Source organism: Paenisporosarcina sp. (genome assembly GCF_049671445.1).
GTDB lineage: Bacteria > Bacillota > Bacilli > Bacillales_A > Planococcaceae > Paenisporosarcina.
The window spans coordinates 1-55138 of sequence record NZ_JBATUX010000083.1 but is presented as its reverse complement, the minus strand read 5'-3'; the positions used below and the strand labels follow the sequence as shown (position 1 = coordinate 55138).

General features: G+C 40.2%; 69 protein-coding genes, 1 rRNA gene and 2 other annotated features. Of the genes, 67 read left to right on the top strand and 3 right to left on the bottom strand.

The annotated features are described in order from the left end of the window. The first annotated feature begins 13 nt into the window (after nucleotides 1-13). From WBG45_RS10905 to WBG45_RS10600, 62 genes are all read left to right on the top strand, one after another. Complete coding sequence (locus tag WBG45_RS10905; RefSeq protein ID WP_424414494.1) at nucleotides 14-1093, top strand: PIN/TRAM domain-containing protein; 1080 nt, start codon at nucleotides 14-16, stop codon at nucleotides 1091-1093. 92 nt (nucleotides 1094-1185) lie between these two features. Next, nucleotides 1186-1881 carry a 2-C-methyl-D-erythritol 4-phosphate cytidylyltransferase gene (gene ispD, locus WBG45_RS10900; protein ID WP_424414493.1) on the top strand — a complete coding sequence of 232 codons (696 nt, stop codon included), beginning with the start codon at nucleotides 1186-1188 and terminating at the stop codon, nucleotides 1879-1881. Continuing rightward, nucleotides 1882-2358, top strand: coding sequence for a 2-C-methyl-D-erythritol 2,4-cyclodiphosphate synthase (gene ispF / locus WBG45_RS10895; RefSeq protein WP_424414492.1), 477 nt, complete (start codon nucleotides 1882-1884; stop codon nucleotides 2356-2358). A 56-nt stretch (nucleotides 2359-2414) separates the two neighbouring features. Further along, nucleotides 2415-3878 carry a glutamate--tRNA ligase gene (gene gltX / locus WBG45_RS10890; RefSeq protein WP_424414490.1) on the top strand — a complete coding sequence of 488 codons (1464 nt, stop codon included), beginning with the start codon at nucleotides 2415-2417 and terminating at the stop codon, nucleotides 3876-3878. A 58-nt stretch (nucleotides 3879-3936) separates the two neighbouring features. Continuing rightward, nucleotides 3937-4160: a binding site (T-box leader), on the top strand. Between the two features lie 442 nt (nucleotides 4161-4602). After that, nucleotides 4603-5265, top strand: a complete 663-nt coding sequence (cysE, locus tag WBG45_RS10885; RefSeq protein WP_424414488.1) for a serine O-acetyltransferase — start codon at nucleotides 4603-4605, stop codon at nucleotides 5263-5265. Next, nucleotides 5262-6662 carry a cysteine--tRNA ligase gene (gene cysS, locus WBG45_RS10880; protein WP_424414486.1) on the top strand — a complete coding sequence of 467 codons (1401 nt, stop codon included), beginning with the start codon at nucleotides 5262-5264 and terminating at the stop codon, nucleotides 6660-6662. Before cysE ends, cysS begins: the two co-directional genes overlap by 4 nt. After that, nucleotides 6659-7090 (top strand): Mini-ribonuclease 3, encoded by a 432-nt coding sequence (locus WBG45_RS10875; protein ID WP_424414484.1) that lies wholly within the window; start codon nucleotides 6659-6661, stop codon nucleotides 7088-7090. Before cysS ends, WBG45_RS10875 begins: the two co-directional genes overlap by 4 nt. After that, nucleotides 7087-7845, top strand: a complete 759-nt coding sequence (rlmB, locus tag WBG45_RS10870; protein WP_424414482.1) for a 23S rRNA (guanosine(2251)-2'-O)-methyltransferase RlmB — start codon at nucleotides 7087-7089, stop codon at nucleotides 7843-7845. Before WBG45_RS10875 ends, rlmB begins: the two co-directional genes overlap by 4 nt. 1 nt (nucleotide 7846) lies before the next feature. Then, nucleotides 7847-8356 (top strand): NYN domain-containing protein, encoded by a 510-nt coding sequence (locus WBG45_RS10865; protein WP_424414498.1) that lies wholly within the window; start codon nucleotides 7847-7849, stop codon nucleotides 8354-8356. Nucleotides 8357-8426: 70 nt separating this feature from the next. Beyond that, on the top strand, nucleotides 8427-9077 hold the full coding sequence (gene sigH, locus WBG45_RS10860) for an RNA polymerase sporulation sigma factor SigH (RefSeq protein WP_424414480.1): 651 nt from the start codon (nucleotides 8427-8429) through the stop codon (nucleotides 9075-9077). A 173-nt stretch (nucleotides 9078-9250) separates the two neighbouring features. Further along, on the top strand, nucleotides 9251-9436 hold the full coding sequence (gene secE, locus WBG45_RS10855; protein WP_024536489.1) for a preprotein translocase subunit SecE: 186 nt from the start codon (nucleotides 9251-9253) through the stop codon (nucleotides 9434-9436). A gap of 104 nt (nucleotides 9437-9540) precedes the next feature. After that, complete coding sequence (nusG, locus tag WBG45_RS10850) at nucleotides 9541-10074, top strand: transcription termination/antitermination protein NusG (RefSeq protein ID WP_424414478.1); 534 nt, start codon at nucleotides 9541-9543, stop codon at nucleotides 10072-10074. A gap of 176 nt (nucleotides 10075-10250) precedes the next feature. Further along, nucleotides 10251-10676, top strand: coding sequence for a 50S ribosomal protein L11 (gene rplK, locus WBG45_RS10845; protein ID WP_424414476.1), 426 nt, complete (start codon nucleotides 10251-10253; stop codon nucleotides 10674-10676). A 116-nt stretch (nucleotides 10677-10792) separates the two neighbouring features. Continuing rightward, nucleotides 10793-11494 (top strand): 50S ribosomal protein L1, encoded by a 702-nt coding sequence (gene rplA / locus WBG45_RS10840; protein ID WP_424414474.1) that lies wholly within the window; start codon nucleotides 10793-10795, stop codon nucleotides 11492-11494. Nucleotides 11495-11535: 41 nt separating this feature from the next. Further along, nucleotides 11536-11675: a sequence feature (ribosomal protein L10 leader region), on the top strand. Nucleotides 11676-11707: 32 nt separating this feature from the next. Beyond that, nucleotides 11708-12208, top strand: a complete 501-nt coding sequence (gene rplJ / locus WBG45_RS10835) for a 50S ribosomal protein L10 (RefSeq protein ID WP_024536493.1) — start codon at nucleotides 11708-11710, stop codon at nucleotides 12206-12208. A 75-nt stretch (nucleotides 12209-12283) separates the two neighbouring features. After that, complete coding sequence (rplL, locus tag WBG45_RS10830) at nucleotides 12284-12646, top strand: 50S ribosomal protein L7/L12 (protein ID WP_024536494.1); 363 nt, start codon at nucleotides 12284-12286, stop codon at nucleotides 12644-12646. Nucleotides 12647-12730: 84 nt separating this feature from the next. Further along, the gene (locus WBG45_RS10825; protein WP_024536495.1) at nucleotides 12731-13336 is read left to right on the top strand and encodes a class I SAM-dependent methyltransferase; all 606 of its coding nucleotides are present in this window, start codon (nucleotides 12731-12733) and stop codon (nucleotides 13334-13336) included. Nucleotides 13337-13572: 236 nt separating this feature from the next. After that, nucleotides 13573-17124 (top strand): DNA-directed RNA polymerase subunit beta, encoded by a 3552-nt coding sequence (rpoB, locus tag WBG45_RS10820; protein WP_424414471.1) that lies wholly within the window; start codon nucleotides 13573-13575, stop codon nucleotides 17122-17124. 148 nt (nucleotides 17125-17272) lie between these two features. Continuing rightward, nucleotides 17273-20875, top strand: a complete 3603-nt coding sequence (gene rpoC, locus WBG45_RS10815) for a DNA-directed RNA polymerase subunit beta' (RefSeq protein WP_424414469.1) — start codon at nucleotides 17273-17275, stop codon at nucleotides 20873-20875. A gap of 202 nt (nucleotides 20876-21077) precedes the next feature. Further along, nucleotides 21078-21326, top strand: coding sequence for a ribosomal L7Ae/L30e/S12e/Gadd45 family protein (locus WBG45_RS10810; RefSeq protein WP_424414467.1), 249 nt, complete (start codon nucleotides 21078-21080; stop codon nucleotides 21324-21326). Between the two features lie 99 nt (nucleotides 21327-21425). After that, nucleotides 21426-21848, top strand: a complete 423-nt coding sequence (rpsL, locus tag WBG45_RS10805; protein WP_024536499.1) for a 30S ribosomal protein S12 — start codon at nucleotides 21426-21428, stop codon at nucleotides 21846-21848. Nucleotides 21849-21899: 51 nt separating this feature from the next. Beyond that, the gene (gene rpsG / locus WBG45_RS10800; RefSeq protein ID WP_024536500.1) at nucleotides 21900-22370 is read left to right on the top strand and encodes a 30S ribosomal protein S7; all 471 of its coding nucleotides are present in this window, start codon (nucleotides 21900-21902) and stop codon (nucleotides 22368-22370) included. Between the two features lie 51 nt (nucleotides 22371-22421). After that, nucleotides 22422-24497 carry an elongation factor G gene (fusA, locus tag WBG45_RS10795; RefSeq protein WP_024536501.1) on the top strand — a complete coding sequence of 692 codons (2076 nt, stop codon included), beginning with the start codon at nucleotides 22422-22424 and terminating at the stop codon, nucleotides 24495-24497. Nucleotides 24498-24619: 122 nt separating this feature from the next. Continuing rightward, nucleotides 24620-25807, top strand: a complete 1188-nt coding sequence (tuf, locus tag WBG45_RS10790; protein ID WP_424414464.1) for an elongation factor Tu — start codon at nucleotides 24620-24622, stop codon at nucleotides 25805-25807. Nucleotides 25808-26783: 976 nt separating this feature from the next. Further along, the gene (locus WBG45_RS10785) at nucleotides 26784-28100 is read left to right on the top strand and encodes a Na+/H+ antiporter family protein (protein ID WP_424414462.1); all 1317 of its coding nucleotides are present in this window, start codon (nucleotides 26784-26786) and stop codon (nucleotides 28098-28100) included. A gap of 258 nt (nucleotides 28101-28358) precedes the next feature. Continuing rightward, complete coding sequence (gene rpsJ / locus WBG45_RS10780; protein ID WP_004233624.1) at nucleotides 28359-28667, top strand: 30S ribosomal protein S10; 309 nt, start codon at nucleotides 28359-28361, stop codon at nucleotides 28665-28667. A gap of 52 nt (nucleotides 28668-28719) precedes the next feature. After that, nucleotides 28720-29349, top strand: coding sequence for a 50S ribosomal protein L3 (rplC, locus tag WBG45_RS10775; protein WP_024536504.1), 630 nt, complete (start codon nucleotides 28720-28722; stop codon nucleotides 29347-29349). Nucleotides 29350-29375: 26 nt separating this feature from the next. Further along, entirely contained in the window at nucleotides 29376-29999 is a 624-nt protein-coding gene (rplD, locus tag WBG45_RS10770) for a 50S ribosomal protein L4 (RefSeq protein WP_024536505.1), read from the top strand. Further along, nucleotides 29999-30283: a 50S ribosomal protein L23 gene (rplW, locus tag WBG45_RS10765; protein WP_017381518.1), complete on the top strand. Its 285-nt coding sequence runs from the start codon at nucleotides 29999-30001 to the stop codon at nucleotides 30281-30283. Before rplD ends, rplW begins: the two co-directional genes overlap by 1 nt. A 45-nt stretch (nucleotides 30284-30328) precedes the next feature. Continuing rightward, the gene (rplB, locus tag WBG45_RS10760; protein ID WP_024536506.1) at nucleotides 30329-31165 is read left to right on the top strand and encodes a 50S ribosomal protein L2; all 837 of its coding nucleotides are present in this window, start codon (nucleotides 30329-30331) and stop codon (nucleotides 31163-31165) included. A gap of 60 nt (nucleotides 31166-31225) precedes the next feature. Then, nucleotides 31226-31504, top strand: coding sequence for a 30S ribosomal protein S19 (gene rpsS / locus WBG45_RS10755; RefSeq protein WP_016429886.1), 279 nt, complete (start codon nucleotides 31226-31228; stop codon nucleotides 31502-31504). Nucleotides 31505-31523: 19 nt separating this feature from the next. Continuing rightward, the gene (gene rplV, locus WBG45_RS10750; RefSeq protein ID WP_024536507.1) at nucleotides 31524-31865 is read left to right on the top strand and encodes a 50S ribosomal protein L22; all 342 of its coding nucleotides are present in this window, start codon (nucleotides 31524-31526) and stop codon (nucleotides 31863-31865) included. Between the two features lie 3 nt (nucleotides 31866-31868). Continuing rightward, complete coding sequence (rpsC, locus tag WBG45_RS10745; RefSeq protein WP_024536508.1) at nucleotides 31869-32525, top strand: 30S ribosomal protein S3; 657 nt, start codon at nucleotides 31869-31871, stop codon at nucleotides 32523-32525. Between the two features lies 1 nt (nucleotide 32526). Further along, nucleotides 32527-32961, top strand: a complete 435-nt coding sequence (gene rplP, locus WBG45_RS10740; protein ID WP_024536509.1) for a 50S ribosomal protein L16 — start codon at nucleotides 32527-32529, stop codon at nucleotides 32959-32961. After that, the gene (rpmC, locus tag WBG45_RS10735) at nucleotides 32951-33151 is read left to right on the top strand and encodes a 50S ribosomal protein L29 (RefSeq protein ID WP_016429890.1); all 201 of its coding nucleotides are present in this window, start codon (nucleotides 32951-32953) and stop codon (nucleotides 33149-33151) included. Before rplP ends, rpmC begins: the two co-directional genes overlap by 11 nt. Before the next feature lie 18 nt (nucleotides 33152-33169). Then, complete coding sequence (rpsQ, locus tag WBG45_RS10730) at nucleotides 33170-33433, top strand: 30S ribosomal protein S17 (RefSeq protein ID WP_024536510.1); 264 nt, start codon at nucleotides 33170-33172, stop codon at nucleotides 33431-33433. A 46-nt stretch (nucleotides 33434-33479) separates the two neighbouring features. Then, nucleotides 33480-33848, top strand: a complete 369-nt coding sequence (gene rplN, locus WBG45_RS10725; protein WP_024536511.1) for a 50S ribosomal protein L14 — start codon at nucleotides 33480-33482, stop codon at nucleotides 33846-33848. 36 nt (nucleotides 33849-33884) lie between these two features. Beyond that, nucleotides 33885-34196 (top strand): 50S ribosomal protein L24, encoded by a 312-nt coding sequence (rplX, locus tag WBG45_RS10720; protein WP_024536512.1) that lies wholly within the window; start codon nucleotides 33885-33887, stop codon nucleotides 34194-34196. A gap of 25 nt (nucleotides 34197-34221) precedes the next feature. Beyond that, nucleotides 34222-34761, top strand: a complete 540-nt coding sequence (rplE, locus tag WBG45_RS10715; RefSeq protein ID WP_024536513.1) for a 50S ribosomal protein L5 — start codon at nucleotides 34222-34224, stop codon at nucleotides 34759-34761. Nucleotides 34762-34780: 19 nt separating this feature from the next. After that, nucleotides 34781-34966 (top strand): type Z 30S ribosomal protein S14, encoded by a 186-nt coding sequence (locus WBG45_RS10710; protein WP_016429895.1) that lies wholly within the window; start codon nucleotides 34781-34783, stop codon nucleotides 34964-34966. Nucleotides 34967-34995: 29 nt separating this feature from the next. After that, nucleotides 34996-35394 carry a 30S ribosomal protein S8 gene (gene rpsH / locus WBG45_RS10705; protein ID WP_377733157.1) on the top strand — a complete coding sequence of 133 codons (399 nt, stop codon included), beginning with the start codon at nucleotides 34996-34998 and terminating at the stop codon, nucleotides 35392-35394. A 29-nt stretch (nucleotides 35395-35423) separates the two neighbouring features. Beyond that, nucleotides 35424-35963, top strand: a complete 540-nt coding sequence (gene rplF / locus WBG45_RS10700; protein WP_024536514.1) for a 50S ribosomal protein L6 — start codon at nucleotides 35424-35426, stop codon at nucleotides 35961-35963. A gap of 32 nt (nucleotides 35964-35995) precedes the next feature. After that, the gene (gene rplR, locus WBG45_RS10695; RefSeq protein ID WP_024536515.1) at nucleotides 35996-36352 is read left to right on the top strand and encodes a 50S ribosomal protein L18; all 357 of its coding nucleotides are present in this window, start codon (nucleotides 35996-35998) and stop codon (nucleotides 36350-36352) included. Nucleotides 36353-36373: 21 nt separating this feature from the next. Then, the gene (gene rpsE, locus WBG45_RS10690; protein WP_024536516.1) at nucleotides 36374-36874 is read left to right on the top strand and encodes a 30S ribosomal protein S5; all 501 of its coding nucleotides are present in this window, start codon (nucleotides 36374-36376) and stop codon (nucleotides 36872-36874) included. Nucleotides 36875-36889: 15 nt separating this feature from the next. After that, complete coding sequence (gene rpmD / locus WBG45_RS10685) at nucleotides 36890-37069, top strand: 50S ribosomal protein L30 (protein WP_108586014.1); 180 nt, start codon at nucleotides 36890-36892, stop codon at nucleotides 37067-37069. A 32-nt stretch (nucleotides 37070-37101) separates the two neighbouring features. Further along, nucleotides 37102-37542: a 50S ribosomal protein L15 gene (gene rplO / locus WBG45_RS10680; protein WP_024536518.1), complete on the top strand. Its 441-nt coding sequence runs from the start codon at nucleotides 37102-37104 to the stop codon at nucleotides 37540-37542. After that, nucleotides 37542-38834, top strand: coding sequence for a preprotein translocase subunit SecY (gene secY / locus WBG45_RS10675; protein ID WP_024536519.1), 1293 nt, complete (start codon nucleotides 37542-37544; stop codon nucleotides 38832-38834). The genes rplO and secY overlap by 1 nt, the downstream gene beginning before the upstream one ends. A 63-nt stretch (nucleotides 38835-38897) precedes the next feature. Next, nucleotides 38898-39551, top strand: a complete 654-nt coding sequence (locus WBG45_RS10670; protein WP_424414496.1) for an adenylate kinase — start codon at nucleotides 38898-38900, stop codon at nucleotides 39549-39551. Between the two features lie 419 nt (nucleotides 39552-39970). Beyond that, nucleotides 39971-40189 (top strand): translation initiation factor IF-1, encoded by a 219-nt coding sequence (gene infA / locus WBG45_RS10665; RefSeq protein WP_016429904.1) that lies wholly within the window; start codon nucleotides 39971-39973, stop codon nucleotides 40187-40189. Between the two features lie 37 nt (nucleotides 40190-40226). Beyond that, complete coding sequence (gene rpmJ, locus WBG45_RS10660; protein WP_000868344.1) at nucleotides 40227-40340, top strand: 50S ribosomal protein L36; 114 nt, start codon at nucleotides 40227-40229, stop codon at nucleotides 40338-40340. A gap of 23 nt (nucleotides 40341-40363) precedes the next feature. Next, complete coding sequence (gene rpsM, locus WBG45_RS10655) at nucleotides 40364-40729, top strand: 30S ribosomal protein S13 (RefSeq protein WP_024536521.1); 366 nt, start codon at nucleotides 40364-40366, stop codon at nucleotides 40727-40729. Nucleotides 40730-40754: 25 nt separating this feature from the next. Beyond that, nucleotides 40755-41144, top strand: a complete 390-nt coding sequence (rpsK, locus tag WBG45_RS10650; protein WP_017381495.1) for a 30S ribosomal protein S11 — start codon at nucleotides 40755-40757, stop codon at nucleotides 41142-41144. Nucleotides 41145-41283: 139 nt separating this feature from the next. Next, on the top strand, nucleotides 41284-42228 hold the full coding sequence (locus WBG45_RS10645; protein WP_108586018.1) for a DNA-directed RNA polymerase subunit alpha: 945 nt from the start codon (nucleotides 41284-41286) through the stop codon (nucleotides 42226-42228). Between the two features lie 52 nt (nucleotides 42229-42280). Beyond that, nucleotides 42281-42661 carry a 50S ribosomal protein L17 gene (gene rplQ / locus WBG45_RS10640; protein WP_024536523.1) on the top strand — a complete coding sequence of 127 codons (381 nt, stop codon included), beginning with the start codon at nucleotides 42281-42283 and terminating at the stop codon, nucleotides 42659-42661. A gap of 377 nt (nucleotides 42662-43038) precedes the next feature. Continuing rightward, entirely contained in the window at nucleotides 43039-43884 is an 846-nt protein-coding gene (locus WBG45_RS10635; protein WP_424414381.1) for an energy-coupling factor ABC transporter ATP-binding protein, read from the top strand. After that, nucleotides 43860-44732, top strand: coding sequence for an energy-coupling factor ABC transporter ATP-binding protein (locus WBG45_RS10630; protein WP_424414379.1), 873 nt, complete (start codon nucleotides 43860-43862; stop codon nucleotides 44730-44732). Before WBG45_RS10635 ends, WBG45_RS10630 begins: the two co-directional genes overlap by 25 nt. Beyond that, nucleotides 44729-45526: an energy-coupling factor transporter transmembrane component T family protein gene (locus WBG45_RS10625; RefSeq protein ID WP_424414377.1), complete on the top strand. Its 798-nt coding sequence runs from the start codon at nucleotides 44729-44731 to the stop codon at nucleotides 45524-45526. The genes WBG45_RS10630 and WBG45_RS10625 overlap by 4 nt, the downstream gene beginning before the upstream one ends. A 17-nt stretch (nucleotides 45527-45543) precedes the next feature. After that, complete coding sequence (gene truA, locus WBG45_RS10620) at nucleotides 45544-46293, top strand: tRNA pseudouridine(38-40) synthase TruA (RefSeq protein ID WP_424414375.1); 750 nt, start codon at nucleotides 45544-45546, stop codon at nucleotides 46291-46293. Nucleotides 46294-46459: 166 nt separating this feature from the next. Continuing rightward, nucleotides 46460-46897 carry a 50S ribosomal protein L13 gene (rplM, locus tag WBG45_RS10615; protein WP_024536528.1) on the top strand — a complete coding sequence of 146 codons (438 nt, stop codon included), beginning with the start codon at nucleotides 46460-46462 and terminating at the stop codon, nucleotides 46895-46897. 26 nt (nucleotides 46898-46923) lie between these two features. Beyond that, complete coding sequence (rpsI, locus tag WBG45_RS10610) at nucleotides 46924-47316, top strand: 30S ribosomal protein S9 (RefSeq protein WP_024536529.1); 393 nt, start codon at nucleotides 46924-46926, stop codon at nucleotides 47314-47316. 226 nt (nucleotides 47317-47542) lie between these two features. After that, nucleotides 47543-48400: an alpha/beta fold hydrolase gene (locus WBG45_RS10605; RefSeq protein WP_424414373.1), complete on the top strand. Its 858-nt coding sequence runs from the start codon at nucleotides 47543-47545 to the stop codon at nucleotides 48398-48400. 139 nt (nucleotides 48401-48539) lie between these two features. Then, nucleotides 48540-49163 carry a YitT family protein gene (locus tag WBG45_RS10600; protein ID WP_424414372.1) on the top strand — a complete coding sequence of 208 codons (624 nt, stop codon included), beginning with the start codon at nucleotides 48540-48542 and terminating at the stop codon, nucleotides 49161-49163. A 202-nt stretch (nucleotides 49164-49365) separates the two neighbouring features. On the opposite strand, the gene WBG45_RS10595 is transcribed toward WBG45_RS10600, so the two are convergent. Beyond that, on the bottom strand, nucleotides 49366-49665 hold the full coding sequence (locus WBG45_RS10595) for a hypothetical protein (protein ID WP_424414370.1): 300 nt from the start codon (nucleotides 49663-49665) through the stop codon (nucleotides 49366-49368). Nucleotides 49666-49832: 167 nt separating this feature from the next. Between WBG45_RS10595 and WBG45_RS10590 the strand changes: the two genes are divergently transcribed. The 3 genes from WBG45_RS10590 (at nucleotide 49833) to WBG45_RS10580 (ending at nucleotide 52555) form a co-directional block, all read left to right on the top strand. Further along, entirely contained in the window at nucleotides 49833-50537 is a 705-nt protein-coding gene (locus WBG45_RS10590; RefSeq protein ID WP_424414368.1) for a YetF domain-containing protein, read from the top strand. 99 nt (nucleotides 50538-50636) lie between these two features. Then, complete coding sequence (locus tag WBG45_RS10585; protein WP_424414366.1) at nucleotides 50637-51350, top strand: N-acetylmuramoyl-L-alanine amidase; 714 nt, start codon at nucleotides 50637-50639, stop codon at nucleotides 51348-51350. Between the two features lie 146 nt (nucleotides 51351-51496). Further along, nucleotides 51497-52555, top strand: a complete 1059-nt coding sequence (locus WBG45_RS10580; RefSeq protein ID WP_424414364.1) for a P-loop NTPase — start codon at nucleotides 51497-51499, stop codon at nucleotides 52553-52555. Between the two features lie 42 nt (nucleotides 52556-52597). On the opposite strand, the gene gerD is transcribed toward WBG45_RS10580, so the two are convergent. Further along, on the bottom strand, nucleotides 52598-53182 hold the full coding sequence (gene gerD, locus WBG45_RS10575) for a spore germination lipoprotein GerD (protein ID WP_424414363.1): 585 nt from the start codon (nucleotides 53180-53182) through the stop codon (nucleotides 52598-52600). 148 nt (nucleotides 53183-53330) lie between these two features. Between gerD and WBG45_RS10570 the strand changes: the two genes are divergently transcribed. Next, a complete protein-coding gene (locus tag WBG45_RS10570) occupies nucleotides 53331-54008 on the top strand; it encodes a KinB-signaling pathway activation protein (RefSeq protein ID WP_424414495.1) in 678 nt (225 codons plus the stop codon). A 25-nt stretch (nucleotides 54009-54033) separates the two neighbouring features. Here WBG45_RS10570 and WBG45_RS10565 read toward each other — a convergent pair whose 3' ends face one another. After that, on the bottom strand, nucleotides 54034-54684 hold the full coding sequence (locus WBG45_RS10565) for a hypothetical protein (RefSeq protein ID WP_424414361.1): 651 nt from the start codon (nucleotides 54682-54684) through the stop codon (nucleotides 54034-54036). A 388-nt stretch (nucleotides 54685-55072) separates the two neighbouring features. Here WBG45_RS10565 and WBG45_RS10560 point away from each other — a divergent pair. Further along, nucleotides 55073-55138 (top strand): 16S ribosomal RNA (locus WBG45_RS10560); the annotation flags it as partial.

Below are 55138 nucleotides of genomic sequence, written 5' to 3'. Positions count from 1 at the left end.
AGGAGGTGGGCTTGTGTTAAAGTGGATTATTCGCATTACATTTATCTTAATTGGTGGAACGCTCGGGTTACTATTATTACCGCAATTATACGAACTTATTAATTTATCCGGAAACCCGTGGCTGAACACTCCCTATGTGTCTGTTCTAATTGGTGCCATTCTTTTGTATGTCTTGGCATTGTTGTTAACTGATTACTTAATCGAGTTCTTAAAGTGGATGGAAGAACGATTACTGAATGCTCCAATCGGTGATTTATTATCAGGAACATTAGGTCTCATTATCGGGCTTAGTGTGGCATTTCTTTTGAACTTTGCGGTTGATTCGATTCAACTGCCAGTAATAAACGCCGTATTACCAGTGTTGTTAACCATCACCCTAGGCTACCTTGGATTTCAAGTTGGTTTTAAAAAGCGCGATGAGATTGGGCAAATGTTCACTGCTAGCAGATCTACTGGTCCAAAAAAGAAATTTGATGAAACCAATCCTCAAGCATTACAACAAGCGTCTTATAAGTTGCTAGATACGAGTGTAATTATCGACGGACGTATTGCTGACATTTCCACTACAGGATTCATGGAAGGTGTGCTTGTCGTTCCTCAATTTGTCTTAACAGAACTTCAGCATATCGCCGATTCTTCCGATACGTTAAAACGTACGCGTGGACGTCGTGGTTTAGATATTTTGAAACGACTTCAAACAGAGCGAGCTTCAGCTTTATTAATCACAGAAGAAGATTTTGATGATGTTCAAGAAGTGGATACAAAACTGATGCGTCTCGCGAAAAAGATGGACGGCATGGTCGTAACGAATGACTTTAACTTAAATAAAGTATGTGAGTTACATAAAGTACCTGTGCTGAACATTAACGATCTTGCGAATGCGGTTAAGCCAATTGTCATTCCAGGAGAAGAAATGCATATCGTCGTCATAAAAGATGGTAAAGAACAGAATCAAGGAATCGCTTACTTAGACGACGGCACGATGATTGTCGTAGAAGATGGTCGATCTTATATTGGTCAAGCAATTGATGTTATTGTTACGAGTGTTCTGCAAACTTCGGCAGGGCGAATGATATTTGCAAAAAGAAAATAAGTAAAGATTAAGTTAAGAGGCTGCTCTTTCTGTCAACAATATGACAGCTGAGGCGGCCTCCTTTTCCATAACGAAAGAGGCGAATACAAGTAATGGAGTATATCGTTGTATTACCTGCGGCAGGTAGCGGGAAACGAATGAAGGCAGGACATAATAAATTATTCCTTACCTTACGGGGGAAACCGATTCTCATTCATACATTGGATGTTTTTGAACAAGATCCGGATTGTGTGGGTATCTGGCTAGCAGTAAAGCCTGAGGAACGTGTCATCATTGAACAGATGTTGGAGCAGTATAACATCACTAAAGTAAAAGGCATGCCTTCAGGTGGCGCTGAACGTCAACATAGTGTTCATGCATGCGTAAAAGAAGCGAGTAATGAAGCGGAATTAATTCTCGTGCACGATGCTGCGAGACCTTTCATTGAACCGTCCGTTATTAAGCAGCTGACGCAAAAAGCATATGAAACAGGTGCAGCAATAGCCGGCGTAAAAGCAAAAGACACGATGAAAAGAGTGCGTAATCACATCATAGAAGAAACAGTAGACCGTGAACAATTATGGATAATCCAAACACCACAAGCTTTCCATGCTGATATTTTGATAAAAGCACAGCATCAAGCGGAGCAAGATGGTTTTCTTGGCACCGATGAATCCATGCTGGTAGAGCGATTAAATATCGACGTTCATGTAGTGGAAAGTACGTATGACAATGTGAAAATGACGACCCAAGAGGATTTACTTATTGGCGAAGCAATCTTACAAAAACGACTGCAGGAGGAGAACTAAATGTTTCGAGTTGGACAAGGGTTTGATGTACATGAATTTGCAGTAAATCGACCACTTATACTAGGTGGCGTAACGATTCCATACGAAAAAGGTTTAATCGGCCATTCAGATGCCGATGTTTTATTACATACAGTCACGGATGCCGCACTAGGTGCGATTGGCGAAGGGGATATTGGTCGTCATTTCCCTGATACAGATCCTGAATTTAAAGACGCAGATTCCGCGAAACTGCTGGCGTACATTTGGAACATTGTTGAAGAGAAAGGCTACAAACTCGGCAATGTTGACTGTACGATTATTGCGCAAGCACCTAAGATGGCACCGTACATTACACAAATGCGTGACCGTATCGCAGAACTACTCAATGCTGAACCTTCTCAAGTGAATGTCAAAGCGACAACCACTGAAAAACTAGGTTTTACTGGCCGTGGAGAAGGCATTGCGGCACAAGCAACGATTTTACTCATTCAAAAATAGGCATGACCTGTGTTAAACTGAACAAAGTTTAGCACGTATTCGAGGAGGAACCACATATGACACAAGAAGTTCGCGTACGCTACGCACCAAGTCCAACAGGAAATTTACATATTGGCGGAGCACGTACCGCATTATTTAACTATTTATTTGCACGTCATCACGGAGGCAAATTCATCGTACGTATTGAAGATACGGACATTGAACGTAATATTGAAGGTGGCGAACTATCGCAACTAGAGAATTTGAAATGGCTTGGAATTGACTATGATGAGTCTGTTGATATTGGTGGACCTTATGCGCCATACCGTCAAATGGAGCGTCTTGATATTTATAAAAAACACGCGGAAGAAATGCTTGAAAATGGGCATGCGTATAAATGTTTCTGTTCAACTGAAAAGTTAGATGAGGAACGTGAAATGCAAAAAGCTAAAGGGATTGCTGCACCAATGTACGTTGGTACATGCCGCAACTTAAGCAAAGAAGAAGTAGCTGAGAAAGAAGCGGCAGGATTGCCATATACTATTCGTATGCTCGTACCATCTAACGTGACGTATACATTTAAAGACTTAGTTCGTGGTTCGGTAACGTTTGAATCAAAAGACGTGGGCGATTGGGTTCTTATTAAAGCAAATGGAATTCCAACGTACAATTACGCGGTTGTATTAGATGATCATTTCATGAAAATCTCACACGTTTTCCGTGGAGAAGAACATTTATCAAACACACCAAAACAAATCATGGTATTCCAAGCGTTCGGTTGGGAAGCACCTCACTATGGTCATATGACATTGATCATTAACGAAGACCGTAAAAAACTTTCAAAACGTGATGAATCCATTATTCAATTCGTTGCACAATACAAAGATTTAGGCTACATTCCTGAAGCTATGTTCAACTTCTTCGCTCTACTTGGGTGGTCTCCTGAAGGGGAAGATGAGATTTTCTCTAAAGAAGAACTTATTCGTTTGTATGACGTCAATCGTTTATCGAAATCGCCATCTATGTTTGATAAACAAAAATTAACGTGGACGAATAACCAATATGTGAAACAACTGTCACTAGAAGAAGTGGTGGATTTAGCATTGCCTCATTTACAAAAAGCAGGTCGTCTACCTGAAACGTTAACTGCAGAAGAAAAGCAATGGGCTACAGGCGTTATCGCGCTTTACCACGAGCAAATGAGTTTCGGATCGGAAATTACTGAGCTAACTGACCTATTCTTTAAAGAAGAACTAACATATGATGAAGAAGCATCGGCAGTTTTAGCTGGAGAACAAGTGCCTGAAGTTATGGCGTCATTCAAAACACAGTTGGAGCAATTAGAAGCATTTGAACCAGACGCAATTAAAGCTGCGATTAAAGCTGTGCAAAAAGAAACAGGTCATAAAGGTAAAAACTTGTTTATGCCAATTCGAGTGGTAACAACTGGCCAAACTCATGGTCCGGAATTGCCAAATGCGATTTCATTAATCGGCAAAGAAAAAGTCATTGCTCGCGTAGAGAAGTACGCGAAACAATAATATTGACATTCCCACGCGATGGTGTGAGAATGAAGCTATCTTTTAAGCATATAAATAGTTAAAAGCTTTGAAGAGGAGAAGTACATAAGGCACGCTCTTTAGAGAGGACCACCACCGGCTGAAAGTGGTCTGAGCAAAGGCACTATGGAAATGCACCTCTGAGCGCTCTGCTGAAACTTTTAGTAAGCGAGCCGTATCGTCTACGTTACAGACGCCAAGTGGGAAGGAATGCATCGTATCCTTCCAATCAGAGTGGAACCGCGCAAATACAGCGTCTCTGTCAGTTACTGACAGAGGCGCTTTTTATTTTGGGCAAGAATAGCGGAAGCGTGCAGCACGATGTCTTGCCAAGTTAACTTGACGGCGAGACGTGTTTGAGCGATAAACCAGTCAAATTGAGCGATAAATCTCAAATTTGAGCGATAAATCACCAGATTGAGCGATAAACACGCCGATATGAGCGTTAAATATTTCACAATCAGAAAAAGACCTACAAAAATGTCTCATTAACCAAGTTGACTAGTTATTGATACTCAGGATAACCCATTTTTTCATTGAAACAGGAGCGCGGCGAAAAAAAATCTAAATCCGCTTCGTAGCATGTTGTGAAACCTGAATGGGAGCCATTTCGCTATTCGCTGCAGGCTCATACTGTGGGGAAAGGTTAACCAAGTTGACTAGTTATTGAAACAAAGTGTAGATCATGAATGAAGGAGGACTGATGATGTTCGGTCGAATGAAAGAAGATGTTGAAGTCGTTTTCGAACAAGATCCCGCAGCCAGACGCGTACTAGAAGTAGTGCTGACCTATGCGGGTTTACATGCCGTGTGGTCACACCGTATCGCACATGCACTATTTAAACGAAAATTCTTTTTCTTGGCACGAGCTGTGTCACAAGTGAGTCGTTTTTTCACGGGAATTGAAATCCATCCTGGAGCTAAAATTGGTCGTCGCTTCTTTATCGACCATGGTATGGGTGTGGTAATTGGTGAAACCTGTGAAATCGGCAATGATGTAACAATTTTCCAAGGGGTTACGCTTGGGGGTACTGGTAAGCAACGCGGGAAACGCCACCCCACTTTACACGACAATGTGTTAGTTGCAACGGGTGCGAAAGTGCTTGGATCAATTACAATTGGTGAAAACAGCAAAGTCGGTGCTGGCTCAGTTGTCTTGAAAAATGTTCCACCTAACTCGACCGTAGTAGGTATTCCGGGGACGGTCGTTGTGCAAGATGGCATCAAAGTGAAACGAAACTTGGACCACCAAGATATGCCGGATCCAGTTGCGGATAAATGTAATATGTTGGAAGAAAAAATTGCCGTCTTGCGAGAACAAGTCGCACTCGTCAGTGAACAACTTGAAAAGGAGAGAAACGTTAAATGAGCATTCATATTTACAATACTTTAACACGTCAAAAAGAACCTTTTGTGCCACTAGAAGAGGGCAAGGTAAAGATGTATGTATGTGGACCAACTGTATACAACTACATCCATATTGGTAATTCTCGACCCGTGATTGTTTATGATACGGTTCGTCGATACTTATCGTACAGTGGATATGATGTCAATTTCGTTTCCAACTTTACGGACGTTGACGACAAAATCATTAATACAGCTAATGCATTAGGAGAAGAAGTATCGGAATTAACGGAACGTTTTATTGCGGCTTACTTTGAAGACGTTAGTGCACTTGGTTGCCAAAAAGCGGATGCACATCCACGTGTAACTGACCATATGGATGACATTATTGATTTCATAAAAGTACTTATCGAAAAAGGCTATGCGTATGAGTCAAAAGGAGACGTCTATTACAGAACGCGCAAGTTTGAAGGCTACGGTAAATTGTCTCATCAATCAGTGGATGATTTGAAAATTGGTGCACGAATTGAAACGGGTGAAAAGAAAGAAGATGCACTCGACTTCGCTCTATGGAAAGATGCCAAACCAGGTGAGATTTCTTGGGAGAGTCCTTGGGGTAAAGGTCGTCCAGGTTGGCATATCGAATGTTCAGTGATGGCGCGTGAAATTTTAGGGGATACCATAGACATTCATGCTGGCGGTCAAGATTTAACTTTCCCGCATCATGAAAACGAAATTGCTCAATCTGAAGCTTACACAGGTAAACAGTTTGCTCGTTACTGGATGCATAACGGCTATATCAACATTGATAACGAGAAAATGTCGAAGTCTCTCGGGAACTTTGTATTAGTAAATGACATTCGTAAACAAATTGATCCGCAAGTATTGCGCTTCTTTATGTTGTCTGTTCATTACCGTCATCCAATCAATTTCTCTCAAGAACTTGTTGAAAATGCACAAAACGGTTTAGCGCGCATTCGTACATCGTATGCGAATTTAGCACACAGACTTGAAGCGTCTCCTGAACTTGGTGATTACAAGGATATTTGGTTAAATAAAATTGAAGAAGTCCGAAATCAATTCAAAACGGCGATGGACGATGACTTTAATACAGCCAATGGTATTGCTGCATTATTCGAGCTAGCGAGCTTAGCGAATATGTACTTAATTGAAAAACATACTGAAGCACATGTCCTTACTGCATTCATGGATACCTTAAAAGAACTTGCGCTCGTCTTAGGTATTGAAGTAGAAGTACAAAGTGAAGTGCTAGATGAAGAAATCGATGCTTTAATCGAAGCGAGAATTCAAGCGCGTAAAGACAAAGACTTCGCTCGCGCTGATGCCATTCGGGATCAATTAAAAGAAATGAATATTATTTTAGAAGACACGGCACAAGGCATACGTTGGAAACGCGGATGAACAAAGAATATACACTGCGATCTATGGATGTGTTGCAATTAAATTCGCTCGCCCTTGCGTATATGGGCGACGCGGTTCTTGAACAAGCCATCCGTGAACATTTAATTCGTTCTGGGCGTGTCAGACCAAACACTTTGCATAAAGAGGGTACTAAATATGTATCGGCCAAAGCACAATCGTTAGTCGTGCGTGTATTATTAGCCGAAAAGTTTTTGACAGAAGAAGAGGAAGCTGTACTTAGAAGAGGGCGTAATGCCAAGTCTGGCAGCATTCCGAAAAATACAGACGTTCAAACGTACAAATACAGTACAGCATTTGAAGCGGTTCTTGGCAGTTTATATTTGCTTGGTAACTTCGCTCGTGTGCAAGAGATTATTGAAAAAGCCATAACTATTATAGAAGAACCGAAAGGAGAGACCCCATCATGACAGAAGTAAATATTGAAAATGAAATTCTATCAGGAAAAAACCCAGTACTAGAAGCCCTTCGAGCGGGACGCGAAATGAACAAGGTATGGATTGCTGAAGGTGTTAAAAAAGCAGGTATCACAGAAATATTAGAATTAGCAAAAGAAGCTGGGGTAATTGTTCAGTTTGTGCCAAAAAACAAAGTCGAACAATTAACGGACGGTGCTAATCACCAAGGTATTGCTGCATCAGTTGCTGCATACCGTTACGCCGAAATCGACGAGCTCTTCGAACTTGCAGCTTCACGCAATGAAGACCCGTTCTTCTTGATATTAGATGAATTAGAAGATCCACATAACTTAGGTTCAATATTGCGAACAGCAGATGCTACCGGTGTCCACGGAGTTATTATTCCTAGACGTCGTGCAGTGGGATTAACAGGAGTTGTAGCGAAAACTTCAACTGGCGCTATTGAGCATATTCCAGTAGCTCGTGTCGGAAATTTAGCACAAACCGTGGAAGACTTGAAAAAACGTGGCTTATGGATTGCCGGAACAGATGCAAAAGGATCTTCTGACTATCGTCGAATGGATGCCAAGTTACCACTTGCGATTATTATTGGTAGTGAAGGCAAAGGAATGAGCCGCTTACTGAAAGAAAAATGCGACTTCCTTTACCACATGCCAATGGTTGGTCAAGTAACATCATTAAATGCATCTGTTGCAGCTGCTATCTTGATGTATGAAGTGTTACGGAACCGCCAACCGGTTAACTGATATGGATATCTTACTCGTCGATGGATACAACATGATCGGCGCATGGAAAGAGTTGCGTGCGTTAAAAGCGGACAAGCTCATTGATGCAAGAGACCGTCTCATTGAAATGATGGCGGAATATAAAGCATTTTCAGGATGGAGAGTCATTGTAGTCTTTGATGCACATCTCGTTCCTGGCATTGAAAAAAAGAAAAAACAATATGATGTAGAAGTAATATTCACCCGTGAAAATGAAACAGCGGATGAACGCATTGAAAAGTTAACCATTCAATTGATGACTCGACGTGATCAAGTGCATGTGGCAACTTCGGATTTAACGGAACAATGGGTTGTCTTTGCTCAAGGGGCTCTAAGAATATCTGCACGTGAACTCGAGATTGAGATGGAATTAGTGCAAGAAAATATCACTAAGAAAGTCAAGGCGATTCACGGACAAAAACCTGGTTCAAAAATTCAGCTGCCACTTGAAGTGGCAGAAATTTTTGAAAAATGGCGCAGAGGGATGAAATGAGTCGTTGACGCTCGATTTCCACATCCTGTATACTAGGGTCAAACTATGCGAAGTGGCCGAGGTGATACTGTTGATAAAAAGTGACCATGTACACGTGAAGCTTCACCAATTTGAAGACTTACTAGATGACGAGCTTGTGGCACTGGTCCACAACGGGGATACAGAAGCATTAGATTTTTTAATCACAAAGTACCGCTCTTTCGTACGTATGAAAGCAAGATCGTATTTCTTAATAGGAGCCGATAAGGAAGACATCATTCAAGAAGGGATGATTGGACTTTATAAGTCGATTCGTGATTTTAGAGGAGATAAGCTTTCATCATTTCGTGCATTTGCTGAACTTTGTATCACGCGTCAAATCATCACCGCTATCAAAACGGCTACACGTCAAAAGCACATTCCATTGAATTCATATGTATCCTTAGATAAGCCGATATTTGATGAAGAATCAGATCGGACTTTGATGGATGTAATTTCTGGTTCCGTCATTGATGATCCAGAAGAACTAATGATACATCGTGAAGATTTTGATTATATGGAAGAAAAAATGAGTGAAATTTTAAGTGAATTGGAACGACAAGTACTGGCGTTATATTTAGATGGGCAGTCGTACCACGAAATATCTGAAGAATTAAATCGCCACGTAAAATCGATAGATAATGCCTTGCAACGAGTGAAGCGTAAGTTGGAACGTCATATTGAAATAGGTGGAGTTCACTAGAGTCATCGTTTTAGCAGTTGTTGACAGTCTAAACAGTAGGTGATAGTCTTTAAAAAGACAAATGCTGCCTTTAAATGATAATAAAATGGTTAAAAATGCAAAGCGCATCTGGTTCATAAGCAAACGCTGTATGGATAAACATAGATATTTTTAATTCGGGGGTTTAAATTAGAATGGCTAATATTAGCGGTTTTTTTGGTAATGTCGTCTCGGAAATGAGAAAAGTAAGCTGGCCAAAACGTAAAGAATTGACTCGTTATACAATCATCGTTCTTTCTACGGTTGTTGTTATGGCTATATTTTTCGCAGTAATTGACTTAGGAATTTCAGAAGCAGTACGCTGGTTCCTTGCACTGTAAATTGATAACAGATTATACTTGGTGAAAATAGCCCGTTATAAACAGAGAACGGGTTTTTTCATTTGTCTAAGAAATGGAGGGACGGACGAATAGTCCTGCTACTTATGGAAAAGAATTGGTATGTGGTTCACACGTATTCTGGATACGAAAACAAAGTAAAAGCAAATCTTGAAAAGCGTGTAGAAACAATGGGTATGTCAGATTTAATCTTCCGAGTTATTATCCCGGAAGAACAAGAAACAGATTTTAAAGATGGTAAGAAAAGAACGGTTATGCGAAAAACATTCCCTGGGTATGTTTTAGTGGAGCTTGTGATGACAGATGACTCTTGGTATGTTGTGCGTAATACTCCTGGTGTTACTGGATTTATTGGTTCATCAGGTGGCGGTGCAAAACCTACACCATTATTAGATGAAGAAGTTGTATTCATCTTGAAACAAATGGGTATGACGGAGCGCAGACTTGAAGCGCAATATACAATTGGTGAAATGGTTGAAGTACTTGAAGGACCGTTTGCACACTTCCAAGGTAAAGTGGAAGAAATCGATGACGCGAAAGGCAAGTTGAAAGTTTCTGTCGACATGTTTGGACGCGAAACGAAAATGGAACTTGACTACGATCAAGTTATCAAAATGTAATTTTTTGAAAACCTACTTGCTTAAGTTTTAGAAAAATGGTATTATTTCAAAGGTCAGACTGATTTTGATATAGTCTGCAAAAATTTTAGCTTATGCTCAGCTAGTAGCTGACAGACAGATATTGAGTGGGAGGGGCAACCCTATTACCACATCACGGACTTAAGGAGGTGTGTCTCGTGGCTAAAAAAGTTGTTAAAGTCGTAAAATTACAAATTCCTGCTGGTAAAGCAAACCCAGCACCGCCGGTTGGTCCAGCATTGGGTCAAGCAGGTGTTAATATTATGGGATTCTGTAAAGAATTCAACGCACGTACGGCAGATCAAGCTGGACTAATTATCCCTGTTGAAATTTCTGTATTTGAAGACCGTTCATTTACATTCATTACAAAAACTCCACCTGCAGCAGTATTACTTAAAGTGGCGGCTGGAATTCAGTCAGGTTCTGGTGAACCAAACCGCAAAAAAGTTGCAACGGTGAAGCGTGATAAAGTTCGCGAAATCGCTGAACAAAAAATGCCAGACTTAAACGCAGCATCAGTTGAATCAGCGATGTTGATGGTTGAAGGTACTGCGCGTAGCATGGGTATTGTCATCGAAGACTAATCCCTGCACTTGATGTTGCATTAGTTTTTGGAGGGTTGCGATTGTCTTCAGACACGCAACCCTTATTCGTGGGAGGTTTAACCCGTTAAAACCACAATCAAGGAGGAATTGTCAAAATGGCTAAAAAAGGTAAAAAGTTACAAGACGCTGCTAAATTAGTAGACCGTACAAAAGTATACGCTGCTAACGAAGCGATCGAACTTGCTAAAAAAACTAGCACAGTTAACTTTGACGCAACTGTTGAAGTAGCATTCAAATTAGGTATCGACACACGTAAAAATGACCAACAAATCCGTGGAGCAGTAGTGCTTCCAAACGGAACTGGTAAAACTCAACGTGTTTTAGTTTTCGCTAAAGGCGAAAAAATTAAAGAAGCAGAAGCTGCTGGCGCTGACTATGTTGGCGATACAGAGTTCATCAACAAAATCCAACAAGGATGGTTTGACTTCGATGTAATCGTAGCTACTCCGGACATGATGGGTGAAGTTGGTAAATTAGGTCGTGTTTTAGGACCAAAAGGCTTAATGCCAAACCCTAAAACGGGAACTGTAACATTCGACGTAACTAAAGCGATCGAAGAAATCAAGGCTGGTAAAGTTGAGTACCGTGCTGACAAAGCTGGTATCATTCATGCACCAATCGGTAAAGTTTCTTTCGAAGACGACAAGTTAGTTGAAAACTTCTTAGCAGTATTTGATGTTGTTCAAAAAGCTAAGCCTTCAGCAGCTAAAGGGACATACATGAAATCTGTTAACATCACAACAACTATGGGTCCATCTGTAAAAGTGGATGCTACAAGCGTAAAAGTTAGCAAATAATCTTGACAGTATAGAGTCTATCTGTTAAGCTGATTTTTGTTGTAAATTAATTATTTGTACCGTAGACAGTAGGGGCGACTTGTCGCATAATGATCCTACCGAGGACATGCATTCAGATTCTTTTAAAGATGACGTTTCAGCCCCTGTCTATTTATAGATCAGGGGCTTTTCTTTTGGCGGTATAAATGACTCATTCTATTAGGAGGTGTCCAGATGAGCAAAGCAATCGAAGCTAAAAAGGTTCGAGTTGAAGAAATTACTGAAAAGTTCAAAACAGCAGCTACTGTAGTAGTAGTTGACTACCGTGGTTTGACTGTAGGTCAAGTTACTGAACTTCGTAAGCAACTTCGTGAAGCAGGTGTCGAATTCAAAGTGTATAAAAACACAATGACTCGCCGTGCGGTTGAAGTAGCAGGTCTTGAAGGCTTGAACGAAAGTCTTACAGGTCCAAACGCAATTGCGTTTTCAACAGAAGACGTAGTAGCGCCAGCGAAAATCATCAACGATTTCGCTAAAAAGAACGAAAAACTTGAAATCAAAGCTGGTGTTATCGAAGGTGCTATCGCATCTGCTGATGACATTAAAGCACTTGCAGAACTTCCTTCTCGCGAAGGTTTGTTGTCAATGCTACTCAGCGTTCTACAAGCTCCAATGCGCAACTTCGCGCTTGCAACAAAAGCTGTTGCAGAACAAAAAGAAGAGCAAGGCGCGTAATTCGTTACACGGCTTAGCTGTTTAAAATCGGGGAAAACCCAAACAAAAAAATATTCCTATTAGGAGGAACATACAATGAACAACACTCAAATCCTTGAAGCAATCAAAGGTATGACAGTTCTTGAATTAAACGACTTAGTAAAAGCAATCGAAGAAGAATTCGGCGTTACAGCTGCTGCACCAATGGCTATGGCTGCTGGTGGCGGTGCTGCTGCTGAAGAAGAAAAAACTGAATTTGATGTAATCCTAACTGCTGTTGGAGATCAAAAAATCAAAGTAATCAAAGCAGTTCGTGAAATCACTGGTTTAGGTCTTAAAGAAGCTAAAGAAGTTGTAGACAACGCTCCTAAAGCTCTTAAAGAAGCTGTTACTAAAGAAGAAGCAGAAGAAATCAAAACTAAACTTGCTGAAGTTGGCGCTACAGTAGAAGTAAAATAATTTCTATTAATAGTTATTGGAAAGCTCGTCAGTTATCGGCGGGCTTTTTCTTCATTTTAATAAACAGGTTAGAGGGTGCCCGGAATGGCTGAACATTATTATTCGAAAAAACCTCAAACGAAAAGCAAGCCTAAATCATGGAGTGTTACGCTACGTGATGAATTGTTTCAATTTGAAACCGATACAGGGGTTTTTAGTAAAAGCGAAGTAGATTTTGGCTCCCGTGTTTTAATTGATGCGTTTATAATGCCAGTAACTGAAGGCCCAGTATTAGATGTGGGTTGTGGTTATGGACCTATTGGATTATCCATTGCCAAAACCGAAACAAATCGTACAATTCACATGGTGGACATTAATGAACGTGCAGTGGAGCTTTCACGCAAAAATGCGGAAGGTAACGGGGTTCAAAATGTGCGAATCTATGAAAGTGATGGATTAGCCGAAGTTACAGAAAGTGATTTTGCTGCAATTTTAACAAACCCGCCGATTCGTGCTGGAAAAGAAACGATCTTTCGTTTTTATGTAGATGCCTATACGAAATTATGTGTGGGTGGAGAATTGTGGGTCGTCATTCAGAAGAAACAAGGAGCTCCATCGACTTTCGATCGATTAGAAGAAATTTTCGGTCAAGTTGAAGTAGTCGATAAAGTAAGAGGTTACTGGATCATTAAGGCTCAGAAAGTCAAATGATTATTTGACTTGACAAAATCGCTATGATATTATAATAAAATGCAAAAATATTATTTTGCGGTCGTATGCCCTTTTGTATAAAGCTATTTTGTAAGTGGGTATACTTACCATGAATAAATCTGTTTAACCGAAAATGAGCTCTTATAGAACTCGTTTTCTTTTTGTCTTTTCGACATCATACACTAAATATGGTGTGCCGAAAAGTCCTAATATTGCTTTATTGAGGGGTGAATGAGTTGGCAGGTCAACTAGTTCAGTATGGACAACACCGCGAGCGTAGAAGTTTTGCGCGTATTAAAGAGGTGCTAGAGCTTCCGAATTTAATAGAAATTCAAACAGCATCTTATGAATGGTTCCTGGAAGAAGGTTTGCGTGAAATGTTCCGAGACATTTCTCCAATCACTGATTTCACGGGTAATCTTTCGCTGGAATTCATCGATTATACTTTAGGCGATCCTAAGTATCCAGTCGACGAGTCCAAAGAACGAGATGTAACTTATGCGGCACCACTTCGCGTAAAAGTGCGTCTTCATAACAAAGAGTCAGATGAAGTAAAAGAACAAGATGTCTTTATGGGTGATTTCCCACTAATGACAGAAACAGGTACTTTCGTAATTAATGGTGCTGAGCGTGTAATCGTATCTCAGTTAGTTCGTTCACCAAGTGTTTACTTCCATGATAAGACAGATAAAAACGGTAAAAAAGGTTTTGGAACAACAGTAATTCCAAACCGTGGTGCATGGTTAGAGTTTGAAATTGATGCGAAAGACGTAGTCTACTGTCGTATTGACCGCACGCGTAAATTGCCTGTAACGGTTCTTTTACGTGCACTTGGTTTCGGTTCTGATCAAGAAATTATCGACCTTATTGGGGATAATGAATATTTACGTAATACTCTTGAAAAAGATAATACGGAAAGCACTGACAAAGCGTTGCTTGAAATTTATGAGCGTCTTCGTCCAGGCGAGCCGCCAACAGTTGAAAGTGCGAAAAGTCTGTTGTACTCACGTTTCTTCGACCCAAAACGCTATGACTTAGCAAATGTAGGTCGTTACAAAATGAATAAAAAACTGCACATCAAAAACCGTTTGTTTAACCAAACAGTGGCTGAAACGCTTGTTGATCCAGAAACTGGTGAAATTTTAGCGGAACAAGGTGCATTGATTGACCGCCGTTTACTCGACCGTTTAATTCCACATCTAGAGAATGGAATCGGATTCCAAACAATCTCTCAAGTTGGTGGCGTTTTAGAAGGCGATATCACGTTACAAACAATCAAAATTTATGCTCCAAACAATGAAGCTCAACAAGAGATCAATGTAATCAGCAATGCTTATATTGAAGATGCGATTAAAAATATCACACCTGCTGACATCATTTCTTCTGTTAGTTATTTCTTCGGCCTGCTTTACAACGTTGGAAACACGGATGACATCGATCATCTAGGTAACCGTCGTTTACGTTCTGTAGGAGAGTTATTACAAAATCAATTCCGTATTGGTCTTTCTCGTATGGAACGTGTAGTACGTGAGCGTATGTCTATTAACGACACGCAATCTATCGTGCCACAACAATTGATCAATATCCGTCCGGTTATTGCTTCAATTAAAGAGTTCTTTGGTAGTTCTCAGTTGTCTCAATTCATGGATCAAACGAATCCGCTTGCTGAATTGACGCACAAACGCCGTCTATCGGCATTAGGACCCGGTGGTTTAACTCGTGAACGTGCTGGTTTTGAAGTACGTGACGTTCATTACTCTCACTATGGTCGTATGTGTCCGATTGAAACGCCTGAGGGTCCGAACATTGGACTAATTAACTCGCTTTCTAGTTTCGCGAAAGTGAACAAATTTGGTTTCATTGAAACACCTTATCGTCGAGTTGATCCAGAGACAGGTTTAGTAACATCTCGTATCGACTACTTGACTGCTGATGAAGAAGACAACTATGTAGTAGCGCAAGCTAACGCACGTCTTAATGACGATGGACAATTTACTGATGAAGAAGTTGTTGGTCGTTTCCGTGGAGATAACACGGTATTCAAACGTAGTTCAATTGACTATATGGACGTTTCGCCGAAACAAGTTGTTTCTGCTGCAACAGCGTGTATCCCGTTCTTAGAAAACGATGACTCCAACCGTGCCCTAATGGGTGCAAACATGCAACGTCAAGCAGTTCCGTTATTAAACCCTGAAGCCCCTTTTGTAGGGACAGGTATGGAACATGTGAATGCGCGTGATTCTGGAGCTGCCGTAATTGCTAAGTTCACTGGTATCGTTGAGCACGTAGAAGCACGAGAAATTCGAGTTCGTCGTATTGAAGAAATCGATGGCAAAGAAGTTAAAGGCGATTTAACAAAATATAAATTACAGAAATTCATTCGTTCTAACCAAGGGACGAGTTATAACCAACGCCCAATCGTTAAGGTTGGCGATCGTGTAAATCCACTTGATATTCTTGCGGATGGCCCATCGATGGAACGTGGAGAAATGGCACTTGGACGTAATGTTCTTGTAGCGTTTATGACATGGGATGGTTATAACTATGAAGATGCTGTCATCATGAGTGAACGTCTTGTAAAAGACGACGTGTACACTTCTGTGCATATTGAAGAATATGAGTCGGAATCTCGTGACACGAAACTTGGACCTGAAGAAATCACACGTGATATTCCAAACGTAGGGGAAGAAGCGCTTCGTAACTTAGACGATCGTGGAATCATCCGAGTTGGTGCGGAAGTTCGCGATGGCGATATCTTAGTAGGTAAAGTAACACCTAAAGGGGTTACTGAGTTAACAGCTGAAGAACGTTTATTACATGCAATCTTTGGTGAAAAAGCACGTGAAGTTCGTGATACATCTCTTCGTGTACCTCATGGTGCAGGCGGAATTATCTTGGACGTTAAAGTGTTTAATCGTGAAGATGGCGACGAGCTTCCACCAGGTGTGAATCAACTCGTTCGTGCATATATCGTTCAAAAACGTAAAATCTCTGTTGGAGATAAAATGGCTGGACGTCATGGTAACAAAGGTGTTATCTCGCGTATTCTTCCTGAAGAAGATATGCCATTCATGCCGGATGGTACTCCAGTAGATATCATGCTTAACCCTCTAGGCGTTCCATCTCGTATGAACATCGGTCAAGTATTAGAGCTACACTTAGGAATGGCTTCTCGTAAACTTGGCATTCATATGGCTTCACCAGTATTTGATGGTGCCAATGAAGCAGATGTTTGGGACACTATGGAAGAATCTGGTATGAACCGTGATGGTAAAACAACATTGTATGACGGACGCTCTGGTGAACCATTTGATAACCGTGTATCTGTCGGTGTTATGTATATGATTAAATTAGCCCACATGGTTGATGATAAATTGCATGCACGTTCAACTGGACCTTACTCTCTTGTTACGCAACAACCGCTTGGTGGTAAAGCACAATTCGGTGGACAACGTTTCGGTGAGATGGAGGTTTGGGCACTTGAAGCATACGGTGCTGCTTATACACTTCAAGAAATCCTGACAGTGAAATCCGATGACGTAGTGGGTCGTGTGAAAACATACGAAGCTATCGTTAAAGGTGAGAGCGTACCACAACCAGGTGTACCAGAATCATTTAAAGTATTAATAAAAGAACTTCAAAGTTTAGGTATGGACGTTAAGATGTTAACCATCGACGACGAAGAAATTGAACTGCGCGACCTGGATGAAGAAGACGATCTTCACCCAACTGATGCACTAAATATCCTGCCAACAACTGACGGAGTGCCGGTAGGTTCAGCCGAATAAAGGTTGCCGAAACGGTTTATATATAAAACGTTTGAAGAAATAAGGGCAGGCCTTCATACCTGCCCGCATTTCCATTTCCATAAAAGTTATCCGCCTGAGCTAAGTGGATAAAGTCTTTAAAAGACCCAGACTAAGGGAGGTAGGCTCCTTGATAGACGTTAATAATTTTGAGTACATGAAGATTGGTTTAGCATCTCCTGACAAGATTCGTTCTTGGTCATATGGTGAAGTGAAGAAGCCTGAAACGATTAACTACCGCACACTAAAACCTGAAAAAGATGGTTTGTTCTGTGAACGTATTTTCGGTCCAACAAAAGACTGGGAATGTCATTGTGGTAAGTATAAGCGTGTTCGTTATAAAGGCGTTGTTTGTGATCGTTGTGGCGTTGAAGTTACACGTTCAAAAGTACGTCGTGAGCGCATGGGTCACATTGAATTAGCGGCTCCTGTATCACACATTTGGTATTTCAAAGGAATTCCAAGTCGTATGGGACTTATTCTTGATATGTCTCCTCGTTCTTTAGAAGAAGTTATTTACTTTGCTTCTTATGTAGTTGTAGATCCTGCAAATACACCGCTTGAACGTAAGCAACTTTTGTCTGAGAAAGAATATCGTGCTTACCGTGAAAAATACGGCAAGAAATTCTATGCTGCAATGGGTGCTGAAGCAATTAAGCGTCTTCTTCAAGATTTAGATCTTGAGAAAGAAACTGAAATGCTGAAAGAAGAACTTAAAACTGCTGCAGGTCAAAGACGTACTCGTGCAATTAAGCGATTAGAAGTTGTTGAATCATTCCGTAACTCTGGTAACAAACCTGATTGGATGATTTTAGATGTCCTTCCAGTAATACCGCCAGAAATACGTCCAATGGTGCAACTAGATGGTGGTCGTTTTGCAACATCTGATTTAAATGATTTGTATCGTCGTGTTATCAACCGTAATAACCGTTTAAAACGTTTACTTGATCTTGGCGCGCCAGGAATCATTGTTCAAAACGAAAAACGTATGTTACAAGAAGCTGTTGATGCATTGATTGATAATGGTCGTCGTGGCCGTCCAGTAACTGGACCGGGTAACCGTCCATTGAAATCACTTTCTCATATGTTAAAAGGTAAACAAGGTCGTTTCCGTCAAAACTTACTAGGTAAACGTGTTGACTACTCTGGTCGTTCGGTTATCGTCGTAGGTCCAAACTTGAAAATGTATCAATGTGGACTTCCAAAAGAAATGGCAATTGAATTATTCAAACCATTTGTTATGAAAGAACTTGTTGAACGTGGCTTAGCTCACAACATTAAGAGTGCGAAACGCAAAATCGAACGTATGCATTCTGAAGTTTGGGATGTATTGGAAGACGTAATTAAGGAGCATCCGGTTTTATTAAACCGCGCACCTACGCTTCACCGATTAGGTATTCAAGCTTTCGAACCAACATTAGTAGAAGGCCGTGCGATTCGTTTGCACCCATTAGTATGTACAGCTTACAACGCTGACTTCGATGGTGACCAAATGGCCGTTCACGTTCCTTTATCAGCAGAAGCGCAAGCAGAAGCTCGTTTATTAATGTTAGCTGCACAAAACATTTTGAACCCGAAAGATGGTAAACCAGTTGTTACACCATCTCAAGATATGGTACTAGGTAACTATTACTTAACACTTGAGCGTAAAGGTGCAACAGGCGAAGGTTCTACATTCTACGGACCAAATGAAGTTTTACTTGCATACCAAAACGGACATGCACACTTGCATACTCGTATTGCAATCTCAGCAGGTTCATTGAATAACCAAACATTCTCTGAAGAACAAAACAAAATGTTATTATTAACAACTGTCGGTAAAGTGATTTTCAATGAAATTTTACCTGAAACTTTCCCTTACATTAACGAACCTACGGACTTCAACCTTCAAGTTGAAACGCCGTCTAAATATTTTGTACCGACAACGACAGATGTGCGCAAACATATCGCCGAAGAGGAACTTGTATCACCGTTCAAGAAGAAAATTCTTGGAAACATCATCGCTGAAGTATTTAAACGTTTCCATATTACTGAAACGTCTAGAATGCTTGACCGTATGAAAAACCTTGGTTTCAAATACTCAACTCGAGCTGGTATTACAATTGGTATCTCTGATATCGTGGTTCTTCCAGACAAAGGTAAAGTATTAGAAGAAGCTCAAGATAAAGTAGACAAAGTTCTGAAACAATTCCGTCGTGGTTTGATTACAGAAGAAGAACGTTATGATCGTGTTATTTCGTATTGGAGTGCAGCGAAAGATGTCATCCAAGAAAAACTAATGAGATCTTTAGACAATTTAAACCCAATCTTCATGATGAGTGACTCTGGAGCGCGTGGTAACGCATCCAACTTTACTCAACTTGCAGGTATGCGTGGTTTGATGGCCAATCCGGCCGGTCGTATTATCGAACTTCCTATTAAATCATCATTCCGTGAAGGTTTAACAGTTCTTGAATACTTCATCTCGACACATGGTGCTCGTAAAGGTCTTGCCGATACAGCACTTAAAACAGCCGATTCAGGTTACCTAACTCGTCGTTTAGTAGACGTTGCTCAAGATGTTATTGTTCGTGAAGATGAATGCGGAACGGACCGTGGCTTATTGATTGGCGCACTAATGGATGGCACAGAAGTAATCGAAGGCTTTGACGAGCGTATTGTTGGTCGTCACACACGTAAAACAATTTACCATCCGGAAACGAAGAAAGTTATTTTGGCTAAAGATGGTTTAATTACAGAAGACGTAGCTCGCGTTATTTTAGATGCTGGAATCGAAGAACTTACAATTCGTTCGGCATTTACATGTAACACGAAACACGGCGTATGTAAAAAATGCTACGGTACTAACTTAGCTACTGGTGAAGACGTTGAAGTTGGTGAAGCAGTTGGTATTATTGCTGCCCAATCGATCGGTGAACCAGGTACTCAGTTAACAATGCGTACGTTCCATACGGGCGGTGTTGCTGGAGACGATATTACTCAAGGTCTTCCGCGTATCCAAGAGATTTTCGAATCTCGTAACCCGAAAGGTCAAGCAGTTATCTCTGAAATTACGGGAGTTATCTCGGCAATTGAAGAAATTCGTGAAGGCCAAAAAGAAATCACAGTTCAAGGTGATGTTGAAACTCGTAAATATCTTTCTCCGTATAATGGTCGTTTGAAAGTACAATTAGATGATCAAATTAAACGTGGTGAAGTATTAACGGAAGGTTCAATTGATCCAAAAGAATTGTTGAAAGTAAAAGATGTTTCAACAGTACAAGTTTACTTGTTGAAAGAAGTTCAAAAAGTATACCGTATGCAGGGTGTAGAAATCGGTGACAAACATATCGAAGTAATGGTTCGCCAAATGCTTCGTAAAGTGCGTGTTATCGAGGCTGGTGAAACTGAACTATTACCAGGTTCATTACTAGATATTCACCAATTTGCAGAAGCGAATAAAGAGGCAGTGTTAAGCGGGAAAATCCCTGCGACATGTCGCCCAGTTATTCTCGGTATTACAAAAGCTTCACTTGAAACAGAATCATTCTTATCAGCAGCGTCATTCCAAGAAACTACGCGTGTGTTAACAGACGCGGCAATTAAAGGGAAACGTGATGAATTACTTGGCTTGAAAGAAAACGTTATTATTGGTAAACTCGTTCCTGCGGGTACTGGTATGCAACGCTACCGTCAAATCAAGATTGTTGATGTAAAGAAAAACGAAACTGAAGTAGCAGTGAGCGCTGAATAATTTAACAACATTCCGGTGGGGTTATGTGAGTAACCCCCCGGTATTTATTTCTAGCTTCACAGACCAGGTCGAATACCATTGTTCCAATGTAGAAGTCGATCTATCTACTTTTCAACACAAAACAGGTTGACAGAAAAACCTATGAATGATACCATGTTTAAGGTTGATAGTTGAAGGTCTGGGTCTTTGGAGGATATGCAAAATGTCTTATGAAAAAGTAAATCAGGCGAAGAAAACCGTCATAGGTACTAAGCAAACAGTAAAAGCAATACAAGGTGGCCATGTATTAGAAATTTTAGTGGCTCGTGATGCAGACAGTCGAATCACCCAATCAGCGATTCAGACAGCTAAAGAAAACGGTGTTAAGATTGACTATGTTGAGTCTAGAATAGAACTTGGTAAAGCCTGCGGACTTCAAGTAGGTGCAGCAGTTGTTGCAATTACTGTGTAACAGTTTTTGTGTATGAACACAAAGACTTTGTTTTTTACCCAAAAATGAACCACCTGGATGTGTGGTATTACAACGATCAGAAGAAGGGAGGAATAATCGATGCCTACAATTAACCAATTGGTACGTAAGCCTCGTAAATCCAAGACTGTAAAATCAAACTCACCTGCTTTGAATAAAGGGTATAACAGCTCTAAAAAAACGTTAACAAACGTTAATTCACCGCAAAAACGTGGGGTTTGTACACGTGTTGGTACAATGACACCAAGAAAGCCAAACTCAGCGCTTCGTAAATATGCGCGTGTACGTTTAACTAACCTATTAGAGGTTACTGCGTATATCCCGGGTGAAGGTCATAACCTTCAAGAACACAGTGTTGTTCTTATCCGTGGAGGACGAGTAAAAGATTTAGCGGGTGTACGTTACCATATCGTGCGTGGTGCTCTTGATACTGCTGGTGTTACTGGCCGTATGCAAAGCCGTTCATTATACGGAACTAAACGCCCTAAAGTTAAAAAAAGCTAATAACAGTTAACACAAAATAAAATTATAGATTTTGCGAAAGGAGGAAAACACATGCCTCGTAAAGGTCCTGTTTCCAAACGTGACGTGTTACCAGATCCAATTTACAAATCAAAACTAGTAACTCGTTTAGTCAACAAATTAATGGTGGATGGTAAAAGAGGTACTTCTCAAAAAATTCTTTATGGAGCTTTTGAACTTGTTCAAGAACGTTCAGGTAAAGATTCTTTAGAAGTATTTGAAGCTGCTCTTGCAAACATCATGCCAGTACTTGAAGTTAAAGCCCGCCGTGTTGGTGGTACTAACTATCAGGTGCCAATCGAAGTTCGTCCAGAACGTCGTGCTACATTAGGTCTTCGTTACTTAGTAAACTATTCTCGTCTTCGTGGGGAGAAAACTATGGAAGAGCGTTTAGCTAATGAAATTCTTGACGCTTCTAACAACACAGGTGGTTCTGTGAAGAAACGTGAAGATATGCACAAAATGGCGGAAGCGAACAAAGCGTTTGCTCATTACCGCTGGTAGGATTTTTCATCCACTAATCATTCTAATTTGAGATGGAAGGAGAAATACAAAATGGCTAGAGAATTCTCCTTAGAGAATACACGTAACATTGGTATCATGGCTCATATTGATGCTGGTAAAACAACAACTACTGAGCGTATTCTTTATTACACAGGTCGTATCCACAAAATTGGTGAAACGCATGAAGGTGCATCACAAATGGACTGGATGGAGCAAGAGCAAGAGCGTGGAATCACTATCACTTCTGCTGCAACAACAGCTGCTTGGAAAGGCCACCGCGTAAACATTATCGATACTCCAGGACACGTAGATTTCACTGTTGAAGTTGAACGTTCACTACGAGTACTTGATGGTGCTGTAGCGGTTCTTGATGCACAGTCTGGTGTTGAACCACAAACTGAAACAGTATGGCGCCAAGCTACAACTTACGGCGTACCACGTATTGTTTTCGTAAACAAAATGGACAAAATTGGGGCTGACTTCCTATATTCTGTAGGAACAATCCTTGATCGCCTACAAGCTAACGCACATCCGATTCAGTTACCAATTGGTGCTGAAGACGACTTTGAAGCTATTATCGACTTAGTCGAAATGAATGCAGTCTTCTATGGTAATGATGAAGGAACAGACATCCAAGTGAGAGAAATTCCTGAATCACATATCGAACTTGCAAACGAATGGCGCGAAAAGTTAGTTGAAGGAATTGCTGAACTTGATGAAGCATTAATGGAAAAATACCTTGGTGGAGAAGAAATCACGAAGGAAGAATTGAAACTTGCTATCCGTAAGGGTACGTTAAATGTAGAATTCTTCCCTGTTGTTTGTGGTACTGCCTTCAAAAACAAAGGTGTTCAATTAATGCTTGATGCGGTAATCGACTATCTTCCAGCACCGACAGATGTACCGCCAATGATGGGTACACTTCCGGATTCTGATGAAGAAGTTTTACGTAAACCAGACGATTCAGAGCCTTTCTCTGCATTAGCATTCAAAGTTATGACGGACCCTTACGTTGGTAAATTAACGTTCTTCCGCGTATACTCTGGTGTTCTATCTTCTGGATCTTACGTTCAGAACTCAACTAAAGGTAAACGTGAACGCGTAGGTCGTATCCTACAAATGCACGCTAACTCTCGTGAAGAAATTGGTCAAGTTTACTCTGGTGACATTGCTGCAGCAGTTGGTCTTAAAGATACAACTACTGGAGACACATTGTGTGACGAGAAACATCTTGTTATCCTTGAGTCTATGGTATTCCCAGAGCCAGTTATCTCGTTATCTGTAGAGCCGAAGTCAAAAGCTGACCAAGATAAAATGGGTCAAGCTTTACAAAAACTTCAAGAGGAAGATCCAACTTTCCGTGCTCACACTGATGTAGAAACTGGACAAGTTATCATCGCTGGTATGGGTGAACTTCACTTAGATATTATCGTTGATCGTATGCGTCGTGAATTCAAGGTTGAAGCTAACGTGGGCGCGCCACAAGTTTCTTACCGCGAAACATTCCGTGGATCAGCTTCAGTTGAAGGTAAGTTCGTTCGCCAATCTGGTGGTCGTGGTCAATTCGGACACGTTTGGATTGAATTCTCTCCAAACGAAGAAGGAAAAGGCTTTGAATTCGAAAACGGAATCGTCGGTGGTGTTGTACCACGTGAATACATCCCAGCTGTTGAAGCAGGTCTTCGTGACTCGTTAAACAATGGTGTAATCGCTGGTTACCCACTTATTGACATCAAGGCTCGTCTATTCGACGGATCTTACCATGATGTTGACTCGAATGAGATGGCGTTTAAAATTGCTGCTTCAATGGCACTTAAAAACGCAGTATCAAAATGTAGCCCAGTAATTCTAGAGCCTATCATGCGCGTAGAAGTTGTTATCCCTGAGGAATACCTTGGAGATATCATGGGTGACATTACATCACGTCGAGGACGTGTTGAAGGTATGGACGCTCGTGGAAACGCGCAAGTAGTACGTTCAATGGTTCCACTTGCTCAAATGTTTGGTTACGCAACTTCATTGCGTTCTAACACGCAAGGTCGCGGTGTGTTCTCAATGCACTTTGATCACTATGAAGAAGTACCAAAATCAATTGCAGAAGAAATTATCAAAAAAAATAAAGGTTAATCATTGAACTTTGATTTTTAATCTTGTATAACTATTTTGTAAGCTATGAAAGATGGTGGATCTAGACCGCCATCTTTCATACTAAAAAACTAATCATTTAAATTTTGAGGAGGACTTCTATAATGGCAAAAGCTAAATTTGATCGTTCTAAAACACACGCAAATATTGGTACAATTGGTCACGTTGACCATGGTAAAACAACTTTAACAGCTGCAATCGCAACAGTTCTTGCAAAACGTTCTGGTGGTACTGCAATGAGCTACGCACAAATCGATAACGCTCCTGAAGAAAAAGAGCGCGGAATCACAATCAACACTTCTCACGTTGAGTATGAAACTGCATCTCGTCACTATGCACACGTTGACTGCCCAGGACATGCCGATTATGTTAAAAACATGATCACTGGTGCTGCACAAATGGACGGCGGAATCTTAGTAGTATCTGCTGCTGACGGCCCAATGCCACAAACTCGTGAGCATATCCTTCTTTCACGTCAAGTTGGTGTTCCTTACTTAGTAGTCTTCATGAACAAATGTGATATGGTAGACGACGAAGAATTACTTGAATTAGTAGAAATGGAAGTTCGTGATCTTCTTTCTGATTATGATTTCCCTGGCGACGACATTCCAGTAATCAAAGGTTCAGCTCTTAAAGCATTAGAAGGCGAAGAACAATGGGAAGAGAAAATCGTTGAATTAATGGACGCTGTTGACTCTTATATCCCAACTCCAGAACGTCAAACTGACAAACCATTCATGATGCCTGTTGAGGATGTATTCTCAATCACAGGTCGTGGTACAGTTGCTACTGGTCGTGTTGAGCGTGGACAAGTTAAAGTTGGAGACCTAGTTGACATTATCGGTATCGTTGAAGAGCCGAAATCAACTACAGTAACTGGCGTTGAAATGTTCCGTAAACTTCTTGACTATGCAGAAGCTGGTGACAACATCGGTGCACTTCTTCGTGGAGTGTCTCGTGACGATATCCAACGTGGACAAGTATTGGCTAAACCAGGTACAATCACTCCACATACTGAATTCAAAGCAGAAGTTTATGTTTTATCAAAAGAAGAAGGTGGACGTCATACTCCATTCTTCACTAACTACCGTCCTCAGTTCTACTTCCGTACAACTGATGTAACTGGTATCTGTAACTTACCTGAAGGCGTTGAAATGGTTATGCCTGGAGACAACATCGAAATGACTGTTGCTCTTATCGCTCCAATCGCGCTTGAAGAAGGTACTAAGTTCTCTATCCGTGAGGGTGGACGTACTGTTGGTGCTGGTGTAGTTGCGACTATCACTAAATAATTAATAATTTCTAAAGACCTTGCCGGGACGCTGGCAAGGTCTTTTTTTGATTTCTACTTTTTTATACAAGTGGGATATCGAAATGTTCCTGCATAACAAAGTTTTATTATCTGGAAGGTTAAAAGAACCTGTAAGAAAAACAGGATCTAGAGTATTTTACTATGTTTAAAAAAAGGTTTTAAAATATACTCTCTTCTTTTACCCCTTCGCCGACAGAGACAAGGGTATTTTTATTGAATATGAAATCTAACATCTAGTCTTGTGACGAAGGCTAAGCTGCACTCTTTTACTCTAGTCTAAGGTGCAACATAGGACGCGTCTGAAGCGGACTGGAAACCTCTCTTTCTAGTAAATGACATAATCTCACTTTACAAACTTCAATCGAATCCACCAAGCATGTTTCACGGCTAGTTAACTTGCTAAATGAGACGCATTTTTAGTGTCAATTTCGATTGTGAAAAATTTATCGTTCATTTTGAATGGTTTATCGCTCAATCTGAAGATTTATCGCTCAAACGCGTCTCGTATCCAAGTTAACTTATTGAAACTTAAAAAGTAATATGTGTAGCCACTTAAAGAGAAATGGAGGTTAGCATAATGGCTTTCGATATATGGCGATTTAAATAGTTTATCCTCCGCTGCGCTTCTGTTTGCAAGAAAAGTCCATCCTCTTTATTCTCTAGATTATTGTGCAGTAGGTTAAGCAAGCGTGCTGGAAACCTGTTCATATATCCATTAGGTCAAAGGTTTCTTTAACATAACCTTGTTTTGGAAAGAATTGCTGTCAATAGAAGGATTATCGATTCGCGCTTATGAAATCTACCGCAAGAAGACCTCCCAAACTTTCAGTAGTAGGTACACTTTATATTTTTCAAACTTTTCGCTCTTCATGCATTCCTATTGACATCGATTTAACCATTTGTTAATTTAGGTTGTGTACTTTAACACTCTAGCAAACTAAAGGAGATAGATATGTATGAATGCTGTAATAATTGCAGTTGTTGTAATGTTGGTTTTAAGCTTACTGCGTGTTAACGTAGTATTTGCTTTACTTATAGGAGCGATCACAGGTGGGTTAGTTGGTGGTTTATCATTGACCGATACTATCACTGCTTTTACAGATGGATTAGGTGGCGGAGCATCGATTGCCTTGAGCTATGCTTTGCTCGGTGGATTCGCAGTTGCGATTTCAAAAACCGGTATTCCAGAACTTCTTGTTTCGAGCATTCTTAAACTGATTAAGAAGGATGGGGACACTGAGAAAACAGGATTAGCAAAAACGCTTATCATTTTGTCATTACTACTGATGGCTGTATTTTCTCAAAACTTAATTCCGATTCACATTGCCTTTATTCCATTACTCGTACCACCTATCATTCACGTGATGAATTTACTTAAACTCGATCGTCGTCTCATTGCTTCGGTATTAACATTCGGTTTAACGGCTCCGTATATTTTATTGCCATACGGATTCGGTTTCATCTTCCACGAAATAGTAGCAACTCAGATGGAAACTGCTGGACTCGCAATCGATATGAAAGATATTCCTTACGCAATGATCATTCCAACTGTAGGTCTTGTTGTAGGATTATTAGTCGCTGTATTCATTTCTTATAGAAAGCCAAGAGAATATACGAGAGATGTAACAATAGAAGAAACGACTTTAGTTAACTTCGATAAAAAAGTTATCTTTTTTACGATTGTTTCTCTAATTGCTGCGTTAGTTGCTCAAATTCAAACTGAGTCAATGATTATGGGTGCGCTTGCGGGAATCTTAACGTTATATGTTACTGGAGCACTTAAATGGAAAGAAGCTGATCTTCTATTAACAGATGGAATGCGTCTGATGGCCTTCATAGGATTTGTGATGATCACAGCAAATGGTTTTGCTGCAGTAATTCAAGCAACTGGAGATATTGAATCTTTAGTAGGAAGTGCTTCATCGTTACTTGAAGGTAACAAAGCGCTAGCTGCAATGCTTATGCTAGTAATTGGTTTGCTTATTACGATGGGAATTGGATCTTCATTTGCAACGATTCCAATTATCGCTGCGATATTCGTACCGTTAGCGTTGGAGTTTGAATTTAGTACACTAGCAATCATAGCTTTAATAGGAACTGCTGGAGCTCTTGGTGATGCAGGTTCGCCAGCATCAGACAGTACGCTTGGTCCAACTGCTGGATTGAACGTAGATGGACAACACAATCACATCTGGGATACATGTGTTCCGACGTTCCTCCATTACAATATTCCGCTACTGCTATTCGGTTGGATTGCCATCATGGTGTTATAGAATAAGAACTTAATGTTCGGACAATAATCCTATCCCTTGAAAGAAAATAGGATTCATCATACAATAAGAAAGCATTAGAAAGAATTTCGCGAAACTACTTGCGTTATTCTTTTTATTTATGTATAATATTGAAGTTGGTCTTTATCTGACTGCGATGATGCGAGAGGTTACCGACACACCCGGCCGCTTTGCCATGGCGGGATGTTGGAAAATTTTCGTTGAGAATGTCTAGTAATTAGGCGAAAAGGAGGGAAAATTATGGCAAAACAAAAAATTCGTATACGTTTGAAAGCGTATGACCATCGAATTCTTGATCAGTCTGCTGAAAAAATTGTGGAAACTGCGAAACGTTCAGGTGCAAGTGTATCAGGTCCGATTCCACTTCCAACTGAGAAGTCTGTGTACACAATTCTTCGTGCGGTTCACAAGTACAAAGATTCTCGTGAACAATTCGAAATGCGTACGCATAAACGTCTGATCGATATCGTTAACCCAACACCACAAACTGTTGATGCGTTAATGAAGCTTGACTTACCATCTGGCGTTGACATTGAAATTAAACTTTAATGGTAAACGACAAATAGAAATGAACAAACAATTATTGTAGGAGGTGTGACAAATGACCAAAGGAATCTTAGGTAGAAAAATCGGTATGACGCAAGTATTTGCTGAGAACGGTGACTTAATCCCTGTAACTGTAATTGAAGCTTCTCCAAACATAGTGCTTCAAAAGAAATCAGTTGAAACAGATGGCTACGAATCAATCCAATTAGGTTTTGAAGATAAGCGTGAAAAGCTTTCTAACAAACCAGCAAAAGGACATGTAGCAAAAGCAAGCACTACTCCTAAGCGCTTCATCCGTGAATTCCGCGGCTTGAATATTGCTGAGTACGAAGTTGGTCAAGAAGTCAAGGTTGAAAGTTTCACAGAAGGCGATATTGTAGACGTTTCAGGCGTTACAAAAGGTAAAGGTTTCCAAGGTGTTATTAAACGCCACAACCAATCTCGTGGACCAATGGCCCACGGATCTCGTTACCACCGTCGTCCAGGTTCAATGGGGCCAGTTGCTCCGAACCGCGTGTTCAAACAAAAGAAATTACCTGGTCAAATGGGTGGCACTATGGTGACGATCCAAAACTTAGAAATCGTAAAAGTTGATGCTGATCGTAACTTGCTACTTGTTAAAGGTAATGTTCCTGGTTCTCGTAAAGCATTAGTAGTAGTTAAAACTGCTATCAAAGCTAACTAATTAAATAGAGGAAGGAGGAAACAGGAATGCCAAAGGTATCTTTACTTAACCAAACAGGTTCATCTGTTGGTGAAATCGAATTAAACGATGCGGTTTTCGGAATCGCTCCAAACAATAATGTATTATTTGATGCAGTAATCTCTCAACGAGCTTCACTACGTCAAGGTAATCATAAAGTTAAAAACCGTTCTGAAGTTGCTGGTGGTGGTCGCAAGCCATGGAAACAAAAAGGAACAGGTCGTGCTCGTCAAGGTTCGATTCGCTCTCCACAATGGCGTGGTGGTGGTGTTGTTTTCGGTCCAGTTCCACGTAGCTACAGCTACAAACTACCGAAAAAAGTTCGTCGTTTAGCTCTTCGTTCAGCTCTTTCTGCGAAAGTGTTGGAACAGAACTTCATCGTTCTTGAAAGCTTAATGTTCGATGCACCAAAAACAAAAGATTTCTTGAAAGTGTTGAAAGACCTTTCAATCGAGAAAAAAGCTTTGTTCGTTACAGCTGAACTTGATGAAAACGTAGCAAAATCTGCTCGTAACATCCCAGGAGTATCAGTAGTATCAGCAACAGGCATTAATGTTCTTGACTTGCTTGGACATGACAAAATTGTTGTGACAAAAGCTGCAGTAGAGAAAATCGAGGAGGTGCTAGGATAATGGAAGCACGTGATATTATTAAACGTCCGGTCATTACCGAGCGTTCTTCTGAAGTAATGGAAGAGAAAAAGTACACTTTCTTAGTGGACACTCGCGCCAACAAAACTCAAGTTAAACACGCAATCGAAGAAATCTTTGGAGTAGATGTTGAGAAAGTTAACATCATGAACTACAAAGGTAAATTCAAACGCGTTGGTAAATTTGGTGGATATACTAACAAACGCCGTAAAGCTATTGTTAAATTAACTGCTGAAAGTAAAGACATCGAATTATTCGAAGTTTAATCCATACAGGATACAAATTGAACTAACAAGAAGGAGGGAATAAACATGGCGATTAAAAAGTACAAACCTACCTCCAACGGTCGACGTAACATGACAACTTCGGATTTCGCTGAAATCACGACTAACAAGCCTGAGAAATCATTGCTTGAACCTGTCAAACGTAAAGGCGGCCGTAATAACCAAGGTAAGTTAACTGTTCGTCATCAAGGTGGCGGCCATAAGCGTCAATATCGTGTTATCGATTTCAAACGAAATAAAGATGGCATTCCAGGACGCGTTGCTACTATTGAGTACGATCCAAACCGCTCTGCAAACATTGCATTAATTAATTATGTTGATGGTGAAAAACGTTACATCCTAGCAGCAAAAGGATTAGAAGTTGGCATGATGATCATGTCGGGTCCAGAAGCTGATATTAAAGCGGGTAACGCATTACCATTACAAAACATTCCAATGGGTTCTACAATCCATAACATTGAAATGAAGCCAGGTAAAGGTGGACAATTAGTCCGTTCTGCTGGTACTTCTGCTCAAGTACTAGGTAAAGAAGACAAGTATGTAATTATTCGTCTTCAATCTGGTGAAGTTCGTATGATCTTAGGAACTTGCCGTGCAACAATTGGTCAAGTTGGTAATGAACAACACGAATTAATCAACATTGGTAAAGCAGGTCGTAATCGTTGGTTAGGTAAACGCCCAACTGTACGTGGATCTGTAATGAACCCGAACGACCATCCACACGGTGGTGGTGAAGGTAAATCTCCAATTGGACGTAAATCTCCAATGTCTCCATGGGGTAAACCAACTCTTGGTTACAAAACTCGTAAAAAGAAAAACAAGTCAGACAAATTTATCGTTCGTCGTAGTAGCGCTAAAAAATAAAGTGATTCATCTGCGGTTCACACAAAGAGCCGTAGCGATATCACTGAGGGAGGTACCAAAATGGGCCGTAGCTTGAAAAAAGGACCTTTCGTTGATGACCATCTTATGAAGAAGGTTGATGCGCAAAAGGATTCCGAGAAAAAACAAGTAATCAAAACCTGGTCTCGCCGTTCAACAATATTCCCGACTTTTATCGGATTAACGATCGCAGTATATGATGGACGTAAACACGTTCCTGTATATGTGACTGAAGATATGGTAGGACATAAATTGGGCGAATTCGCACCTACACGTGCTTATAAAGGCCACGGTAATGACGATAAGAAAACAAGACGCTAATTGAGAGGAGGATATCCTAATGCAAGCTAAAGCTATTCTTAGAACAGTGCGTATTGCCCCTCGTAAAGTACGATTAGTCGTCGATTTAATCCGAGGCAAGCAAATCGGTGAAGCAGTTGCGATTTTGCGCCTTACACCAAAGGCCGCATCACCAGTAGTTGAAAAACTATTGAAATCTGCGGTTGCAAACGCTGAGCACAACTTAGATTTAGATATGAATAAACTAGTTATTTCTGAAGTATTTGTTGACGAAGGTCCAACATTGAAACGTTTCCGTCCACGTGCTATGGGGCGTGCAAGTGCGATCAACAAACGCACAAGCCACATTACTATCGTGGTATCTGAGAAGAAGGAGGGATAATTCGTGGGTCAAAAAGTACATCCAATAGGATTGCGTATAGGCATCATTCGTGATTGGGAATCAAAATGGTATGCAGAAAAAGACTATGCGACTTTCCTTCATGAAGATTTAAAAATTCGTGGTTACATTGAAACACGTTTGAAAGAAGCTTCAGTTTCTAAAGTAGAAATCGAGCGCGCTGCAAACCGTGTTAACGTAACTATTCACACTGCTAAACCAGGTATGGTTATTGGTAAAGGTGGTACGGAAGTGGAAGCACTACGTAAAAACCTTAATGCTACTACTGGCAAGCGTGTCCACATCAACATCGTGGAAATTAAACGTCCGGATCTAGATGCGAAATTAGTTGCTGAGAACATTGCTCGTCAATTAGAAAATCGTGTATCTTTCCGTCGTGCACAAAAACAATCATTACAACGTACTATGCGTTCTGGCGCTAAAGGTATTAAAACTCAAGTATCTGGACGTCTAGGCGGAGCTGATATTGCTCGTGCTGAGCATTACAGTGAAGGAACTGTACCACTTCATACTTTACGTGCTGACATTGATTATGCACATGCTGAAGCTGACACAACATATGGTAAGCTTGGTGTTAAAGTCTGGATCTATCGTGGTGAAGTCCTTCCAGTTAAGAAGAAATCTGTGGAAGGAGGCAAATAATATGTTAATGCCTAAACGCGTTAAATATCGTCGCGAACACCGTGGAAAAATGCGCGGAGAAGCAAAAGGCGGTAAAGAAGTAACTTTTGGTGAATTCGGCTTACAAGCTGTTGAAGCTAGCTGGATTACTAACCGTCAGATCGAAGCTTCTCGTATTGCGATGACACGTTACATGAAACGTGGCGGTAAAGTTTGGATTAAAATTTTCCCACATAAACCTTATACTAAAAAGCCTCTAGAAGTTCGAATGGGTTCTGGTAAAGGTTCACCTGAGGGATGGGTAGCAGTAGTTAAACCAGGAAAAGTAATGTTCGAAATTGCGGGTGTCTCTGAAGAGGTAGCACGTGAAGCACTTCGACTTGCAGCACATAAACTTCCTGTGAAATGTAAAATCATTAAACGTGAAGAAATTGGTGGTGAATCTAATGAAAGCTAATGAACTCCGTGACCTTACCACTGCAGAAATTGAACAAAAAGTGAAATCACTGAAAGAAGAGCTTTTTAACCTTCGCTTCCAATTGGCGACTGGTCAATTAGAAAACACAGCACGCATTAGCCAAGTTCGTAAAGCTATTGCGCGTATGAAAACTGTGATTCGTGAAAGAGAAATCAGTGCAAATAACTGATAAAGGAGGTTTTCGAGCATGACTGAGCGTAATCAACGCAAAGTATACACGGGCCGTGTTGTTTCTGACAAAATGGACAAAACTGTAACTGTTATGATTGAAACATATAAAAAGCATAAACTTTACGGTAAACGTGTTAAGTACTCTAAAAAGTTCAAGGCGCATGATGAGCTAAACGAAGCTAAATTAGGCGACGTAGTTCGTATCATGGAAACTCGTCCGTTGTCTGCTACAAAACGTTTCCGTCTTATGGAAGTTGTAGAAAAAGCGGTAATTATTTAAATAATAAAGTTCGGGACAGACCAAATTCCGAGAGGAGGTTACCTAAGTGATCCAACAAGAGAGTCGTATGAAAGTTGCTGACAACTCAGGTGCACGTGAAGTATTAACAATTAAAGTGCTTGGTGGTTCTGGTCGTAAAACTGCTAACATCGGCGATGTAGTCGTATGTACAGTTAAGAAAGCAACACCAGGTGGCGTTGTCAAGAAAGGTGACGTCGTAAAAGCCGTTATCGTTCGCACTAAAAGCGGTGTACGCCGTAAAGACGGAACTTATATCAAATTTGATGAAAACGCATGCGTTATTATCAAAGACGATAAAGGCCCGCGCGGAACTCGTATTTTCGGACCTGTTGCACGTGAATTACGTGACAATAGCTTCATGAAAATCGTATCTTTAGCTCCGGAAGTTCTTTAATCAACATGAAAGTGCTAAACAAGGAGGTGCGACAGAATGCATGTTAAAAAAGGCGATAAAGTTATGGTGATCTCAGGTAAAGAAAAAGGTAAAACAGGTACTATCATTGCTGCTTTTCCAAAGACTGACCGAGTTTTAGTTGAAGGTTTGAACTTAGTGAAAAAGCACATGAAACCTAACCAAGCAAATCCACAAGGTGGAATTGTAAGCCAAGAGGCATCAGTACACGTATCGAACGTTATGTTAATCGACCCTAAATCAGGCGAGCCGACTCGCGTAAGTTATAAAGTGGAAGATGGCAAAAAAGTTCGTGTTGCAAAAAAATCAGGCGAAACAATCGATAAATAAGTAAAAGAAGAAGGGAGGTACACACATGAACCGCCTAAAAGAAAAATTTCTTAAGGAAGTTTCTCCTGCTCTAATGAGCAAGTTTGAATACAAATCAGTTATGCAAGTGCCTCAAGTGAACAAAATCGTAATCAACATGGGTGTTGGTGACGCTGTTCAAAACACTAAAGCACTAGATGCAGCTGTTGAAGAATTAACAATCATCACAGGTCAAAAACCTGTTGTAACTAAAGCTAAGAAATCAATCGCTGGCTTCCGTCTTCGTGAAGGTATGCCAATCGGCTGTAAAGTAACATTACGCGGAGAGCGTATGTACGACTTCTTGGACAAATTAATTGCAATCTCACTTCCACGTGTTCGTGACTTCCGCGGTGTTTCTAAAAAAGCATTCGACGGTCGCGGTAACTACACATTAGGTGTTAAAGAACAATTAATCTTCCCAGAAATCGACTACGATAAAGTGTCTAAAGTACGCGGTATGGATATCGTAATTGTAACAACTGCGAACTCTGACGAAGAAGCTCGTGAGTTATTAACACAATTCGGAATGCCGTTCCAAAAGTAAACATAAGGGAGGCGTAAACGTGGCTAAAAAATCAATGATCGCTAAACAAAAGCGCACGCCAAAGCATAATGTACAAGCTTACACACGTTGTGAACGTTGCGGTCGTCCGCATTCGGTCTTACGTAAATTTAAACTTTGCCGTATTTGTTTCCGTGAGCTTGCTTACAAAGGACAAATTCCTGGCGTGAAAAAAGCCAGCTGGTAATCCCCTAAACTGGGAAGGAGGTTAATGTAATGACAATGACAGATCCGATTGCAGATATGCTTACACGTATTCGTAACGCGAACATGGTTCGCCACGAAAAGTTAGAGTTACCTGCATCAAACATGAAAAAAGAGATCGCTGAGATCCTTAAACGTGAAGGTTTTGTTCGTGACGTAGAATACGTTGAAGATAGCAAACAAGGTATCATTCGTATCTTCTTGAAATACGGTCAAAACAACGAACGCGTTATTACTGGTTTGAAACGTATTTCTAAACCTGGTCTTCGTGTGTATGCGAAGACAAATGAAGTACCAAGAGTATTAAATGGACTTGGAATTGCTTTAGTATCAACTTCTAATGGTCTATTAACTGATAAAGAAGCACGCGCTAAACAAGTTGGCGGCGAAATCGTAGCTTACGTTTGGTAAACAGCAACAATCGAATGGAGGTGCAATAAATGTCTCGTGTAGGTAAAAAACCAATTGAGGTTCCTGCTGACGTTACTGTAACAATTGGTAAAAACAATGATGTTACTGTAAAAGGTCCAAAAGGCGAGCTTACTCGTACTTTTAATGCAGATATTAAAATCGAAAAAGAAGAGAACGTTGTTACATTAACACGTCCTTCTGAATCAAAAGATCACCGTACGATTCACGGTACAACTCGTGCTTTGCTTGCAAACATGGTTGAAGGTGTTTCTAAAGGTTTCGAACGTAGTCTTGAACTAGTAGGTGTAGGTTACCGTGCTTCTTTACAAGGTGAAAAACTTGTATTGAACGTAGGTTTCTCTCATCCAGTAGAATTCACTCCTGAAGCTGGTTTAGTTGTAGAAGTTCCTACAAATACTAAAATCATCATTCGAGGAATTAACAAGGAACGCGTTGGTGCATTAGCATCAAATATTCGTCAAGTACGTCCACCAGAGCCGTATAAAGGTAAAGGTATTCGTTATGAAGGCGAAGTTGTTCGTCGTAAAGAAGGTAAAACAGGTAAATAATGCTGCCTAAGCATTAGAAAGGAGTGACCTCTGTGATTACGAAACAAGATAAAAATCAAGTTCGTAAAAAACGTCATGCACGTGTACGTTCTAAAATCACGGGTACAGCTGAACGTCCTCGTTTAAATGTATTCCGTTCTAATAAACACTTATATGCGCAATTAATCGACGATACTACTGGAGTAACACTTGTAAGTGCTTCTACTATGGAAAAAGATTTCGATGGTACTGGTAACTTAGAGTCTGCTAAAGTAATCGGCGAAACAATCGCTAAACGTGCTTCTGAAAATAACATTAAAGTTGTTGTTTTCGACCGTGGCGGTTACTTATATCATGGACGCGTAAAAGCTATAGCTGAAGCTGCTCGCGAAAATGGCCTAGAATTTTAATAAGAAGGAGGGACACATTTCATGCGTCACATTGATCCAAACAAACTTGAACTTGAAGAGCGCGTAGTTACAATTAACCGCGTAGCTAAAGTTGTAAAAGGTGGACGTCGTTTCCGCTTCACTGCATTGGTTGTTGTTGGTGACAAGAATGGCCACGTAGGATTCGGTACTGGTAAAGCACAAGAAGTACCAGATGCTATCCGTAAAGCAATTGAAGATGCGAAGAAAAACCTGATCGAAGTGCCTATGGTACGTGGTACTACTCCACATTTAATTATCGGTAACTTTGGCGCTGGTGAAATTTTAATTAAACCTGCTGCTCCTGGTACTGGCGTTATCGCTGGTGGTCCAGTTCGTGCTGTACTTGAGCTAGCTGGTATTACTGATATTCTTTCTAAATCTCTTGGTTCTAACACACCAATTAACATGGTTCGTGCTACAATCAACGGCTTAACTGGACTAAAACGTGCTGAGGACGTTGCTAAATTGCGCGGCAAATCAGTTAAAGAGTTATTAGGTTAAGGGAGGGAAATGACAATGGCAAAATTACAAGTTACCCTCACTAGAAGCGTAATTGGGACAAAACCTGGTCAACGCAAAACTGTAGAAGCTCTTGGTTTACGTAAAATGCATCAAACTGTTGAGCATGCTGACAATGTAGCCATCCGTGGGATGGTTGAAAAAGTAGCTCATTTAGTTTCTGTAAAGGAACTATAATTAGTATTTTAGAATAAGGAGGTGCCACCCATATGAAACTGCATGAGTTAAAACCAGCAGAAGGATCGCGTTCAAACCGTAAGCGTAAAGGTCGCGGGATTGGTTCTGGTAATGGTAAAACTGCAGGTAAAGGTCATAAAGGTCAAAACGCTCGTTCTGGCGGCGGTGTTCGTCCAGGATTTGAAGGCGGTCAAAACCCATTATTCAGACGTTTACCAAAACGTGGCTTTACGAATATTAATCGTAAAGTTTACGCTATTGTGAATCTTGATACACTTAACCGTTTCGAAGAGGGCACGGAGGTAACACCTGCATTGCTTATTGAAACAGGTTATGTGAGCAGCGAAAAAGCTGGAATTAAGATTCTTAGTAACGGAACTCTTGACAAAAAGCTTACTGTGAAAGCTCACAAATTCTCTGCTTCTGCTAAAGAAGCTATTGAAGCTGCGGGCGGACAAACAGAGGTGGTTTAATGTTTCAGACAATCTCCAACTTTATGCGCGTTAGAGATATAAGAAATAAAATCATCTTTACTTTGTTAATGTTAATCGTTTTCCGTATTGGAACATTTATTCCAGTACCAAACGTTGACGCACAAGTATTGCAAGCTACAGACCAGTTTAGTTTAATTGGTTTCTTAAATACATTTGGTGGCGGTGCCCTTGCTAACTTTTCGATTTTAGCAATGGGAATCATGCCGTACATCACAGCATCTATTATTGTACAGTTGTTACAAATGGATGTTGTACCGAAGTTTACGGAGTGGGCAAAACAAGGTGAAGTCGGAAGACGTAAACTTGCTCAGTTCACACGTTACTTCACAATTGTGTTAGCGTTCATCCAAGCGATGGCGATGTCATACGGATTTAACCGTATGTACAGTGGATCTTTAATAAAAGAAGATGGTTTCTCGACATATGTTGTTATAGCTATTGTGTTAACAGGTGGAACTGCGTTCCTACTTTGGTTATCTGAGCAGATCACTGCTAAAGGTGTTGGTAATGGTATTTCCATTATTATCTTTGCAGGTATCGTTGCTGCGATTCCGGGTGCTGCTAACCAAATCTATGCACAACAATTAGATGGAGCTGGTGATGATTTATTCATCCGTATTGGTATTATGGCACTTCTTGTTTTAGCGATAATTGCTGTTACTGTGGGAGTTATTTACGTTCAACAAGCGTTGCGTAAAATTCCAATTCAGTACGCAAAACGTGTGGCTGGTCGCGGTGCTACTGGCGGACAACAAACACACTTACCGTTAAAAGTGAATGCTGCGGGAGTAATCCCAGTAATCTTTGCGGTTGCGTTTATCATTACACCACAAACACTTTCTACTTTCTTTGGACAGAATAATGTAACGGATTTTATTCAGAACACATTTGATTATTCGAAACCCGTGGGCATGCTCATCTATGTTGCGTTAATCGTTGCATTTACGTATTTCTATGCGTTCATTCAAGTGAATCCTGAAAACGTTGCAGACAATCTGAAAAAACAAGGTGCTTATATTCCAGGAATTCGTCCAGGGAAAAACACACAAGATTATTTAACAACAGTCTTGTACCGTTTAACTTTCGTGGGTGCGATCTTCCTAGCACTAGTTGCAATCATGCCGATTTTGTTCATTAACTTCGCTGGTCTTCCAGCTTCTGCACAAATCGGAGGCACAAGCTTACTAATCGTTGTCGGTGTTGCACTGGAAACGATGAAACAGCTTGAAGCACAACTAGTGAAACGTCATTACAAAGGTTTCATGAAATAAAGTTTGGTTTTGAGGGACGTCTACGTTCCTTTTAACCTGCAAATTATGCAGGGGGCAAAACGTATGAATATCGTTTTAATGGGTTTGCCAGGTGCAGGTAAAGGCACTCAAGCAGATAAAATTGTTGAGAAGTACGCAATCCCTCATATTTCTACAGGCGACATGTTCCGAGCAGCTATAAAAGGTGGCACGGAGCTTGGCCTTAAAGCCAAATCGTTTATGGATGATGGTGCACTAGTACCTGATGAAGTAACGATCGGAATCGTTCGTGAAAGATTAAGCAAGTCTGATTGTGATAATGGATTTTTATTAGACGGCTTTCCACGTACAGTTCCTCAAGCGGCAGCACTTGATGCGCTATTGCTTGATTTGAACAAAAACGTTGAGCACGTATTAAATATTCAAGTTGAACAAGAAGAATTGATTAAGCGCCTAACGGGGCGCCGCATCTGTAAAGATTGCGGTACTGCGTATCATTTAGTCTTTAACCCACCTCAAAAAGATGGTGTTTGTGACAAAGATGGAGGCGAGCTTTACCAGCGCGCGGATGATAATCCGGAAACGGTGACTAACCGTCTGGAAGTAAATATGAAACAAACACAACCTCTACTCGACTATTATGGCGACAAAGGTGTGCTAACAAATATTAACGGTCAGCAAGACATTCATAAGGTATTTGCTGATTTAAATGCTCTTTTAGAGAGCAAACGCAGCTGAATCTAGCGGCACGCTTGTAAACGGAATTTTTTTTCGAGAGCTGCAAAAGCAAATTATGCCCGCTATACGAAAGAACGAAATAGTAAGTGTTACGTTTAAGAGGATCCCTTTGTCCTTTCGTGCATTTCTACTTCCGACAAGGTATAATGGGTTTCGTGGAAGCATCTGTGTAACGGATATGGTGGAACTCATCCAAGGCATTCCGAGCGTTCGTGTTTACATGAGGGAGACAGGTTCACCCCGGTCAGTCTACTCCGTAGGTTGCCAGAAGCGAAGCCTGACGAGTGTCTTTCGAACATCTCTCATGCAAAACAAACATATGTTGAAACGAAAAGGGTCCTTAAGGATTTGATTTGCGGAACATGCCGTTTGATTTGCTGATGAGACCTGATTTTTTATACAGAAGGGAGACAGGGTTGATGGCGAAAGACGATGTAATTGAAGTCGAAGGAACAGTTGTTGAGACTTTGCCCAACGCGATGTTTAAGGTAGAATTGGAAAATGGTCACACGATTCTTGCTCATGTATCGGGCAAAATCCGTATGCATTTTATCCGCATCCTACCTGGAGATAAAGTCACAATTGAACTTTCTCCTTACGATTTAACTCGCGGACGTATCACATACCGTTTTAAATAATCTTTTGCACTCCGGACCACTAAGGAGGTTGGGTTAGATGAAAGTGAGACCATCTGTGAAACCGATCTGCGAAAAATGTAAAGTTATTCGCCGACGCGGTAAAGTAATGGTAATCTGTGAAAATCCTAAACATAAACAAAAACAAGGCTAATTTGAAGGAGGTGCACGACACACATGGCTCGTATTGCTGGTGTTGACATTCCGCGCGATAAACGCGTTGTTATTTCATTAACATATATTTTCGGTATTGGTAAAACTACTGCACAAAAAGTTCTTGCAGTTGCAGGCGTTTCTGAAGAAGCACGCGTTCGTGATCTTACAGAAGACGAATTAAACAAAATTCGTGAATCAATCGGTGCTTTCAAGGTTGAAGGAGATCTTCGCCGTGAAGTATCATTAAATATCAAACGATTGATGGAAATCGGTTCATTCCGTGGTATCCGTCATCGTAGAGGTTTACCTGTTCGCGGTCAAAATACGAAGAACAATGCGCGTACGCGTAAAGGTCCTCGTAAAACTGTTGCTAACAAGAAAAAATAATACGTAAAGGAGGTTTCTTCCTAACATGGCACGTAAACAACAAACACGTAAGCGTCGTGTGAAAAAGAATATCGAATCTGGTATTGCTCACATCCGCTCTACATTTAATAACACAATTGTAACAATCACAGATATGCAAGGAAATGCAGTATCTTGGTCAAGTGCTGGTTCACTTGGTTTTAAAGGTTCTCGTAAATCGACACCATTTGCTGCGCAATTGGCTGCCGAAGCAGCTGCTAAGTCATCTGTTGAACATGGTTTGAAGACGTTAGAAGTAACGGTTAAAGGTCCTGGTGCAGGTCGTGAAGCTGCAATTCGTGCACTTCAAGCTGCAGGTCTTGATGTTACAGCTATTAAAGATGTAACTCCGGTTCCACATAACGGATGCCGACCACCAAAACGTCGTCGCGTGTAATAGGTGCGTCTCAATTAATTGATTGAGAACATCATTTCTTGTACAAACTGAGTTGTGCAATCACCGATAAGTCTAGTACCTATCGATTTCTGATGGAACGAACCTATACATTCGATGTTTTGAAGGAGGGTATATTTGAATGATCGAAATTGAAAAACCAAAGATTGAAACGGTTGAGATCAGCGAAGGTGCCAAATTTGGCAAGTTTGTTGTAGAACCGCTTGAGCGTGGATATGGAAACACATTAGGTAATTCCCTACGTCGTATTCTTTTGTCTTCTTTACCAGGGGCTGCAGTAACTTCTATTCAAATTGATGGCGTTCTTCACGAGTTCTCTACTATTGAGGGCGTAGTTGAAGATGTTGCTTCAGTTATTATGAATGTGAAGAAATTGGCTCTTAAAATCTACTCTGATGAAGAAAAAGTCATTGAGATTGATGTTAAAGGTGATGGACAGGTTACAGCCGCTGACATTACACATGACAGTGATGTAGAAATTTTAAATCCTGATCTCTATATTGCAACAATCGGTAAAAATGGTCATTTGCGTATGCGTATGTATGCACAACGCGGCCGCGGTTACACTCCTGCTGATCAAAACAAACGTGAGGATCTTCCTATCGGCGTGATCCCAATCGACTCTATTTATACTCCAGTTTCACGCGTCAATTTCCAAGTAGAGAATACTCGTGTTGGTCAAATGACTAACTTCGATAAACTTTCTCTTGATGTGTGGACAGATGGCAGCATCGGTCCGAAAGAGGCGATTTCGCTTGGAGCGAAAATTTTAACTGAGCATCTAAACATTTTTGTTGGGATGACTGATGAGGCACAAACTGCTGAAATCATGGTCGAAAAAGAAGAAGACCAAAAAGAAAAAGTGTTGGAGATGACAATCGAAGAGCTTGATCTTTCTGTTCGTTCTTATAACTGCTTAAAGCGCGCAGGTATCAATACGGTACTTGAGTTAGCTAATAAGTCAGAAGACGACATGATGAAAGTTCGTAACCTTGGACGTAAATCACTAGAAGAAGTTAGAGCGAAGTTAGATGAGCTTGGCTTAGGATTACGCAAAGAAGACTAAGCGACTTTTTTGATAAAGTAAGATTAATATTCAACAAAGGAGGTAAACATCTATGGGTTACAGAAAACTTGGTCGTACAAGTTCTCAACGTAAAGCGATGTTGCGTGACTTAACAACTGATTTGATCATCAACGAACGTATTCAAACTACTGAAGCTCGTGCTAAAGAAGTGCGTTCTGTTTGTGAAAAAATGATTACATTAGGTAAACGTGGAGATTTGCATGCACGTCGTCAAGCGGCAGCATATATTCGTCGTGAACTAGTAACTGCTACTGATGAAGAAGGCAATGAATCAACAATTTATGCTTTGCAAAAATTGTTTGATGATGTAGCACCACGCTACGCTGATCGTCAAGGCGGATATACACGTATTATGAAAATGGGACCTCGTCGTGGAGACGGAGCACCAGTAGTAATAATTGAATTGGTTTAATCAATAAAATTTGAAGAGGGTTCTAGGTTAGTAGCCGCCCTCTTTTTTTGAAAAAGATTTATACGACATAATGAAAAGCAGAGCGTTACAATGAGCGGACCTTTTGGTAGCGTCTCGTCTAGCTCTACGCACCTCATTCACGTAGACGGTCTGAGCAACCGGATACGATACAGATATAGAAGAGCGCATTTCTCTGAATGAGGTGCGCGCTTTTTTATTTTTATTAAAGCGATTTAACATATTGATTATTTGGAGACGAATAATAAAAGACATCAGTATACGCCTTTATTGGTGTATACTGTGTTTTTCTATTATCATTAAATAAAATAGTTTAGGTAGAGTTGAGGTAGAGCTGAGTTAGAGGAGGTAAATTTTTTATGAACGAAATTTTATCATTACACGAAGTTACTTACACATATACACCTGAAGAACCAGAGACGCGTAATGCAGTAGATAGTATCTCTTTTTCTGTTAACGATGGCGAGTGGATTGCAATCGTTGGTCATAATGGTTCTGGTAAATCCACAATAGCGAAACTCATGAATGGTCTTTTATTTCCTCAAAATGGGGAAGTACGAGTTCTTGGTGAAACGCTTAATGAAGAAAATTTATGGGACATTCGTTCACAGATGGGCATGGTGTTTCAAAATCCAGACAATCAATTTGTCGGGGCAACCGTCCAGGATGATGTCGCTTTTGCTTTGGAAAATAACGGGATTCCGTTTGAAGATATGGTAGTACGAGTCCATGAGTCGCTTTCTCAAGTGAAAATGGAGAAGTTTTTAAATAGTGAACCACACCATTTATCAGGTGGTCAAAAGCAACGTGTTGCTATTGCGGGTGCGCTTGCATTAAAGCCGAGAATTCTCATATTAGACGAGGCGACTTCGATGCTTGATCCGCAGGGAAGAGAAGAAGTATTATCGACTATCCATCATTTAAGAGAAGAAACGCATTTAACTGTATTGTCAATTACACATGATTTAGAAGAGGCGCTGCTCGCTGATCGAATTATTGTAATGAATGATGGACGTAAATACGCAGAAGGCACACCAGCCGAAATTTTTTCACGTGGTGAAGAGTTAGTTGCACTTGGTTTAGATCTACCGTTTGCTTTAAAGATGAGCAAACTCTTGATAAATAATGGAGTCATTTTACAAGATACACATATGTCAGAACAAGAGTTGGTGAAGGATATATGGATATCAAACTTCAACAAGTAGGCTATGCCTATGCGAAAGATTCTCCTTTTGAAAAGCGTGCACTACTAGACGTGAATTTACATATTCCATCAGGCTCATTCCACGCAATTATTGGTCATACTGGATCGGGTAAGTCTACTTTACTTCAACACTTAAATGCGTTGTTAAAGCCATCTGAAGGTACTGTTGTCCTTGGTGATTTAACGATAGAAGCTGGAAAGAAAGTTAAAAACTTAAAGCCGGTACGTCAACAAATCGGGATTGTGTTTCAATTTCCTGAACACCAATTATTTGATGAGACTGTGTTAAAAGATATCATGTTTGGTCCTTTAAACTTTGGCGTTCCTAAAGATGAGGCTGAGCGACGTGCACGCCTCTTAGTTGAACAATTAGGTTTACCTGAAGACGTGCTCCATAAATCACCTTTTGATTTGTCAGGTGGTCAAATGCGCAGAGTGGCCATTGCTGGCGTCTTAGCAATGGAACCAAGCGTATTAGTGTTAGACGAACCTACAGCCGGATTAGACCCCCGTGGACGTCTAGAAATCATGGATTTATTTCAACAGTTGCATGTGGATAAGGGGTTGACTACTATATTGGTCACCCATTCCATGGAAGATGCAGCGCGCTACGCAGACCGAGTCGCTATTATGCATGAAGGTCAATGTGTGCTAAGTGGCGATCCAATCGATATTTTTGGCAATGAAGAGCGACTTGCTGAATACCGATTAGCTGCACCCCGTGTTGTGCGATTCCAGCGCGAATTTGAAGCATTGCTCGGTTATCCACTACCAAAACTATGCTTAACAGAGGAACAGTTGGCTATAGAAATAGCTCGCGTTGCCAAAGAGGAGCGTGAGTCCATATGATGGAGAAAATGATTTTTGGCCGTTATATTCCAGGAGATTCATTCATTCATAAATTAGATCCGCGTTCAAAACTAGCATTTGTGTTTTTATTTATTGCAGTTGTCTTTTTAGCCAATAATGCGGTGACTTATGCGTTGATACTGGCATTCACTTTAGTTACGGTGTTATTTTCACGAATTCGTTTATATTTCTTAATTAATGGATTAAAGCCCATCATATTTTTGCTGGTGTTTACTTTCTTGTTACACATTTTCTTTACTAAAGAAGGAGATTTATTGTTTAAATGGCAATTTATCGAAGTGTACGAGGAAGGATTGAAGCAAGGTATATTCATTTCTGTACGTTTTTTAGTATTGGTCTTTATGACGTCTATATTAACGTTAACAACTTCTCCTATATCGATAACAGATGGTTTGGAGATATTATTGAATCCGTTTAAACGTTTTAAATTACCTGTGCATGAACTCGCTTTAATGATGTCGATATCATTACGCTTTATTCCGACGTTAATGGATGAAACAGATAAAATCATGAAAGCTCAAATGGCACGTGGATCTGATATTAGTACGGGATCAATAAAAGAACGAGTTAAAGCCGTCGTTCCCTTGTTAATCCCTTTGTTTGTCAGTGCCTTCAAACGGGCTGAAGATTTAGCAGTGGCGATGGAAGTACGTGGCTATCGCGGTGGAGAAGGTCGAACTCGTTACCGTCAATTGAAATGGGATTGGCGAGATACGACCATCCTCGTATTGTTAGGGGGACTCACAGTGGTTCTTTGGTTGTTGCGATCGTAAAACTGGAGGGAACGGTAGTGAAACGTTTAAAAGTAACGATTATGTACGATGGATTTGGTTTTGCAGGGTATCAAGTACAACCAAATGAACGTACGATTCAACTGGAGTTAGAAAAAGTACTAGCTAAAATGCATAAAGGAACAAAAGTGAAAGTCGTTGCGAGCGGTCGAACGGATGCAGGTGTTCATGCAACTGGACAAGTTATTCATTTTGACACTGACCTTCAATTTCCGCTGAATCGTTGGCAACGAGCACTTAATGTACAGCTACCTGGAGATATTCGTGTGGTCTCTGTTGAAGAAGTTTCGAGTGATTTTCACGCGAGATACGGTACTACGGGTAAAGTATATCGCTACAAGTGGGGATTAGGCGACGTTGAGAGCCCTTTTAAGCGTCATTACGTTGTATATATGCCAGGAGTTAAGCCAAACGTTCAACTCATGAGAGAAGCAGCCCAGGCGTTTATAGGCGTGCATGATTTCACGAGTTTTTGTTCAGCGCGTACAGAAGTAGTTGATCGAGTTCGACATATCAAACGTCTGGAATTGCTTGAAAATGATCAAGGAGAACTTCATATGGTCATTGAAGGGGACGGTTTTTTGTACAATATGGTTAGAATTATTGCGGGAAATTTGTGGGAAGTAGGGATTGGGAAGCGTGAACCTTCAGAGATGGCAGACATCATCTCAGCGATGGACCGGAAAAGAGCCGGAAAAACCGCTCCAGCACAAGGTTTATACTTAGAATCTGTGTATTATGCTGAATGAAGCAACACTTCCTGGTGTTTTGAAATAAATTCTTGACTTTTTCTCCGTGGCGTTATATGATGACACATGGTATTTCATTAACCCCACAATAAGCCCCGAAACTTGTTGTTGATGATGATATAGAAAATTTTAAAACATATTTGATCGAATTAGGAGGACAAAATACATGCGTACAACATTCATGGCTAAGGGTCACGAAGTAGAGCGTAAATGGTTAGTAGTAGACGCAGAAGGCCAAACTCTTGGTCGTTTAGCATCTGAAGTAGCTGCAATCTTACGTGGTAAAAACAAACCAACATTCACACCACACGTTGACACAGGTGATCACGTGATCATCATCAATGCTGAGAAAATTCATTTGACTGGTAAAAAATTAACAGACAAAATTTACTACCGTCATACACAATTCTCTGGTGGTTTGAAAAAACGTACAGCATTAGAAATGCGTACAAACTATCCTACAAAAATGCTTGAATTAGCAATTAAAGGGATGCTTCCTAAAAACTCTTTAGGTCGTCAAACATTTACAAAACTTCACGTATACGCTGGAGCAGAACATCCACATGCAGCACAACTACCAGAAGCTTATGAGCTTCGCGGATAATAAAAGTTAAAGAGGAGGATACACCCTTGGCACAAGTTCAATATATCGGCACAGGTCGTCGTAAAAGTTCAACTGCACGCGTACGTTTAGTACCGGGCGAAGGTAACATCATTATCAACAAACGTGACGTAGAAAACTACGTACCATTTGAAACTTTACGTGCAATCATCAAACAACCATTAGTAGCAACTGAAACTCTTGGTAGCTATGATATCCATGTAAACGTAAATGGTGGTGGATACACAGGTCAAGCAGGCGCAATCCGTCATGGTATTGCTCGTGCATTACTTCATGTAGATCCTGATTTCCGTCCAGCATTGAAATCTGCAGGATTGTTAACTCGTGATTCACGCATGAAAGAACGTAAAAAACCAGGTCTTAAAGGTGCTCGTCGTGCACCTCAGTTCTCAAAACGTTAATCTTCGGATTTACAAAGGCCCTCAACCTATTTGGTTGGGGGTCTTTTTTGTGTATTTTATCCGAATGATAGTTGATTATTCTCAACTTATTACTCCTCTTAACTAAAGATTTGTGAATATGTAAGACGAAACGACTCCCTGGGAAAAACAGTAGCCTCTTTTGCTTTTAGAAAGAGGCTTTTTGTAAGCTGATTTTGAATAGGCAGTGTTGAATGTTAAGTGTGGCATGGACATAAGATATATATTAAGAAAAAATGATTCAGGAGGAAGTTTAATCGGCTATTACATAAACGTTGAACAAGATGTGCAAATTTTTGTTGAAGACGCTGATCCAGGAAACGGGAAACCTGTTTTGTTTTTGCATGGTTGGCCAGCCAATCATAAGATGTTTGAATATCAATTCAATCAGCTTCCGAAAATGGGTTTTCGTTGTATTGGAGTCGATTTTCGAGGTTTTGGTGAATCGGATCGTCCGTGGACGGGATATAACTATGATCGGATGGCAGACGATATCCGTGCAGTAATAGATGCACTCAATTTGGATGATGTGATACTTGCTGGCCATTCTATGGGAGGAGCCATTGCCATCAGATACATGGCACGGCATGCGGGGCATAAGATTTCCAAACTTGCTCTCTTTGGTGCCGCGGCACCAGTCTTTACACAACGACCAGATTATCCGTACGGAAAAACGAAAGAAGAAGTAGATAAATTAATTCATGACACTTACACCAATCGACCACAGATGCTTGCTGATTTTGGGGATATCTTTTTTGCGCGATATCTAACGGAGAGTTTTATAGATTGGTTTCAAAGTTTAGGTTTAGAGGCTTCAGGTCATTCCACCGCAATGTGTCTTGTTTCCCTTCGTGATGAAGATTTGCGTGAAGATTTAACTGAGATTAATGTGCCGACAGCCATTTTTCATGGGAAGCACGATAAAGTTTGTCCATATGTATTTGGTGAATTAATGCATGCCGAGATTAAAGGATCGGAACTGATACCTTTTAATTATAGTGGCCATGGTTTGTTTTACTGTGAGATGAAAAAATTTAATAGGGAATTAATTCGCTTCATGTCTTAAATATTACTGCGATTATCTAAAGGTTGTACTCGATAAGTGGAAAAGGTGTTGATACGGAAGAGGCAGGTAGGTTATTTAAATATTCTTGAATAACTAGCATATACATTTAGTACTGTGATTATAAAGAGGTGGAATTCGATTGCCATTTATACATAAATCAATCGCGATTATTGTGGGAAGTCTTTTAATGGCAATGGGTGTAAATGTTTTTTTAATTAATCATGAATTGTTAGACGGTGGAACTTTTGGGATGGGATTAATCCTACATTATTTAACAGGAATGCAAGTCGGTTTAATGGTCATCATGTTGAGTATTCCAGTATTAATTCTTTCTTGGTTTTACAATCGATCTTTCTTGTACAATAGTATCCACGGCATGCTCTTTTCTTCATTTATCGTCGATTTGACGTATCATCCAATGCGAGTGCTCGGATTTATTTTGGATCAAAACCCAATGGCCAGTGCAATATTGGGCGGGTTATTCGTAGGGGCGGGAATTGGACTCATGCTTCGCTTTGAAATCAGCATTGGCGGGACCGATTTGCTTGGCCAAATTATCGCCAACTATGCCAGAATAAATCCAGGGATGGTTATTTTTTTAATTGATTTGCTTATCGTATTCTCAGGTACCTTTATCATTACCGATAGTTCGTTCTTCTTATCTGTCATTACAGTAATTTGTGTTGGGACAATGACCAGTTTATTAACGATAAAAAGTAATAAAGCTCACTCACCGATTATTACGTTTGGAATTTTATTTTAATTGTAAAATAGCCCCTTTCCTCTCAGTGAGGTAGGGGCTATTTTTGTTATTCATTAAATGGTGGTACTAATTATGGGTTGGTCAGGGAGTTTAGTGGAGCCAAAGAGAAGAAGGGAGATGAAAATAATGAGTAAGAGACCATTAACAAAACCCACACCGTCAAACTTGAATTTCTTTTGAGTATAACTATTACTCAAGAAGTTCACTTCCTTTTTTTATTCATTCGTTTACTTAGAGCTTCAAACACCTCATCAAGTGTCATATCCCCATTTTCATCTAAAAAATTAGCCATATTCTCCGATTTGTCGTCTTTTACACTTTGATACTGTCCGATTAAGGTAACGCTAATTGTGGGGGAATCACGATATAACTGAACGGATTCCACTTTCAACTTTCCTAAAAGTAGAAGGGAGGCAGCAATGATGTCAAGATCCTTACCTTTCAATAAGTCGTGTAGGGTATATTTTGAATTCTGTTGCTTGTGAAAAGGATAATCGCTCAAGTTAAATGCCCCCCTACCACTATGGTATGTAAGTTCAGCGGAAGTGTTTGGATTTCATTAAATGGAACCCCCTTTTACAAGTAGAGCAAACCTATGTAATTGAATAAGTGATTATGATTTAGGAAATAATGAAGTCCTATGAAGCCGAAAAGAAGGGACTACCAAATATGAACTTAGAAGATTATAGTTTCTGGGAAATGATCGTAAGAACGACTGTTACTTTTTCTGTGTTACTTTTGTTAGCCCGAATACTAGGGAAAGAGCAATTAAGTCAGCTTACATTCTTTAATTACATCACTGGCATTTCGATTGGTTCAATAGCTGGAGAAATTGCTGCACATGACGATACACATTACTTAAATGCCATTACTTCGTTAATTTGGTGGTCAATTCTTACGATTCTCGTTAGTTACATATCACTAAAATCAAGTAGAGCAAAAGCATTGCTTGATGATAAACCAATAATCATCATTAAGAATGGCAAGATCTTAGAGGGAAATCTCAAGAAAAGTCGTCTTCCTCTTGGAGATTTAAATATGTTATTAAGAATGCAGGGGATTTTCTCAGTTAAAGATGTTCACTTTGCGGTGTTAGAAACAAACGGAGAACTCAGTGTCTTTAAAAAAGTAGCTCAACAATCAGCAACAAAACAAGATGTGAAAGCACAAATCGTTGTGCCAAAATATATGCCCACCACAATAATTGCAGATGGTAAAATCATTGAAAAGAATTTGCCTGATCAAGGCTTAACAGAAGAATGGGTAATCAAGCAATTGAAAAAGCATGGCGTGAATTCAGTACAACAAGTGTTTTATGCGGAAATCGAGTCGGACGGTACGATCTACATGGATTTGAGAGAAGACAACTCGTAATACTTTAGACACTTCATAAATTTAAATTGCATCATTATTTTTCCTCATAGTTCGTAGCGGACATACGTATAGTGAGTGTAAAAGGTGGTGTCGTACGAGTTGAAACGCTGGATAGCAATTGGACTTTTATTGTTAGTCTCTGTAACAGTTGTGGTTTATGAAACGCAAGCGTCTGACCGCGCATTCTTTTTACCTGCGCCTCTGGGTGGAATGAAAATCGTGGTAGACCCGGGTCATGGTGGAATGGATGGTGGGGCTTCTATTGGCGAAACCGTTGAAAAAGATATTACACTTGCACTTGGAAAAGAACTCGAGAAGGAATTAAAACGACTGGGTGCTGTAGTCGTGATGACTAGGTCGCAGGAAGAGGATGCAGTAGCGGAACATAATCCGAAAGCTACGTTCCCGACCATTCGTGCAAGAAAACGTGCAGATTTACAATTGCGTGAAGAAATGATTGCCAACACGGATGCGGATTTATTTATCAGTGTTCATGTAAACTCTATACCTGATTCAAGATGGCGTGGGGCCCAAGTGTTTTACCATAAGGACGGTCATGCAGGAGGAGCGGCTGTTGCGAAAGCGATTCAAGGCGCCATCCGAGAGCAAATTGGAAATACCGAACGTGAAGCCTTAGCAATTAAGCAAGTATATTTATTGAAAAAAGCGACTGTCCCAGCAGTGTTAGTGGAAACCGGATTCTTAAGCAATCCAGAAGAATTAAAATTATTGACGTCTAAAGAGTATCAAAAGCAAATGGCTGAAGCGATTGCAGATGGGATAGAAAAGTACGTGGATAGTCAGATGCAATGAGCTATAAGCTAATTAATCAATAGAGCAGTTTGACGATTAATATTTTATCAATTCCTCCTACACCTAACGAGAATCCTATAAAACCACCTACCTATTTTCGATATGATATACTATAGGACGAAATGTACATTAAAGGAGTGTCTAATTTGATGAATGAACAACAGGTTCGCGAACTGCTCGGGCAATTACAGGACCCTTTTTTACATAAAACGTTACTTGAAACAAATGGCATAAAAGAAGTATCGATTAAAGAAGAGAAGAATCATGTTAGCGTAAAGCTTGCGATTGCTAAAATTAATACGGCTGAACAAATGCAATTGCAGATGAAGGTAGTAGATGCATTAAAAGGAGCGGGTGTTGGTACTGTCGGCATTCGCTTTGAAGAATTGCCTACAGAAGTGTTAGCGCAATTCCGTGGAACGGCGACTGCATCTGAAGCGCAAGATTTATTATCTCCATTAAACAAAGTAGAATTTATCTCTATTGCTTCTGGTAAGGGTGGCGTAGGGAAATCTACAGTCTCAGTAAACTTAGCAGTAGCATTAGCTCGTTTAGGTAAAAAAGTTGGATTAATCGATGCGGATATTTATGGCTTCAGCGTTCCCGATATGATGGGCATTCAACAAAGTCCAAAAATCGAAGGCACTCGCATTATTCCGGTTGAACGTTTTGGGGTAAAAGTCATTTCGATGGGCTTTTTCGTAGAAGACAATGCACCAGTCGTTTGGCGTGGACCAATGCTCGGTAAGGTCTTAGATCAATTCTTTAAAGATGTTGAGTGGGGCGAGTTAGATTATTTACTTCTTGATTTACCGCCAGGCACAGGTGACGTAGCACTTGATATTCACCAAATGATTCCGTCATCAAAAGAAATCGTTGTAACAACTCCACATCCAACTGCTGCTTTTGTTGCTGCGCGTGCAGGTGCGATGGCGCTTCAAACAGATCATGAAGTACTAGGTGTAATAGAAAATATGGCGTGGTTCCAATCGAAAACATCTAATGAAAAAGAGTATGTTTTTGGTAAGGGAGGCGGACCGAAGCTTGCAGATGAGCTTCGTACAGAACTTCTTGGACAAATCCCATTAGGTCAACCTGATTGGAATGAAGAAGATTTTGCACCTTCAGTTTATTCAGAGGTCCATCCAACGGGTAAAATATATGAAGAAATTGCTTCAAAAGTCATTAATAAACTAACGAAATAAGATGAACCCCCGCTTGCAATTGCAGGCGGGGGTTTTGTATTTTTAAGGTTTTTTCTCTTCTTCTTTTTTCTTACCACCAGCTTCACCGGATTTTCCTTCCTCTTCAGCGGCACCAGCAGCTTTTATTAATTCTTGCCACTTGGTTTTAAGAAGTGGGCTATCAACTGTTTCTTGAACAATTTCTTCGATTTCCTTACGCATAGTAGCTGATTGCAAAATGGTTTCTAATTGTTTTTGCATATCAGGTTGACCGAAGAATGTTTCTAACTCTTTTTGAAACGATGCATCTTTCATTAATTCAGTCATGATGTCTTGTTGTTGTTCTTTCATGCTTTTCGCAAAGGTTTCTGAGAAAGTTGGGTCTTTAAAGGTATCTTTCCAAAATTTCTCCGCATCCTTTGATAGTAAAGTGTTTTCAATTGAATTTTTTACATCTTCTTGCTCCAAGATTAACAGCTCTTTAAATTCAGGGTCTGAAAGCATTTGACGCATTACCTTTTTTCCTTCTTCAGTTTGCATGGTATCCGTAATCATTTTTTTCGTTTCTTCATAAGAAGGATTGCTACTTTGTTGTCCACCACAACCTGCTAATACGACGACTCCTATAAGAATTATCCATTTTCGCATACTTAACCTCTTTTCTTCCACTGACCTTTTCATTTATTGTTCACATATTTCTTGAGAATATGTAGATATCGAAAGGTAAATTAGATTTTTTACTTATTCGTTGATACAATTAAAAGAAGAACTTGAGAAAAACGGGGGATTTTTTGCTGTGACGATACGAAATTGGTTTATATTTTTCTTCAAGGCACTTGTAATAGGTGGTCTAGTCACCGGTGTACTTGGATTGATTATTCGATGGCAAGATGCATTTGCACCATATGTTGCAAGTGGAGAGTATGCAGAATTTGCCGCAAGTTTCTTGTGGTTTGTATTTCTTGGTATGACGATGAGTGTTTTAGCTCAGATGGGATTTTTTGCGTATTTAACAGTTCATCAATTTGGTGTTAATATTTTTAAAACCCTAACATTATGGAACTGGGTACAGTTGTTAATTATTGCATTAGTTATTTTTGATCTAATTAAATTCCGTTTTATGCCGCTCGCTAATTCGCAATCACAGCTATGGTTATATTTAGGCCTTCTGGCTATTCTAATAACAACTGGATTAGTTGTAGCTTATTTCAAAGCTAAATGGACGAAAAAACATGCATTCATATCCGCGTTATTTTTCATGATTGTTATCACAACTTTAGAATGGTTACCCGTGTTGATGGTGGATGAAAAAGACGTAGATCGTTACGTGACTTTATTATTGTTCCCATTATTAGCGGTAAATGCATACCAACTTTTAAAATTGCCAAAATACAATGCGAAATCGGATGTCGATCGATTAAAATTAGAAGAGCGTAGAAAAGCACGTGCTCTATCCACTAAAGATAAAGCATAAAAAAGCATCCAGTTGGATGCTTTTTTTATGGGAAAGTCTTCGTTTGTGTTTTGTAACCAAAAAGCGTTTCTTCTATAGAGACAAATGGATGAGCTTTTTGAAAAGCTTTTAGATCTTTAAGGGCGACGCGAGTTTTTTGGTGTAATGCAACGGATACGATATCTCCTTTTTGAATAGTAGGAGGATTACCAGTTGTCCAATTAACAGATGAGCTCACCATATTAATTTTGGAATCCCAAACTTGTTGCTTAAGTGGTTCTGGAAAAGTATGATCTTTTGTTCGATACCACAGTGGAACAACACCGAATTCTGACTGAAAAATTTCGATTTCCTTCTTTAGCAAATCAAGATTTTCTTTATAAATCTTACTTTCTTGGCCGAGCAAACCAACGGGAATGTTTTTTTCTTTAATTTTTTTAACGATTAACGGAGAACGTTCAATCCAATCTGCATCTAAAAAGAGAAGAGGATAAGGTTTTTCTAATTTCGTTATCCATTCATCTACGTCCTCACGGCCAAATGATAAATCAACTGTTAATGTCTCTCCGTGATTTCCTTTCATTAAGACGTCAGGTTGATCAGTGACACGAAATACGGATGTCCATTGTTCATTTTGTTGTATAAATAGCAAGAAAACGAACACAATGAATAAGGTGATTAATATACGTTTTTTCATTTAACTCACAACCCTTCCTCATCTAGTTTATTTTTGTTCTCTAAAATTTATGATTTTGTATTGACATTCATGTTTGAAGGGTGATAAGATACATAAGTCGCCAAAACAAGTGACAAACAAATATGAAAACTAAAACTTTTTGTTGACACAACAATGAGCTTTTGGTAAGATATAAGAGTTGCTGTTGAAACAGTGACACTAACACATGAACCTTGAAAACTGAACAGCAAAACGTCAACTAACACGCGGAACGCACTTCGGTGCCGGAAGCATAAACGTTTTCTTCCTCCGACACCTGTCGGTATCGAAAACAAACTTGAACTTAATTGTTCATTATAAACGTCAAATTTTTGACGCCAGCAACAAAGTCGAGCTAATCGACTCACCTATTATGGAGAGTTTGATCCTGGCTCAGGACGAACGCTGGCGGCGTGCCTAATACATGCAAGTCGAG

Excerpts from the sequence above, each read along its gene's own strand:
- ispD (WP_424414493.1), top strand. The coding sequence starts at position 1,186 with ATGGAGTATATCGTTGTATTACCTGCGGCAGGTAGCGGGAAACGAATG.
- ispF (WP_424414492.1), top strand. The coding sequence starts at position 1,882 with ATGTTTCGAGTTGGACAAGGGTTTGATGTACATGAATTTGCAGTAAAT.
- gltX (WP_424414490.1), top strand. The coding sequence starts at position 2,415 with ATGACACAAGAAGTTCGCGTACGCTACGCACCAAGTCCAACAGGAAAT.
- cysE (WP_424414488.1), top strand. The coding sequence starts at position 4,603 with ATGTTCGGTCGAATGAAAGAAGATGTTGAAGTCGTTTTCGAACAAGAT.
- cysS (WP_424414486.1), top strand. The coding sequence starts at position 5,262 with ATGAGCATTCATATTTACAATACTTTAACACGTCAAAAAGAACCTTTT.
- WBG45_RS10875 (WP_424414484.1), top strand. The coding sequence starts at position 6,659 with ATGAACAAAGAATATACACTGCGATCTATGGATGTGTTGCAATTAAAT.
- rlmB (WP_424414482.1), top strand. The coding sequence starts at position 7,087 with ATGACAGAAGTAAATATTGAAAATGAAATTCTATCAGGAAAAAACCCA.
- WBG45_RS10865 (WP_424414498.1), top strand. The coding sequence starts at position 7,847 with ATGGATATCTTACTCGTCGATGGATACAACATGATCGGCGCATGGAAA.
- secE (WP_024536489.1), top strand. The coding sequence starts at position 9,251 with ATGGCTAATATTAGCGGTTTTTTTGGTAATGTCGTCTCGGAAATGAGA.
- nusG (WP_424414478.1), top strand. The coding sequence starts at position 9,541 with ATGGAAAAGAATTGGTATGTGGTTCACACGTATTCTGGATACGAAAAC.
- rplA (WP_424414474.1), top strand. The coding sequence starts at position 10,793 with ATGGCTAAAAAAGGTAAAAAGTTACAAGACGCTGCTAAATTAGTAGAC.
- rplJ (WP_024536493.1), top strand. The coding sequence starts at position 11,708 with ATGAGCAAAGCAATCGAAGCTAAAAAGGTTCGAGTTGAAGAAATTACT.
- rplL (WP_024536494.1), top strand. The coding sequence starts at position 12,284 with ATGAACAACACTCAAATCCTTGAAGCAATCAAAGGTATGACAGTTCTT.
- WBG45_RS10825 (WP_024536495.1), top strand. The coding sequence starts at position 12,731 with ATGGCTGAACATTATTATTCGAAAAAACCTCAAACGAAAAGCAAGCCT.
- WBG45_RS10810 (WP_424414467.1), top strand. The coding sequence starts at position 21,078 with ATGTCTTATGAAAAAGTAAATCAGGCGAAGAAAACCGTCATAGGTACT.
- rpsL (WP_024536499.1), top strand. The coding sequence starts at position 21,426 with ATGCCTACAATTAACCAATTGGTACGTAAGCCTCGTAAATCCAAGACT.
- rpsG (WP_024536500.1), top strand. The coding sequence starts at position 21,900 with ATGCCTCGTAAAGGTCCTGTTTCCAAACGTGACGTGTTACCAGATCCA.
- fusA (WP_024536501.1), top strand. The coding sequence starts at position 22,422 with ATGGCTAGAGAATTCTCCTTAGAGAATACACGTAACATTGGTATCATG.
- tuf (WP_424414464.1), top strand. The coding sequence starts at position 24,620 with ATGGCAAAAGCTAAATTTGATCGTTCTAAAACACACGCAAATATTGGT.
- WBG45_RS10785 (WP_424414462.1), top strand. The coding sequence starts at position 26,784 with ATGAATGCTGTAATAATTGCAGTTGTTGTAATGTTGGTTTTAAGCTTA.
- rpsJ (WP_004233624.1), top strand. The coding sequence starts at position 28,359 with ATGGCAAAACAAAAAATTCGTATACGTTTGAAAGCGTATGACCATCGA.
- rplC (WP_024536504.1), top strand. The coding sequence starts at position 28,720 with ATGACCAAAGGAATCTTAGGTAGAAAAATCGGTATGACGCAAGTATTT.
- rplD (WP_024536505.1), top strand. The coding sequence starts at position 29,376 with ATGCCAAAGGTATCTTTACTTAACCAAACAGGTTCATCTGTTGGTGAA.
- rplW (WP_017381518.1), top strand. The coding sequence starts at position 29,999 with ATGGAAGCACGTGATATTATTAAACGTCCGGTCATTACCGAGCGTTCT.
- rplB (WP_024536506.1), top strand. The coding sequence starts at position 30,329 with ATGGCGATTAAAAAGTACAAACCTACCTCCAACGGTCGACGTAACATG.
- rpsS (WP_016429886.1), top strand. The coding sequence starts at position 31,226 with ATGGGCCGTAGCTTGAAAAAAGGACCTTTCGTTGATGACCATCTTATG.
- rplV (WP_024536507.1), top strand. The coding sequence starts at position 31,524 with ATGCAAGCTAAAGCTATTCTTAGAACAGTGCGTATTGCCCCTCGTAAA.
- rplP (WP_024536509.1), top strand. The coding sequence starts at position 32,527 with ATGTTAATGCCTAAACGCGTTAAATATCGTCGCGAACACCGTGGAAAA.
- rpmC (WP_016429890.1), top strand. The coding sequence starts at position 32,951 with ATGAAAGCTAATGAACTCCGTGACCTTACCACTGCAGAAATTGAACAA.
- rpsQ (WP_024536510.1), top strand. The coding sequence starts at position 33,170 with ATGACTGAGCGTAATCAACGCAAAGTATACACGGGCCGTGTTGTTTCT.
- rplX (WP_024536512.1), top strand. The coding sequence starts at position 33,885 with ATGCATGTTAAAAAAGGCGATAAAGTTATGGTGATCTCAGGTAAAGAA.
- rplE (WP_024536513.1), top strand. The coding sequence starts at position 34,222 with ATGAACCGCCTAAAAGAAAAATTTCTTAAGGAAGTTTCTCCTGCTCTA.
- rpsH (WP_377733157.1), top strand. The coding sequence starts at position 34,996 with ATGACAATGACAGATCCGATTGCAGATATGCTTACACGTATTCGTAAC.
- rplF (WP_024536514.1), top strand. The coding sequence starts at position 35,424 with ATGTCTCGTGTAGGTAAAAAACCAATTGAGGTTCCTGCTGACGTTACT.
- rpsE (WP_024536516.1), top strand. The coding sequence starts at position 36,374 with ATGCGTCACATTGATCCAAACAAACTTGAACTTGAAGAGCGCGTAGTT.
- rpmD (WP_108586014.1), top strand. The coding sequence starts at position 36,890 with ATGGCAAAATTACAAGTTACCCTCACTAGAAGCGTAATTGGGACAAAA.
- rplO (WP_024536518.1), top strand. The coding sequence starts at position 37,102 with ATGAAACTGCATGAGTTAAAACCAGCAGAAGGATCGCGTTCAAACCGT.
- secY (WP_024536519.1), top strand. The coding sequence starts at position 37,542 with ATGTTTCAGACAATCTCCAACTTTATGCGCGTTAGAGATATAAGAAAT.
- WBG45_RS10670 (WP_424414496.1), top strand. The coding sequence starts at position 38,898 with ATGAATATCGTTTTAATGGGTTTGCCAGGTGCAGGTAAAGGCACTCAA.
- infA (WP_016429904.1), top strand. The coding sequence starts at position 39,971 with ATGGCGAAAGACGATGTAATTGAAGTCGAAGGAACAGTTGTTGAGACT.
- rpmJ (WP_000868344.1), top strand. The coding sequence starts at position 40,227 with ATGAAAGTGAGACCATCTGTGAAACCGATCTGCGAAAAATGTAAAGTT.
- rpsM (WP_024536521.1), top strand. The coding sequence starts at position 40,364 with ATGGCTCGTATTGCTGGTGTTGACATTCCGCGCGATAAACGCGTTGTT.
- rpsK (WP_017381495.1), top strand. The coding sequence starts at position 40,755 with ATGGCACGTAAACAACAAACACGTAAGCGTCGTGTGAAAAAGAATATC.
- WBG45_RS10645 (WP_108586018.1), top strand. The coding sequence starts at position 41,284 with ATGATCGAAATTGAAAAACCAAAGATTGAAACGGTTGAGATCAGCGAA.
- rplQ (WP_024536523.1), top strand. The coding sequence starts at position 42,281 with ATGGGTTACAGAAAACTTGGTCGTACAAGTTCTCAACGTAAAGCGATG.
- WBG45_RS10635 (WP_424414381.1), top strand. The coding sequence starts at position 43,039 with ATGAACGAAATTTTATCATTACACGAAGTTACTTACACATATACACCT.
- WBG45_RS10630 (WP_424414379.1), top strand. The coding sequence starts at position 43,860 with ATGGATATCAAACTTCAACAAGTAGGCTATGCCTATGCGAAAGATTCT.
- WBG45_RS10625 (WP_424414377.1), top strand. The coding sequence starts at position 44,729 with ATGATGGAGAAAATGATTTTTGGCCGTTATATTCCAGGAGATTCATTC.
- rplM (WP_024536528.1), top strand. The coding sequence starts at position 46,460 with ATGCGTACAACATTCATGGCTAAGGGTCACGAAGTAGAGCGTAAATGG.
- WBG45_RS10605 (WP_424414373.1), top strand. The coding sequence starts at position 47,543 with ATGGACATAAGATATATATTAAGAAAAAATGATTCAGGAGGAAGTTTA.
- WBG45_RS10590 (WP_424414368.1), top strand. The coding sequence starts at position 49,833 with ATGAACTTAGAAGATTATAGTTTCTGGGAAATGATCGTAAGAACGACT.
- gerD (WP_424414363.1), bottom strand. The coding sequence starts at position 53,182 with ATGCGAAAATGGATAATTCTTATAGGAGTCGTCGTATTAGCAGGTTGT.
- WBG45_RS10565 (WP_424414361.1), bottom strand. The coding sequence starts at position 54,684 with ATGAAAAAACGTATATTAATCACCTTATTCATTGTGTTCGTTTTCTTG.